This window comes from Paludibaculum fermentans, from assembly GCF_051172195.1.
Lineage (GTDB): Bacteria > Acidobacteriota > Terriglobia > Bryobacterales > Bryobacteraceae > Paludibaculum > Paludibaculum fermentans_A.
On record NZ_JBPJAQ010000001.1, the window covers coordinates 2,191,486 to 2,249,156 of the forward strand.

At 60.6% G+C, this 57,671-nt stretch carries 45 protein-coding genes, 1 tRNA gene and 2 pseudogenes (2 of these 48 only partly in view); 20 read left to right on the top strand and 28 right to left on the bottom strand.

The features are described from left to right. From ACR9Y2_RS08860 to ACR9Y2_RS08885, 6 genes are all read right to left on the bottom strand, one after another. Positions 1 to 525: the 5' portion of a class D sortase gene (locus tag ACR9Y2_RS08860; RefSeq protein ID WP_435040753.1), read on the bottom strand. 108 nt of this gene lie to the left of the window's left edge; 525 of the gene's 633 nt are visible here — the first part of the coding sequence; its start codon is at positions 523 to 525; its stop codon lies off the left edge, out of view. Further along, positions 522 to 1,493 carry a VWA domain-containing protein gene (locus ACR9Y2_RS08865; protein ID WP_435040754.1) on the bottom strand — a complete coding sequence of 324 codons (972 nt, stop codon included), beginning with the start codon at positions 1,491 to 1,493 and terminating at the stop codon, positions 522 to 524. Before ACR9Y2_RS08865 ends, ACR9Y2_RS08860 begins: the two co-directional genes overlap by 4 nt. 10 nt (positions 1,494 to 1,503) lie before the next feature. Continuing rightward, a complete protein-coding gene (locus ACR9Y2_RS08870) occupies positions 1,504 to 3,204 on the bottom strand; it encodes an NAD-dependent malic enzyme (protein ID WP_435044840.1) in 1,701 nt (566 codons plus the stop codon). Between the two features lie 114 nt (positions 3,205 to 3,318). Next, the gene (locus tag ACR9Y2_RS08875; protein ID WP_435040756.1) at positions 3,319 to 4,077 is read right to left on the bottom strand and encodes a hypothetical protein; all 759 of its coding nucleotides are present in this window, start codon (positions 4,075 to 4,077) and stop codon (positions 3,319 to 3,321) included. 291 nt (positions 4,078 to 4,368) lie between these two features. Continuing rightward, positions 4,369 to 4,560 carry a Thivi_2564 family membrane protein gene (locus ACR9Y2_RS08880; RefSeq protein ID WP_435040757.1) on the bottom strand — a complete coding sequence of 64 codons (192 nt, stop codon included), beginning with the start codon at positions 4,558 to 4,560 and terminating at the stop codon, positions 4,369 to 4,371. Positions 4,561 to 4,655: 95 nt separating this feature from the next. Further along, entirely contained in the window at positions 4,656 to 8,441 is a 3,786-nt protein-coding gene (locus tag ACR9Y2_RS08885; RefSeq protein WP_435040759.1) for a chemotaxis protein CheB, read from the bottom strand. A gap of 683 nt (positions 8,442 to 9,124) precedes the next feature. On the opposite strand from ACR9Y2_RS08885, the gene ACR9Y2_RS08890 reads away from it, so the two are divergent. Further along, complete coding sequence (locus tag ACR9Y2_RS08890) at positions 9,125 to 11,365, top strand: sigma 54-interacting transcriptional regulator (RefSeq protein WP_435040760.1); 2,241 nt, start codon at positions 9,125 to 9,127, stop codon at positions 11,363 to 11,365. A gap of 417 nt (positions 11,366 to 11,782) precedes the next feature. Here ACR9Y2_RS08890 and ACR9Y2_RS08895 read toward each other — a convergent pair whose 3' ends face one another. Next, positions 11,783 to 12,490, bottom strand: coding sequence for a hypothetical protein (locus tag ACR9Y2_RS08895; protein WP_435040761.1), 708 nt, complete (start codon positions 12,488 to 12,490; stop codon positions 11,783 to 11,785). A gap of 472 nt (positions 12,491 to 12,962) precedes the next feature. Beyond that, a complete protein-coding gene (locus ACR9Y2_RS08900; protein ID WP_435040762.1) occupies positions 12,963 to 13,190 on the bottom strand; it encodes a CsbD family protein in 228 nt (75 codons plus the stop codon). Between the two features lie 506 nt (positions 13,191 to 13,696). Here ACR9Y2_RS08900 and ACR9Y2_RS08905 point away from each other — a divergent pair. Both ACR9Y2_RS08905 and ACR9Y2_RS08910 read left to right on the top strand, forming a co-directional pair. Further along, the gene (locus tag ACR9Y2_RS08905; protein WP_435040763.1) at positions 13,697 to 14,467 is read left to right on the top strand and encodes an HAD-IIB family hydrolase; all 771 of its coding nucleotides are present in this window, start codon (positions 13,697 to 13,699) and stop codon (positions 14,465 to 14,467) included. A 240-nt stretch (positions 14,468 to 14,707) separates the two neighbouring features. Further along, entirely contained in the window at positions 14,708 to 15,502 is a 795-nt protein-coding gene (locus ACR9Y2_RS08910; RefSeq protein WP_435040764.1) for a PRC-barrel domain-containing protein, read from the top strand. Positions 15,503 to 15,754: 252 nt separating this feature from the next. On the opposite strand, the gene ACR9Y2_RS08915 is transcribed toward ACR9Y2_RS08910, so the two are convergent. Beyond that, positions 15,755 to 16,315: a general stress protein gene (locus tag ACR9Y2_RS08915; RefSeq protein WP_435040766.1), complete on the bottom strand. Its 561-nt coding sequence runs from the start codon at positions 16,313 to 16,315 to the stop codon at positions 15,755 to 15,757. 910 nt (positions 16,316 to 17,225) lie between these two features. On the opposite strand from ACR9Y2_RS08915, the gene ACR9Y2_RS08920 reads away from it, so the two are divergent. Beyond that, on the top strand, positions 17,226 to 17,567 hold the full coding sequence (locus tag ACR9Y2_RS08920; RefSeq protein WP_435040767.1) for a DUF2934 domain-containing protein: 342 nt from the start codon (positions 17,226 to 17,228) through the stop codon (positions 17,565 to 17,567). A gap of 289 nt (positions 17,568 to 17,856) precedes the next feature. Continuing rightward, complete coding sequence (locus tag ACR9Y2_RS08925; protein WP_435040769.1) at positions 17,857 to 19,350, top strand: RNB domain-containing ribonuclease; 1,494 nt, start codon at positions 17,857 to 17,859, stop codon at positions 19,348 to 19,350. 59 nt (positions 19,351 to 19,409) lie between these two features. Here ACR9Y2_RS08925 and ACR9Y2_RS08930 read toward each other — a convergent pair whose 3' ends face one another. From ACR9Y2_RS08930 to ACR9Y2_RS08955, 6 genes are all read right to left on the bottom strand, one after another. Further along, positions 19,410 to 20,291: an alpha/beta fold hydrolase gene (locus ACR9Y2_RS08930; protein ID WP_435040770.1), complete on the bottom strand. Its 882-nt coding sequence runs from the start codon at positions 20,289 to 20,291 to the stop codon at positions 19,410 to 19,412. A 71-nt stretch (positions 20,292 to 20,362) separates the two neighbouring features. Beyond that, the gene (gene dps, locus ACR9Y2_RS08935) at positions 20,363 to 20,866 is read right to left on the bottom strand and encodes a DNA starvation/stationary phase protection protein Dps (RefSeq protein WP_435040771.1); all 504 of its coding nucleotides are present in this window, start codon (positions 20,864 to 20,866) and stop codon (positions 20,363 to 20,365) included. Positions 20,867 to 20,980: 114 nt separating this feature from the next. Beyond that, positions 20,981 to 21,154, bottom strand: a complete 174-nt coding sequence (locus tag ACR9Y2_RS08940; protein ID WP_435040772.1) for a hypothetical protein — start codon at positions 21,152 to 21,154, stop codon at positions 20,981 to 20,983. 88 nt (positions 21,155 to 21,242) lie between these two features. Further along, positions 21,243 to 21,791, bottom strand: coding sequence for a BON domain-containing protein (locus ACR9Y2_RS08945; RefSeq protein WP_435040774.1), 549 nt, complete (start codon positions 21,789 to 21,791; stop codon positions 21,243 to 21,245). A gap of 363 nt (positions 21,792 to 22,154) precedes the next feature. After that, positions 22,155 to 22,457, bottom strand: a complete 303-nt coding sequence (locus ACR9Y2_RS08950) for a PDDEXK nuclease domain-containing protein (RefSeq protein WP_435040775.1) — start codon at positions 22,455 to 22,457, stop codon at positions 22,155 to 22,157. 128 nt (positions 22,458 to 22,585) lie between these two features. Beyond that, complete coding sequence (locus ACR9Y2_RS08955; protein ID WP_435040777.1) at positions 22,586 to 24,385, bottom strand: winged helix-turn-helix domain-containing tetratricopeptide repeat protein; 1,800 nt, start codon at positions 24,383 to 24,385, stop codon at positions 22,586 to 22,588. A gap of 231 nt (positions 24,386 to 24,616) precedes the next feature. Here ACR9Y2_RS08955 and ACR9Y2_RS08960 point away from each other — a divergent pair, with 231 nt between their 5' ends. Then, a complete protein-coding gene (locus ACR9Y2_RS08960; RefSeq protein ID WP_435040778.1) occupies positions 24,617 to 25,402 on the top strand; it encodes a hypothetical protein in 786 nt (261 codons plus the stop codon). Between the two features lie 1,303 nt (positions 25,403 to 26,705). After that, on the top strand, positions 26,706 to 27,404 hold the full coding sequence (locus tag ACR9Y2_RS08965) for a replication protein RepA (RefSeq protein WP_435044841.1): 699 nt from the start codon (positions 26,706 to 26,708) through the stop codon (positions 27,402 to 27,404). A gap of 294 nt (positions 27,405 to 27,698) precedes the next feature. On the opposite strand, the gene ACR9Y2_RS08970 is transcribed toward ACR9Y2_RS08965, so the two are convergent. The 3 genes from ACR9Y2_RS08970 to ACR9Y2_RS08980 all read right to left on the bottom strand — a co-directional run bounded on the left by ACR9Y2_RS08970 (position 27,699) and on the right by ACR9Y2_RS08980 (position 30,840). After that, positions 27,699 to 28,796, bottom strand: a complete 1,098-nt coding sequence (locus tag ACR9Y2_RS08970; protein WP_435040779.1) for a PDDEXK nuclease domain-containing protein — start codon at positions 28,794 to 28,796, stop codon at positions 27,699 to 27,701. Positions 28,797 to 29,519: 723 nt separating this feature from the next. Further along, on the bottom strand, positions 29,520 to 29,762 hold the full coding sequence (locus ACR9Y2_RS08975; RefSeq protein WP_435040781.1) for a hypothetical protein: 243 nt from the start codon (positions 29,760 to 29,762) through the stop codon (positions 29,520 to 29,522). Between the two features lie 799 nt (positions 29,763 to 30,561). Then, complete coding sequence (locus ACR9Y2_RS08980; protein ID WP_435040782.1) at positions 30,562 to 30,840, bottom strand: hypothetical protein; 279 nt, start codon at positions 30,838 to 30,840, stop codon at positions 30,562 to 30,564. Positions 30,841 to 30,864: 24 nt separating this feature from the next. Here ACR9Y2_RS08980 and ACR9Y2_RS08985 point away from each other — a divergent pair, with 24 nt between their 5' ends. Next, complete coding sequence (locus ACR9Y2_RS08985) at positions 30,865 to 31,530, top strand: replication protein RepA (RefSeq protein WP_435040784.1); 666 nt, start codon at positions 30,865 to 30,867, stop codon at positions 31,528 to 31,530. Between the two features lie 826 nt (positions 31,531 to 32,356). On the opposite strand, the gene ACR9Y2_RS08990 is transcribed toward ACR9Y2_RS08985, so the two are convergent. Both ACR9Y2_RS08990 and ACR9Y2_RS08995 read right to left on the bottom strand, forming a co-directional pair. Next, a complete protein-coding gene (locus ACR9Y2_RS08990) occupies positions 32,357 to 32,974 on the bottom strand; it encodes an IS630 family transposase (protein ID WP_435040786.1) in 618 nt (205 codons plus the stop codon). Next, positions 32,974 to 33,480, bottom strand: coding sequence for a helix-turn-helix domain-containing protein (locus tag ACR9Y2_RS08995; protein WP_435040787.1), 507 nt, complete (start codon positions 33,478 to 33,480; stop codon positions 32,974 to 32,976). The genes ACR9Y2_RS08990 and ACR9Y2_RS08995 overlap by 1 nt, the downstream gene beginning before the upstream one ends. 544 nt (positions 33,481 to 34,024) lie before the next feature. Here ACR9Y2_RS08995 and ACR9Y2_RS09000 point away from each other — a divergent pair. The 6 genes from ACR9Y2_RS09000 (at position 34,025) to ACR9Y2_RS09025 (ending at position 44,682) form a co-directional block, all read left to right on the top strand. After that, positions 34,025 to 35,827 carry a cytochrome c3 family protein gene (locus tag ACR9Y2_RS09000; protein ID WP_435040789.1) on the top strand — a complete coding sequence of 601 codons (1,803 nt, stop codon included), beginning with the start codon at positions 34,025 to 34,027 and terminating at the stop codon, positions 35,825 to 35,827. After that, on the top strand, positions 35,824 to 40,413 hold the full coding sequence (locus tag ACR9Y2_RS09005) for a hypothetical protein (RefSeq protein WP_435040790.1): 4,590 nt from the start codon (positions 35,824 to 35,826) through the stop codon (positions 40,411 to 40,413). The genes ACR9Y2_RS09000 and ACR9Y2_RS09005 overlap by 4 nt, the downstream gene beginning before the upstream one ends. 2 nt (positions 40,414 to 40,415) lie before the next feature. Continuing rightward, the gene (locus ACR9Y2_RS09010; RefSeq protein ID WP_435040792.1) at positions 40,416 to 42,086 is read left to right on the top strand and encodes a hypothetical protein; all 1,671 of its coding nucleotides are present in this window, start codon (positions 40,416 to 40,418) and stop codon (positions 42,084 to 42,086) included. 95 nt (positions 42,087 to 42,181) lie between these two features. After that, complete coding sequence (locus tag ACR9Y2_RS09015; RefSeq protein ID WP_435040793.1) at positions 42,182 to 42,865, top strand: hypothetical protein; 684 nt, start codon at positions 42,182 to 42,184, stop codon at positions 42,863 to 42,865. Continuing rightward, positions 42,862 to 43,785, top strand: coding sequence for a hypothetical protein (locus tag ACR9Y2_RS09020; protein ID WP_435040794.1), 924 nt, complete (start codon positions 42,862 to 42,864; stop codon positions 43,783 to 43,785). The genes ACR9Y2_RS09015 and ACR9Y2_RS09020 overlap by 4 nt, the downstream gene beginning before the upstream one ends. A gap of 354 nt (positions 43,786 to 44,139) precedes the next feature. Beyond that, entirely contained in the window at positions 44,140 to 44,682 is a 543-nt protein-coding gene (locus tag ACR9Y2_RS09025) for a tetratricopeptide repeat protein (protein WP_435040795.1), read from the top strand. A gap of 82 nt (positions 44,683 to 44,764) precedes the next feature. Here the strand turns inward: ACR9Y2_RS09025 and ACR9Y2_RS09030 are convergent, their stop codons facing one another. Next, a complete protein-coding gene (locus ACR9Y2_RS09030) occupies positions 44,765 to 45,199 on the bottom strand; it encodes a hypothetical protein (protein WP_435040796.1) in 435 nt (144 codons plus the stop codon). A gap of 268 nt (positions 45,200 to 45,467) precedes the next feature. Here ACR9Y2_RS09030 and ACR9Y2_RS09035 point away from each other — a divergent pair, with 268 nt between their 5' ends. After that, positions 45,468 to 46,838 carry an NAD(P)-binding domain-containing protein gene (locus ACR9Y2_RS09035; protein ID WP_435040797.1) on the top strand — a complete coding sequence of 457 codons (1,371 nt, stop codon included), beginning with the start codon at positions 45,468 to 45,470 and terminating at the stop codon, positions 46,836 to 46,838. An 82-nt stretch (positions 46,839 to 46,920) separates the two neighbouring features. Here ACR9Y2_RS09035 and ACR9Y2_RS09040 read toward each other — a convergent pair. Continuing rightward, a pseudogene (locus ACR9Y2_RS09040) lies at positions 46,921 to 47,377 on the bottom strand (efflux RND transporter permease subunit); the annotation flags it as partial. A gap of 30 nt (positions 47,378 to 47,407) precedes the next feature. On the opposite strand from ACR9Y2_RS09040, the gene ACR9Y2_RS09045 reads away from it, so the two are divergent. Both ACR9Y2_RS09045 and ACR9Y2_RS09050 read left to right on the top strand, forming a co-directional pair. After that, positions 47,408 to 47,698: a sigma 54-interacting transcriptional regulator gene (locus tag ACR9Y2_RS09045; RefSeq protein ID WP_435040798.1), complete on the top strand. Its 291-nt coding sequence runs from the start codon at positions 47,408 to 47,410 to the stop codon at positions 47,696 to 47,698. Positions 47,699 to 47,742: 44 nt separating this feature from the next. Beyond that, positions 47,743 to 48,078, top strand: a complete 336-nt coding sequence (locus ACR9Y2_RS09050) for a helix-turn-helix domain-containing protein (protein WP_435040799.1) — start codon at positions 47,743 to 47,745, stop codon at positions 48,076 to 48,078. 632 nt (positions 48,079 to 48,710) lie between these two features. Here ACR9Y2_RS09050 and ACR9Y2_RS09055 read toward each other — a convergent pair. Next, positions 48,711 to 48,953, bottom strand: a complete 243-nt coding sequence (locus ACR9Y2_RS09055; protein ID WP_435040801.1) for a hypothetical protein — start codon at positions 48,951 to 48,953, stop codon at positions 48,711 to 48,713. Positions 48,954 to 49,366: 413 nt separating this feature from the next. Next, positions 49,367 to 49,441: transfer RNA gene (locus tag ACR9Y2_RS09060), tRNA-OTHER, on the bottom strand. On the opposite strand from ACR9Y2_RS09060, the gene ACR9Y2_RS09065 reads away from it, so the two are divergent. From ACR9Y2_RS09065 to ACR9Y2_RS09075, 3 genes and pseudogenes are all read left to right on the top strand, one after another. Next, complete coding sequence (locus ACR9Y2_RS09065; protein WP_435040803.1) at positions 49,429 to 50,721, top strand: replication protein RepA; 1,293 nt, start codon at positions 49,429 to 49,431, stop codon at positions 50,719 to 50,721. The two genes, ACR9Y2_RS09060 and ACR9Y2_RS09065, sit on opposite strands and share 13 nt — an antisense overlap. Before the next feature lie 391 nt (positions 50,722 to 51,112). Then, a pseudogene (locus tag ACR9Y2_RS09070) lies at positions 51,113 to 51,443 on the top strand (adenine-specific methyltransferase EcoRI family protein); the annotation flags it as partial. Positions 51,444 to 51,521: 78 nt separating this feature from the next. Beyond that, on the top strand, positions 51,522 to 52,295 hold the full coding sequence (locus ACR9Y2_RS09075) for an LppP/LprE family lipoprotein (RefSeq protein WP_435040805.1): 774 nt from the start codon (positions 51,522 to 51,524) through the stop codon (positions 52,293 to 52,295). 798 nt (positions 52,296 to 53,093) lie between these two features. Here ACR9Y2_RS09075 and nuoB read toward each other — a convergent pair. The 4 genes in view from nuoB to ACR9Y2_RS09095 are tightly spaced (at most 8 nt apart) and all read right to left on the bottom strand, a layout consistent with a single transcriptional unit that may run on beyond the window. Then, the gene (nuoB, locus tag ACR9Y2_RS09080; RefSeq protein WP_435040806.1) at positions 53,094 to 53,969 is read right to left on the bottom strand and encodes an NADH-quinone oxidoreductase subunit NuoB; all 876 of its coding nucleotides are present in this window, start codon (positions 53,967 to 53,969) and stop codon (positions 53,094 to 53,096) included. Between the two features lies 1 nt (position 53,970). Then, entirely contained in the window at positions 53,971 to 55,548 is a 1,578-nt protein-coding gene (locus tag ACR9Y2_RS09085; protein WP_435040807.1) for an NADH-quinone oxidoreductase subunit C, read from the bottom strand. A gap of 8 nt (positions 55,549 to 55,556) precedes the next feature. Continuing rightward, positions 55,557 to 57,053 carry a hydrogenase 4 subunit F gene (locus ACR9Y2_RS09090; RefSeq protein WP_435040809.1) on the bottom strand — a complete coding sequence of 499 codons (1,497 nt, stop codon included), beginning with the start codon at positions 57,051 to 57,053 and terminating at the stop codon, positions 55,557 to 55,559. Between the two features lie 2 nt (positions 57,054 to 57,055). Next, positions 57,056 to 57,671, bottom strand: partial view of a hydrogenase gene (locus ACR9Y2_RS09095; RefSeq protein ID WP_435040811.1) — the 3' portion only. 71 nt of this gene lie beyond the right edge of the window; only the last 616 of its 687 coding nucleotides appear in the window; its start codon lies beyond the right edge, outside the window — the gene reads right to left on this strand; the stop codon is at positions 57,056 to 57,058.

Consider the following 57,671-nt stretch of genomic DNA (forward strand, 5'->3'; position numbering starts at 1 on the left):
GACGCCTACATCCTGTGGCTCGACCACGCGTGTGGAGGCGACACGGTAACGGAACTCGCCGGCCGGCGTGATGAGCTTGATCTCATCGTTGCGCCGGACATCGCGCAGCGGCCGGAAGAACGTATCCCGGTGACCGGAGATTCCAATGTTGCCCAACTGCCCGGGGAGCGCGGTGCCCGGGATGTGGCCCGCCGCCCGGCGCAGAGTCCGGCTGTCGACGCCTTCCGCCACAATCACCTCGAGACCGAGCCTCGAGATTTCTATCCGGCCGATGATTCCAGGCACTGCGGGCGGCGGCAACGTGTGCGTGCGGTGGAGTACCGCGGTTTGATGCGTGCCGGGCAGGCCAGCCTCCCGATCGGTCACGGCCTGCTGCAACTGGAGGCGGCCCTGACGCTGGAAGTAGAGTGCATCGGCGAGCGCGAAACTGGAGTAGCCGAGCATCGCGGCGCCTCCCGCAAACAGCAGATACTGGCTCCATTGCAGGGCAAACCTGAGGACGCGGCGTGGGGCGACGATCCTCATCTGACCGTCTCCGTTACAGCAACCGGCTGTTCGCCGCGAGCGAAATACCCGGATCGGGTACGAACAGAGAGCTTGCCGTAGGCCCTGGACTTGGCCACCACCCGAATGTTGCGGTATGCCCCATTGCGGGCGGTGTTGGTGGAGACGTAGCCGAGGGCATACTGATTGCGGATCTCGTGTGCGATCTGTTCGCAGACCGTCACTACTTCTTCGAGGTGTTCGGGGAAAAAGGCATCACCGCCAGTGGATCGGGCGAGTTGGCGCAGGACGCCGGGGTTTCGATCGGGATTGCCTTCGTCGAAGATACCGATGGTGTAGACGAGCGCATTCGCGCGTCCGGCGGTCTTCAGGATCACCGGCAGGGTGAGCCGGCTTGCGTTGTCTCCGCCATCGCTGATCACGATCAGGATCTTCTTGGCCCGCTCGCTACCCTGCAAGTGTTCGAGCCCGACGCTGAGCGCGTCGTACAAGGCGGTCTGCCCGCTGACGGGCGCTCGCAGAATCGCCGCCTCGAGTTCATCGGGCCGGTTGGTGAACCGCACAGCCGGGGGCAGGCCGAGCGTGACGTACTCGTTGAAGTTGACGACGAACAGCCCATCTTCCTGATTGCTGGAGCGGACGAAGGTCCTGGCCGCGGCGATGACCTGACTGAGTTTCTCGCGCATGCTACCGCTGTGGTCGACCACCAGTCCGACTGTCACGGGGATGTCCTCGCGGCGAAAGAGCCTGATGGCTTGGGGGACTCCATCCTCGTAGACCAGGAAGTCCTGCTGGCGGAGATCGGGCGCGAACCGGCCCTCGTGATCGCGCACTGTTGCCTGCAGCACCACGAGATCCACATCCACCGAGATGCGATAGGGATCCGGGGCCTGGGCGCGTTCCAGCGTGGCGCAGCACACGAGCAGGACGAATAGGGCGGCAAACGTCCGGCTATGCGAGCGTCCCGGGGCAGCGATGGCGTACTTCATTGAATCGCGCTCAACTAGCCTGGATCCGGCGATACTCCGGTTGCCACATGGCGTCCTGCACCTGCTGGACGATGTCGTCGAACTTCACGCCGGCCAGGTGCTCGACCACCGCCGCTTCGGCCACCGCCACGGCAACCGTGGCTGAGACGCTGCGCAGGTCGTCGATGTGGGGGAGCAGGGGCGAGCCCTGCTGGCGCACGGTCACGAGGCTGGAAACAGCGCTCGCCGCGGCCATGAACATACCATCGCTGATCCTGCTGGATTGCGAGACGATCGCGCCAAGGGCCAAGCCTGGGTAGAGCATGGCGTTGTTCACCTGGGCCACGACGTACGTCACGCCTTTATAAGTGACTGGCGAGAACGAGCCGCCGGTGGCGATGAGCGCCCGGCCACCCGTCCATGCGATCAGGTCGGCCGGTTTCGCTTCGGCTCGATTCCTGGGGGTTGAGAGCACGAAGATGATGGGCCGTTCACAATGAGTGGCCATCTCCTTAACGATCGCTTCTGTGAATGCGCCCATGGAGGCGGAGGCGCCGATCAACATGGTTGGCTGCACGCGGCGGATCACCTCGGCCAGGCCGATCCCCACACCATCGTCTCTCTTCCAGTTCTTTCCCTCGGCTGCCGGACGCGCATAGACCATCTGGTGACCGCCCAACTGATCGCTCATGCCGGTGGTGAGCAGCCCCTGGCGGTCGACGCACCAGAACCGGTTGGCCGCTTCTTCCTTGGAGAGGCCCTCGCGCATCATGGCATTGCGGATCTGATCGGCCACGCCGATTCCGGCTGTACCTGCTCCAAAGATGACAACCCGCTGGGTGCGGAGGGGTGCGCCGCAGGCGCGGACGGCGGAGATGGCGGCGGCCAGCGTGATGGCTCCGGTGCCCTGCATATCGTCGTTGAACGTACAAATGTGTTCACGATAGCGCTCCAGGATGCGGCGCCCATTGGCGGGCGCGAAGTCCTCCCACTGCAGCAATGCATTGGGATAGCGCTTCTTCACCGCGTTCACATAGGCTTCAATGAACTCATCGTAGCGGGGACCGCGAATGCGGGCGTGCCGGTTGCCGATGTAGGTGGGATCGTCGCGGAGGTTCTCGCGATTGGTGCCGACATCGAGCATTACCGGGATCACCCTGGTGGGGTCGATGCCGCCGGCAGCCGTGTAAATGGCCAGTTTGCCGATGGACACCTCGATCCCGCCAACACCCCAATCGCCGATGCCCAGGATCTGCTCAGCATCGGTTGCGAGAATCAGGTCGATATCGGCGGGCAAGGCGCCCAGATTGGCGAATGCCTCTTCGATTCCGTCGATGTGGTCGATGGAGAGGTAGACGCCGCGCGGCGGACGGCACTCATGGTGATACTGCTCCATGGCGATGCCGACGGTGAGGTCGTTGACGATGGGGATCATCTCCCGCAGGTGCTCAGAGAACAGCTTATAGAACAGCACCTCGTTGCGATCGTGGAGGGCCGTGAGGAAGGTATTCTTGCTGAGGGCATCCGCCAGGCCGTCGTACTGGATATAGGCTCGCTTTACCTGTGCTTCCAGCGTGCTGATTTCCGGAGGCAGCAGGCCGATCAGGCCCAGCGCCCTGCGTTCTTCGGCCGAGAAGGCGGTCCCCTTGTTGAGCATAGGGGAGGTGAGGACCGCCAAGCCGCGGGCCTTGGTCTCGTAGCAGCCGTCTCTGTTCCGGCGGTGCTTCGTCATTGGCGAGAGCTGCGGAACTACTCGGTGTCGCATGCTGGAGTCTCCTTATTTCGTTCCGCGGCTCCTCGCGCAGCGTGCTCGTGGAGGCACGCCGCGCGACGGATCGGGGCATTCCTACTGAAGCCGTTTGGCCGCTGCCCTGGCTGCGACCGCCCCGCCCAACGCGACCATACCCAGCAATACACTCAACGGCAACTCGCCAGCGGTGGCCGGAAGTGCCGGCTCAGACGCGGCGGAGGCCGGAGCCTGCGAGGAGGCAACCAGCGTCTCGGTGGCGGGAGGAGGCGTAACCACCTGGGCCAATGTCACTTCCTCGCCGGTGGGTTGAATGGCCATCACAGGCGCGCGCTTGAGTTCCACAACCAGCGGCGCCTCCGCCAGTTTGGTGGGCTCAGCCACTTCGACGGGGAGTTCCGCCGGAGTGAAGAGGACGGGCGTATTCGTGGCCTTGGCCAAGGCGATGGCCTTGGACTTGGGATAGACGAATTCCTCGCCCCAGTTCATTCCCGGGTAGAACCAGGCGCGCAGTGCTTCCGGTTCGCCGGCGGGCCGTTCCCTGAAGGTGACAACGGTCTTGTCGGTTGACTTGAGGCGGTAGTTCGGGATGGCCAGGATCGTGGCGTAGATGGTCGTCTCGTCCTTATTGAAGATCTGGACGATGTGACGGTCGCTCTGCGAATCGACGATCTTGAATACATAAGTCCCGGCAGGCAGGACTCCCCAGCCAGCAAGATGGACACCTGGGATCTCGACTGGACCACTGAAAGTCATCACGGTCTTTTTATTCCATGCGTCCGCGCTTGCGACCGGCGTCATGACCGCGCTGAGCAGCGCGATGCAGGAAACCGTTGTGAATGCACTCAATCGATACATATACTTCCTTTGCTTCGAACTTCCTGATCTGCAATTCGCCATTGAGATTGGTTCTGTGCAGAGCCAGGCGGATTGGCTCCGCACTGCCCTAAAAGCAACCAATGGGCCGTCCGCCCTAAATCGCGGTAAAGCCATCCATGCCTACGTCCCGAGAGGCTCGCGGACCAGAAGAATGAACGTCCAGGTGACCCAGCGCCGTCAGGTGACCACATGCAGTCAGGCGGATTGAGGGGGCTACCGGGGACGCAGATCCTCCAGGCGGCTGGAAATATACCCAAGGGGGACTGCTGCTTATCGCGAGAGGCGGTAGGTGCTCACGTTGGTCCACAGACCCGCCGACCGCAACAACCAGACGCAAACGCAGACGACTACGAAGACATTCAAGATTGTTTTAATGCTGGAAGCCATGGGGATGTAGCGGTTGATGAGATAGAGGCCCAGGCCGACCACAATCAGCGCGATGACGAGACTCAAGAGTGGCATATGCAAGTACTCCTGGGATCCCCTGGAGCAATCGCCCGCCCACTCCCGGGCGGCGAGTGAGGAGCGAGCACGGGTCGAAGTGCGGAAGGCAGCGACTACCGGCCGACGGCTCTTGTGCCGGAGTCCAGCACGAGACGTACTTTCTGCGCCAGGGAGATGGGGCTGAACGGTTTCTGGAGGAAGGCGGCGCCCTTCTGAACCCCTGCCTTCAGGATGACGTCCTGTGTGTGGCCGGACAGGAACAGGACCTTGAGGTGTGGCCACAGCAGGATTGCGCCTTCCGCGAGTTCCCGGCCACCGAGTTCCGGCATGACAACATCGGTCACCAGAAGATCAATGTGGCCTTCGTGTGCCCTGCAGAACTCCAATCCCTGTACTCCATTGCCGGCCTCGAAAATCACATAACCAAGCGACTCCAGCACTTTCCTGGCGAGGACGCGGACCATTTCCTCGTCCTCCACCAGCAGGATCGTCTCGGAGCCCTGGGGCGCACTGGAGAGACTGAGAACCGGTGTTGAACCCGATTCGACCTGCGAGGCGACTGCAGGTAGCAGGATTGTGAACGTGGTCTTTACCCCGAGTTCCGACTCGCAGTGAATGGCGCCTCCACTCTGTTCGACGATGCCCTGGACGGTAGCGAGTCCGAGACCGGTGCCCTTGCCGGTGGCCTTGGTAGTAAAGAACGGCTCGAAGATGTGCGCGCGAACATCCGAATCGAATCCGACGCCCGTATCGTGCACAGTCAGCGCGACGTAGGGCCCCGCTGGGAGGAAGTGCCTGGTTGCCTCTGCCTCGGAGAGGAGGATGTTGGCCGTCTCGATGGTGAGCGTGCCGCCGTCCGGCATGGCGTCGCGGGCATTCAGGGCAAGATTCATGACAGCCCGGCCGATCTCGCCGGGGTCCGCGCGAACATGGCGAAGATTGGTGTCGCAGAGCATCCTGACCTGAATATCCTCGCCGACAAGGCGGCGGAGCATTCTGTCAAAATCCCTCACGATGAGATTCAAGTCCAATATTTTGGGCTGCAGAACCTGACGACGGCTGAACGAGAGCAACTGCTGGGTGAGAGCGGCTGCGCGGTCGCCGGCAGACCTGATCTCACTGACCTGCTGGACCAGACCTTCCTGGCCCGCCAATGATCCTTTCAGAAGTTCGCTATAACCGATGATGGTCGTCAGCAGATTGTTGAAATCGTGAGCGATGCCGCCGGCCAGGCGGCCGACCGCCTCCATCTTCTGGGATTGGCGGAGGTGCTCCTCGGCATTGCTGAGGGCGAGCTGGACCAGTTTGCGTTCCGTGACATCATCCACTGCCAGCAGGATCAACCCGATGTGGCTGATGCAGCACCCCCCGAGGACAAGGCTCCGGCGCCCGGCCCTGGGGAACTCCTGTTCCAGTTCCAGGTCAATGAACGGGGTGCTGCTGCGCAGCAGGGAACCGAGCGAGTTACGGACCACGGGCAGGTCCCAACTGCCGCCGGCGAGCGAGTACAGAGAATGCCCCTCCGCCTCCTGGGGAGACAACTGGAAGGTGCGATAGAAGGCCTGGTTCGCCATTTTGATGTGGAGGTCCGTATCCAGGACAAGCAGGGGCTGCCGGACCGTCTCGACGATCGACATGGCGAAGTCGCGCGCCTGTGCGAGGGCCAGGTTCTTGGCCTGCAACTCATCATTGACCGTGATGAGCTCTTCATTGGTGGACTGCAACTCTTCTTTTGCGGTCTCGAGTTCTTCGTTGAGGCTCTGCAGTTCTTCGTTGGCGGAGAGTGCCTCTTCGGTGGTGGTCTGAATCTCTTCGCGGGTTGACTGGTAGGTTTCGATGGCCGAGAGAAAGCGCTCCTTGGCCTCGGCCAACTGTTGCTGCAGGCGCAAAATCTGGCGGTCGCGGGCCTGGCTGTCCGGGCTGCTTTCCTCCAGTTGACCACCGTGCGGCAAGGATTCCGCCGCGGGCTCAAAGAGGACCAGGGTCGATCGACGGCGCTCTGATTCCAGGGGTAGGACTTCGACAGTCAGATCGGTCGCAACTCCGTGGTGCTCAAAGCGCAAGTGCTCCCGCCGGGCTGGTTCTCCCGTTGCCAAGGCTTCCTGGATCAGCTTTTCCACCTCAAGGAACAGGCTGGTGTCAGGGATCAACTTGATCAGGTTGAAACTGACCTTGCCGGCCGGCAGGGAGAGGAAGGGACTGGTCCGGCCCCGGATCTCCAGCACCTCCAGGTCCTGATCGACGACGACGCCGGCGGGACTGTAGCGCGACAAGAGAACCCGATCGACCTCCTGCCGCAATTCCGTGGCAGTCCACGAACCGGTTGCAGACGCGCCTGGCGGGCGACCACCCGGCGTCATCCTGCGGACTCCGGGAATGCCCACCGGGAAGGGGTGCGATCTCAGGGTGGTGGCGCGCCTGGCAAAGATGCGATGGTCACCGTCCGCCACCGTAAAGAGGTCTCCGGTCGCGGCTGCCTCCGATGAGCCCAACAGCAGGAAGCCGGATGGCTTCAGGGCATAGTGAAACACTGGCAGAAGATCCCGCTGAACCCCGCCCAGGTAGATGAGAACGTTCCGGCAGCTGATGAGGTCGAGTTTCGAGAACGGCGGATCGTCGAGCAGATTGTGCCGTGTGAAGACGCACATCTCGCGGAGTTCCTTATTGACGCGGAAGCCGCCTTCGACGGAGGTGAAGTTCCGGTCCAGCCGTTCCTGAGTCATATCGGCAGCGACACTGTCCGGATATTTGCCGGCTCGAGCCTTGGCAATGGCCTCAGTACTGATGTCGGAAGCGAAGATCTGCACTGGAAAGGCCGTCCCGGTTTCCAGGAAATACTCATGGAGGAGGATCGCGATGGAGTACGCTTCTTCTCCGGAAGCGCAACCAGCCACCCAGATGCGGACGGGGTCGTCGGCTCGCCGGTCCTGACAGAGCAGGGGAAAGACAATCGTCTTGAGGCTCTCAAAGGAATCCAAATCGCGAAAGAACGAAGTCACGCCGATGAGTAAATCCCGCTGGAGAGCGATGAGTTCGGCAGGGTCCTGCTTCAGCCGCTCCCGGTATTCATCCAGGTTGCTGATGTTGCGAAGTGCAAGACGGCGCAGAATGCGGCGCCTGACCATCTTCTCGCGGTACAGAGAAAAATCGATTCCAGAGGCGGCCTTCAGCGCGGCGAGGATTCTATCGAACCCGGCTTCGTCGCCGCCTTGCGGCGATTCCAGCCGTGCGCGCGAGCTCCCGGTAATGTATTTGTGACGGCTGACGCGGGCCAGTTCCGCGGCGATCTGCTCCGGCGGAAGCACGAAATCGACACAACCCGTGGCAATGGCGGCCTGCGGCATCATGGCGAACCGGGCACTAGCTTCATCCTGGGCAAAGGTGAGGCCACCAGCTGCTTTCACAGCCTCCACGCCGGCTGCCCCATCCGCACCGGTGCCCGACAGGATGACAGCGATTGCGCCATTGCCGCAATCCAGGGCGAGGGACCGGAGAAAGCCATCGATGGGCATATGCGAGCCCGGCGCCTGGGTGCGCGCGGACAGCCTGAGCGTCCCATTTGCGATGGTGAGGTCCACGTTCGCGGGAATGACGTAAACATGGTCTGCTTCGACAGGCACTCCGTCTTCGGCATCGCTCACCGGTATCGCCGTGCAGCGCGACAGGATCTGCGCGAGCATGCTTTGGTGACTTGGCTCGAGGTGTTGAACGAAGACGACAGCCAGCCCTGTATCGACGGGCAGTTCGGTGAGAAGGCGCTTAAAGACGTCGAGCCCACCAGCCGAAGCGCCGATGCCGACTACAGGGATTGCACCTCCCGGGGTGCCGCCGGCTGCCGGCTGAGCGAGCAGATGGGTCTCCCCGGGCGGGCCGGGCGGGAAATCACCAGGGTTCTCCATGGCTTCCATATCACCCTTTCAAGAAGTGCCTGCGTCTCGATGCTTAACGGTACTGTACGGTTTCATGGCGCGCCACGCTACCTTATTTTTTTGACGGCGAAGTATTTCTGGCGCTTCCACCAATTTGGGTTTACTTCGGGGCGGCCCTGCATTATGTGTGCGACCAACCTGACTGAACAACGAACCTGGAATACCCGGTTAATGCCGGCTCACTCGGTATGATTCTCATCATAGACTCGAGGGTGAGAAGTTTATCAGATACCATTCTGGCTACCAATTTAATAGAAAAAATAGAAAAAATTCTCAGAGGAATGAGGGGAGCACCGTGGAGCGCCAGTGTGGCAGGGCCAGCGTTCCAGGGCGGAGGGAGTGGCGAAGCCGTCGCGGGCGTATTGGGATGAGCATGTCGACGTGATTGGTTGGAGCACCAGGCGGCCTGACGGTTCTGTTTTCTTGACATTACAGTGAAGTATCTTTCGAGCTCGTGCCTGACGCCAACCGAAGGGCCGGATGAAGGAGCGGATTCAGACCTTCTCGGATATTCAGCTCGCGCCGCAAGGTCTGCCGGGACGGTCAGTTTAGAACAGAAGATACCAGTGCAATTCAATAGCCAATCCCCGCATTGGCCCGAGTGACGAAATGCGGTCATATTTGCGGCTCAGGAATCATAAATAGGTGTTAACATGCATACGCGGTGCCGTATCTGGCATCCGACTGTTTTCGAGATCCTCTCGGCTTCCACCGATTTCCTCTCCTACGCGGCCGCTGGCTGCCGTGATCGACGGCGGAAAGGGGAACCCACCACGCGTTCCACTGCTTTGGGATCAAAAACGGCCGACTGGCTCGTGGAGAACGGGCCAAAAGAGCTCGAACTCCTCTTCAGGGCAATTGTTTATCATCCATCCGCACCAATTCTGCTCACTGATGACAAAGGTTATTCGAGAGATGCGAGCTCCGGTGTCGGCCGGATCCTTGGCATTCCACGCGCAAAGATCGTGGGCCACCGCATCGACGAGTTTGCGCTGCCGGACTCGAAGCCGCAGGTTTCTGAAATCTTCGCCGCTCTCGACGGCCAGGGCGAATTGGAAGGATCGCTGGGATTATTGGGTTCGAATGGTGCACCGAAGCACGTCGCCTATACAGCGAAGGCGAATGTCCTGCCAGTGCGCCATTTGCTGGTGCTGCACGAGAAGGCCGAGGACAACGCGGAAGCGGACGTTGCGGATGCAGCAGTGGACGCCCCGCCTCCGTGGGTGAAAGATTTTGCTCTATTCCTGCTCGACACAACCGGAATGATTGCCGCCTGGTACGCAGGGGCGGAGCGCATCTATGGATTCCCGGCTGGTGCGGTTATCGGCGAGCATGTATCGTCGCTATACCCGCAGGAGCCGGCGATGCGCGGCGAGGTGGAGCAGAAGCTGACGAGGGCTGTCACGGAGGGGCATCTGGCCAGCGAAGGTTGGCACGTGAAGAGCGATGGGACCAGATTCTGGGCCAACGTGATCACGATGGCCTTGCGGCAGGATGATGGAACGCTGCACGGGTTTGCCAGCATCGTGCGGGATTTCAGTGGCCGGCACGAGCAGGATGAGAAGCTGCGCCGCAGGCGGGCCAAGACGCGGCTAAGTCCGCTGCAATCGACCATTGCGGGGGTGGTTTCTGGTGAGTTCGACCAGATTCCCGAAGCCAATGACACATTCCTGGCGCTGGTGGGCTACAGCCGCGATGATCTGCAATCAGGCCTGCTGCACTGGCCGGGATTGACGCCGCCGGAGTTTGCTCCGCTGGATGAGCTCGCCCATGAGGAAGGTTTGAGGTTTGGCGCCTGCACTCCCTATGAGAAGGAACTGCTGAGCAAAGACGGGAGGCGCATTCCCGTGCTGGTGGCGACAGCGGTGCTCAAGCTTTCTCCCTTTCGATGGATCTCCTTTGTGCAGGATCTGCGGGAGCGTGACCGGCGGGAGAGTGTGGAGGAGGTGGAAACCTCCCCGAAGGAAGATTTCGGAGAGATTGTAGGCACCAGCGCGGCACTGAGGCGCGTCCAGAGCCAGGTTGAGGTGGTTGCACCGACAGACGCGAACGTGTTGATTCTGGGCGAAACGGGCACCGGCAAAGAGTTGGTTGCCCGGGCGATCCATCGGATCAGTCCGCGCAGGAATCTGCCCTTTATCACGCTGAACTGCGCGGCGATTCCCACGGGGCTGCTGGAGAGCGAGTTATTCGGGTATGAGCGCGGAGCCTTCACGGGCGCGCTGTCGCAGAAGATCGGCCGTTTTGAGATGGCGCATCGCGGGACGTTGTTCCTGGATGAAGTGGGTGACATCCCATTGGATCTGCAGCCTAAACTGCTGCGCGCGTTGCAGGAGAAGTCGTTTGAGCGTTTGGGCGGCACCAAGACAATCCCCATCGACGTCCGCCTGGTGGCCGCGACCAACCGGAACCTGACGCAGATGATGGGCGACAAGCTGTTTCGCAGCGACCTCTACTACCGCCTGAGGGTCTTTCCCATCGCCACTCCGCCCCTGCGCGATCATCCTGAGGACATTCCGACCCTGGCCCGGCACTTCACGGTGAAGTATGCCAAGAAGATGGGGCGGACGATCGACAAGATTCCCTCGGAGACCATGAATCTGCTCATCAGTTACCAATGGCCCGGCAATGTGAGGGAGTTGGAGAACTTCATCGAGAGGTCGGTAATTCTCACGAGCGGACCGAGTCTCCGCGCTCCCCTGGTGGAGCTGCAACTGGATCAGGCGCCGTTCGCCGGCAATGTGACACTCGAGCAAGTGGAGCGGGAGCACATCATCCGGATTTTTCGGGAATGCGGTGGGGTCGTCACCACGACCGCCACGCGCCTGGGGCTGCACCGGACGACGCTGAACGCCATCATGCGGAAGCTCGGCATCTCGCGCAAGGACCTGTGACCAAATATGGTCAGTTGACCTGTGGTGGCCGCTCGCCGTGCAGCGGTTGCGTAAAGGGACAGCCCACAATCAGGAACCGGAGCATGCGCAGATGCAGCACCGGGCCGCGAGCAGGTGATCCGTCCCGCCCTGTGGAGAGTACGCCACATTGGGTGGATCTGCCGTCGCTGGAAGCGCTGCTCCCAACAGTAAGCGACAGACCCACCCGCCCGGAACCACCCCAGCGCAGCGAGGCGCCGGGTAGCCGTGCGAGGTGAAGTCAATATTCAAATGTCAAAGAACACGCCCGGCCACCAGTAGGCCGTGATCCGGGGCTGTTGTCGAAGAATGGGCTGTGCTTGAGGGCGCCGTCAGGCGGCTGGACTCGTCAGCGGCTTCGTTTCGTCGAAGGGCGGCTACGGTGCCTGGTGGTGATGCTCAGAGGCCTGCGACGTCGAAGTTCCGGTTGGGGAGGCCGTCCGGGCCGACCAGGTTGGCTTCGTTTCGCGGAACGCGAACCGGCCGGAGATCGGCGATGGGGTCCTGGTTGTCCGGGTGGTTGGAATCGACGCCGGTGGTGAGGTACTCGAGGGCTCTACGCGGGTGGCCATACCCTTCATAGAAGAAGAGTTCTTCGGTGTTCTTGGTCAGCCGGGTGACTTCGGCCAGGGGGACGTTCTCGCGAATGCCCTTGACGACGTCGGGGTGCTGTTGGCCGAGGGCGGCGCGTTCGGTTTGTAGTTTGCTGAGTTCCCTGATGGCACGATAGAGGCCGCGTTCGAGATCGCGACGGTAGCGGGCGTAGCGGTCGAGTTTGGCGGCGTGGGGATCGGTTTCGGCCAATGGGTCCGTTTCGGCGAGGATGAGCGATTCGAAGTATTCGATGCGGCGCAGGTTCCAGGTGTGGGAGAGGATGCGGTGGAAGATCTCCTCTTCGAGGCAGCCGAAGGGCCGGGTGTCGAGGCGCAGTGTGGCCTGGAGGGCGTCGAACTCGGCGCGGTCCTCGGGCGTGATGTCGAGGTTGCGGGCGGTGAAGCCGTGGCTGCGGGCGTTCTGGGCAGCGCGGGCCTTGCCGACGGGGGACACGGGTCCTGTTGAGTGTTTCGCGTTCGCCTGGTTGGCGGTGATCTGAGCAACGGTCGCCATGATGTCAATCTCCCTATAAATGAAAATGGCCGGCTTGGTGGCCGGCGCGATTCCAGGGTAACGGGTGGGGTCAAGGGAAAGAGGCTGTTGCGGGGAGGGTCGTGTTGAAAAGAAACCAAATAAAGAGTTTCGGATCCTGTGACTGAATAAACCTTAATGCGGAAATTGAGGGAGAAGTGGGGCGTGAGAGCGGTCTCCTGCCTTTCTGAAGGCGCATTGAGGGCTGACGGCTGGACGGAGGGGGTGGGCCTGCGAGTCAGCCGGGCACGCCGCCGCAGCCGGCCCGGGCGAACTGCCAGGGAGGCAGCCCACCCGTCGCCATTCTGGAGCGTGAGACACAACGCCACGGGCAAGCTGCTCCAGCAGGCCCGAGGGGTTCGATCGGGGAGGGCTCTCGACTTTGTCCCGGATCGACACCAGCCGGCCGTCACCGATGCTGACTGAGGCCGGGTCCTATTTGAAGTTCACCTGCTTATTGGGGGAAGCGTGAACTGTATGCTGCTTTGTGGCTGGCTTCGAAGTCCTTGAGTTGGGTTTCGGCTTCATCCTTGGCCACGCCATAGCGTTCCTGGAGCTTGCCCAGCATTTCGTCTCTCCGCCCGGCAGCCACTTCCAAATCGTCGTCGGTGAGCTTGCCCCACCGCTGCAGAATGGTGCCTTTGAACTGCTTCCAGTTGCCTGCGAGGATATCGTTGTTCATGTGTATGCTCCTGTTGGTTGTTTTCTCGCTTGGGATTCACCCAACGCTACTGGTTGTGAGGCAGTTCGGTGGCCGTCGTGAGCGGCAGTAGGAACTAGAGGTTTCCGTGGACGAATGGGTACGGGCGCCGGGCGGGCCGGATGATGGCGCCAGATTGAGCCGCGGCTGCGGTAGAGGCCTATAGCGCCTGCCGGCGCCGCGATGACGAGAGCTGGTGCCGGTCCCGGACCGGATGCGCGCCGTTGTTTCGCGACCGGTCGTCACATTCCCGGTGCAAGTCCAGGAGATGTTTGCCGATTGTGCACCTGGGCCCAGCCTGACCTTTGAGTGTCAATCGACCGTCCACCGTCAGTGCGGCGGGTGCCGGCTTTAGGGATACGGGAGATCCTGTGACGTGGTGGGCATTCGGGCTGGTGGGGTAGGCTGGTTTTCAGTGGCGGACAGCGTGCTGGAACTGGCCACCACAGCCGCGCTGGACGAATGAACAGGAAATCGTACAACAAAAAATGAAGAAGCTCATCGTGTTTGACCTGGATGGTACGTTGGCGGAGAGCAAATCGTCGCTCGATTCCGAGATGGCGGACCTGCTGCAGGAGCTTCTCGGCATTGTCCGAGTGGCTGTGATCTCCGGAGGAGACTGGCCGCAGTTTGAAAAACAACTGCTTGCCCGGCTGCCCGAGGATGCGAGCCTGGCCAACCTCTCGCTGCTGCCTACCTGTGGCACGAAGTTTTTTCAGTACAAAGGCGGCTGGGAGAAGCTCTATTCAGAAGACTTCACCACGGACGAGAAAGCCAAGATTATCGCTTCCCTCAACCAGGCGGTGCTCGAATCGGGTTTCGGGGCCGAGAGGGTCTGGGGCGAGGTGGTAGAGGATCGCGAAAGCCAGATCACGTTCTCCGCTTTAGGCCAGCAGGCTCCGCTGGAGGAGAAACACAAGTGGGACCCGGACTTCGCCAAGAGGCATCAGATCAAGACAATCCTCGACCGGCTGATTCCTCACTTCTCCGTGCGGCTGGGCGGCTCGACCTCTGTGGACGTCACCCGCCAAGGCATAGATAAGGCATACGGAATCAGGAAGTTGCGAGACGTGCTCGGCGTTGCCATCGACGAGATGGTCTTTGTCGGTGATGCTTTGTTTCCGGGCGGGAACGACTATCCAGCGCAGGAGGCCGGGGTCGTTTCGATTTGCGTCCGCGATCCGCACGAGACCAAACGGGTGATCCAGATGTGCATGGCCTGCCTGTCTGACAAGCGCCGATTGGCACTGTGCTCATGAGCTGACGGCGAAATGCAGCCTTGAATTGCCGGGCCGTGGCTGAGTGGTGGAGCCCCGCCGCGGGCTTCCTTCCAGCGCCGAAGTTGGCCCCTGATGTGCACTCAATGTCATTGAGCCGGACGCGATAGCCGAGAAGCGCCCGTGGCGATTGGCACGGAAGCGTCGGGAGTTGCCGGTGAGCGGTTCGCGGCCGTTCCAGCGTTCGTCACAACAAGCCCCGGGAGGGGTACATCGATGCTCATGAACACGAAGAGTCTGAAGGGCCTGGTTGTCCGGGCCAGCGACGGGGAACTGGGTACCGTCGAGAAGCTCTATTTTGATGACGACACGTGGGGCATCCGGTACCTCACGGTGGCAACGGGCGGCTGGCTGGGCGGGAGAGAGGTACTCATTTCCCCGATCTCGATTACGGCCGCGGACTGGCAGGCGCAGCGACTGGATGTAGTGCTGACGATGAAGCAGGTGGAGGACAGTCCGGCTATCGATACACACGAGCCGGTTTCGAGGCAGCACGAGGCGGCTTATCTTGGCTATTACGGGTATCCGGACTATTGGGGCGGCCCTCACCTCTGGGGCCCCTCCTTCTATCCGGCCGGCCTGGCGCTGCCGACGGGTGCTGCCATCCAGGCGGTGGCGGAGCGGATCAGCAAGGAGCCGATGGATTCGCACCTGCGCTGTACCGAGGCGCTGGAAGGGTACACCATCGATGCGGTGGATGGCGGCATCGGCCACGTCGCCGGCTTTGTATTCGACGATTACGCCTGGGCGATCCGCTATGTCGAGGTGGCAACCCGGCTGTGGTTACCGGGCAAGAAAGTGCTCTTCTCGCCGGGCTGGGTGCAGCGTGTCAGTTGGCCGGAGTCGAAGTTCGTGGTCGGCCTAACCAAGGAGACTATTCAGGAAGCTCCCGCGTATGTGGAGTCGATGCCGGTCACCCGGGAGTATGAGAATCAGCTCTACATTCACTACGGGCGGCCGCCGTACTGGCTGTTCGAAGGGGACCACCGGCCCGCCTTCTCGTACGACAACGTTTGAATTGGGGTGGCGAGTGCTTGCACGCCCTTGCACGAGGCCAGGCCGGACAAACCGCGGCCGGCCTCGTCTGCCGCGCAGTTCGTACCCGGCTGGCAATGGATGGCGCTTACGGTGGGATTCAGGATGATTTTGGAGAGGGGAGGGCCGGGCAGGGCTTCCTGATGCAGGGGATCGCGTGGTTGGGCATCGAAGGATGAAAGAGCGTGGCGACCGGAGCCCGGCAGTCCTGCACCGCCGGGCTCCGGATGGGGTTTAAAGTTGGGCCGCTGCCGCGCGGGCTTCCTTATAGTCCGCACTGGCTTCTCCAGTGGAGGAGATGTCCTGGGCACCTGACTGCTTCAGCAGATCGCGCGCCCGCGCGATCTCGTCGGACGAATCGCAATGGACGGACAGGAGGACGCCGCCGGACCGGATATGGCCTTCGTAGCGCTTCGCTTCATACTCCGGAATGCCCATGCCAACGAGGGCTCCGATGAAGCCTCCGACCGCTCCACCGGCTCCCAGGCCGGCGAGTGCGCTGAGAATTGGTCCGGCGGCGATGAGCGGCCCGACCCCTGGGATGGCGAGTGCGCCGAAGCCGGCGAGTAAGCCCAGCACGCCACCGATGGCTCCGCCGGTGGCGACACCGGCCGTGGTGCCTTCCGGAGCCTTTGTGTTCTTCTCATGCGCAAAGTCTTTGGTGCCTTGATTGTCGGGGAGCAGGACTGAGATGTCGTCGTTGGTGAAGCCGCCCTTCAGCAACCGGTCCACACTCTGTTCGGCTTGAACTCTGGACTGGAAAATACCAAACACTGCGGTCATCTTACTTGCCATGATTTTGTCCTTTTCTGCAACTTGGAATGAAGCCGTGGATACTGCGTTCGTCGAGGCCGCGGTGTCAGCTGCACTGCTAACCGGATGGGGCCATTTTGAATGTTCACGGGGAGCGTGGAGGGTATTGGATTGATCTTCCGCGGCACTGCAGAGCCCCATGAATGCCGTCGATGGGGAATGGGCTTGTTGCCAGGCAGGCTCCGATCCTTGGCGTGCGTCCGCCGCAGTTTGCCGGATTGTTGATGGGTCAAACTGCCGCTATGGATCCAAGGCTGGTGTTGACTGCGATTGCCTGGACGGAAAACCGTGCCGCTGGTGTGCGCGGCCGGGCCTTGGGGGCTCCCTTCCAAGGGTGTGCCCGGACAGAGGGACAGCCACATAGCCGCTGCGATCGCGGTTACTCCCGAGAACTGGAAGAGAGCCATGCACCTTCCAAGTGCACGCCGGGGTCCAGGGATTCGGGGGGCGAGTCCCCTCTTCGATCCGAGGAGGGCACAGGGAGCGAATGGGCGGTGATTGTGTGCCACCAGGCTGGGCACCGGGACTTCCTCTCCAGCCGTAAGCCGCCGAGCGCGGCGCACATGAGTGACACTGTCGCGCCCGCTGTCCGCGGGACAGGGCAATTGAACACAGTGCGTCCCGTTCCACGCAGCATGGCAACCTGAGCGATTTGAGGTGGAAGCGGGGGCGGCAGCCGTGTGAAGTCGCCGGGTGGTGCAGCCTTGGGTGATCGCGCGGGGTGATCGCGCGCGGTCACCTGACCACATATTGCCGACGATCCCGGCCGTTCAGTGATCTGCCCACCCTGGCGAGGCTGGCCTTCCAGGATGAAAACATCGGAGCGATGGGGATTCCCGGAGATTGAAAGCAGGGTGGAGGCAATGGCGCCCGGCGTGCGGCGTGGTTCCGTATGAACGAAGCCAGACAGATTGCCCAGGAGCGGAGGAACCATGCCTCGCAAGCGCACCTTAACGGCACGGAGCATCATGGGAGCGGGGACCACCTGAGCGGACATGAGAGTTCCCGGCAAGCGCTGGAGCACGTCAACCCGACCTACCTGCAGGCGCAGGCGGAGAATCAGAAAACGTGGGGCGAGCCAGGATTGTACGAGGGCACTCCGGAGCCAAAAGAAGAAGAGATCGCTGCCTACGCTTATGAGCTTTGGCAGTTGAGATCGTGCCAGGAGGGATCGCCGGATAAAGACTGGTACTGCGCCGTGGAGGTTCTGCGGGCGCGGACTCGAGCTCATTAGCCGAGTGAGGAGCAAGCCGCGGAGCGCAGTGGTGCGGGTTTGACCCGGAACCCCGCTGGCATCCGGCTGCCCAGGATGCAAATTGCCCTGCCCTGGGCCGCGGTCGCAGCCCGCCACTGCGAGCCGCGGGTCCAGAGGCCACCGTGTGATTCTATTGCGCTGGCCTTCCCGTGCGTCGACGAGAGGGTGACGCCAGCGGCTGGATGATAGGATCGGTTTTGCGCGCCCCAGGGTGAGGGATCCCCCGGGAGAGCGGCGGCGGCTTCTTTCGGGAAAGGCGATCAGCGGAATGCATGAGAGTGGATTCGATCTGCTGGCGGCAGCAAACCAGGAGATGGTTGACGAGGGATTCGACCCCAATTTCCCTGAAGGCACCAAAGAGCAGCTGGCCTCGCTGCGGGCGCGTGCAGAGCCAACCCGCGAGAGCGGCGTGCGCGATTTGCGCGAGCTGATGTGGTCGTCCATCGACAACGACACCTCCCGCGATCTGGATCAACTTGAAGTGGCCGAACGGGTGAGCGGCGGAATCCGGTTGTTGATTGCCATCGCGGACGTCGATTCCGCGGTAAGCGTCGATTCGCCCATTGACCGGCATGCAGCGGCCCAAACGACATCGGTCTATACGGGTATCAAGACATTCCCGATGCTGCCGGAAGAACTGTCGACGGACTTGACATCCCTGAATGAGGCGGAAGACCGGTTGGCGGTGGTTGTGGAGATGGTGGTGGCTGGCGATGGCTCGATTGCGAGCAGTGCCGTCTACCGTGCGTTGGTCCGGAACCACGTGCAATTGACATATAACGCGGTGGGCCCCTGGCTGGAAGGTGCAGCGGCGGCGCCTTCGCGGGTCACGGCGGCGGCGGGCCTGGATGCCCAGCTCAAACTTCAGGATGAAGCAGCCCAGTTGCTGGCGGGCGAACGCCGCCGGCTGGGGGCAATGAGCATCGACCGCATCGAGGTGGAGGCGGTTCTATCCGGCGGGCGGCTGGACGGGATCCATTCGAGAGGAAAGAACCGGGCGACGGCCCTGATCGAGACGTTCATGATTGCGGCCAATGGAGTGATGGCGAATACGCTGCGGGCCGCCGGCGTGCCGTCCCTGCGGCGCGTGGTGCATATTCCGAAGCGCTGGCCGCGGATTGTGGAGCTCGCAGCGCGCTACGGCGAAGTGTTGCCGGAGACGGCCGACTCGGGCGCCCTGAATTCGTTTCTTGAGCGCAGGAAGGCCGCTGACAAGGTTCACTTCGAGGATCTGTCACTGGCGGTGGTCAAGTTGATGGGCTCTGGAGAGTATGCGTTTGCGCGGCCCGGCGACGCGAACCACGGCCACTTCGCACTTTCCGCGCACGACTACACGCATTCCACCGCACCCAACCGGCGGTTCGCCGACCTGGTGACCCAGCGGCTGGTCAAGCATGTGCTTGTCCAGGAGCCGACGCCGTATACAGACGAGCAACTGGAAGAGATCGCGCGAAACTGCACGCTCAGGGAGAATGCGGCCCGCAAGGTGGAGCGCGTGATGAACAAGCGAATCGCCGCCGTGGCGCTGGAGCACCGGATTGGGGCGATTTTCACGGCCATCGTGACGGGTGTCACGCCGAAAGGCGTCTTTGTGCGCGCGTTGAATCCGCCGGTGGAGGGGCTGCTCGTGCAAGGGCAGAAGGGTGTGGATGTGGGCGACCAGCTGAAGGTGAAGTTAGTGGGGACGGACCCGCGGATGGGGCATATCGATTTCGCGGTGGAGGGCTTGATGGAGCGTGCGCCAGAGGCCGGAGAGCGATGAAAAAGGGGGATGCCGGACTGCTTCGGCATCCCCGGGGAGCGCGGTAGGTTTACCCGCTGTCAGGCCGTTGTCCCGGTCTTGGATGGAACGGCTGAACCCGTCCCGGAGTCTCCTCCGAGGAAGTTGATCAGTTCGCGGTTGACTTCGTCCGCGTGAGTCCAGGTGATGCAATGCGGCCCGTCCTTCACTACAACCAGATGGGCGCCTTTGATCAGCTTGGCGGTTCGCAGGCCCGAGGCTTCGAGGGGTACGATGCGATCGGCATCACCATGCAGGACGAGGGTGGGGACGTCGATGCGCGCAAGATCGCCGCGGAAGTCCTCGTGCCAGGTAGCCACGCACGCGAGGCAGGCGGTGGCGGAAGCGCCGGCCGCTACATTCCAACTGGCTTGGATGGTCTGTTCGCTGACGCGCTTGCCCAACAGAAGATCGGCATTGTAGAAGTTCTTGAAGAACGAGGCGAAGAAGCCGTAGCGGTCGGCCACGATCTCCTTCTGGATTGCGCCAAAGACAGTGCCGTCCACGCCTTCCGGATTGTCGGCGGCCTTGAGAAGGTAAGGCGGCACGGCTGAGATGAACACAGCTTTGCTCACCTCAGTGGAGCCGTAGACGCCGAGGTAGCGGGCGACTTCTCCTCCGCCCATGGAGAATCCGGCGAGCACGAAATCACGCAGTTCCAACTGGGTGACAACTTCGCGGAGGTCCTGGGCGAAGGTGTTGTAGTTGTAGCCGGCGGCGGGTTGGCTGGACTTGCCGAACCCGCGGCGGTCGTAGGTGATCACGCGGTATCCGGTGGCTATGAGTGCGGCCGTCTGCCTCTCCCAGGAGGCGCCGCTGAGTGGATAACCGTGGATGAGGACAACCGGTTGACCGGCGCCATGGTCCTCATAGTAGAGGTTGATGTTGCCGGAGTTCTCCCGGCCAACCGTAATATAGGGCATTTGAGCAACTCCTCTGGCTGTGGTGCTGGCCGCCTAGATGGCGAATCGTCCGTGATGGCGAGGCAAGGCGCCTAATACTGCACGTGGGCTTCGAGGAACCAAAGCTGTTTGTCCGCCACGCGGGAGATCTCGGTGAACAGATCGGCGGTCGAGCGATCGTGGTGTTCGTCGGACACGTCGATGGCTTTCCGAATGACGCTGGTGAAGATGGCGTAGCGGTCGATGAGGGCGGCCAGGTGTCGTTGCCCTTCCACGGCGTCAACGGGATATTCGGGCAGGGTGGAATGAGCGGCGGCCATGCGACTGGTGCCGGCTGCTACTCCGCCTAACGCTGTGGCGCGTTCGGCGATTGAGTCGATGAAGGGGAAGATCTCGCCGGCCAACTGGTCGAACATCAAATGGAGTTGGAAGAAGTTGGGCCCCTTCACGCTCCAATGAGCCTGCTTGATCTGGGAGTAGAGGTCAGCGGTGTCGGCGAGACGTGCGTTGAGAAGCTCAACGAGATGCTCCCGCTCGGCATCCGGAACGTCCATGTGCGTTGGGAACGGCAGGGCGATGGTCTGGGTGGTTTGCATGGTGTTATACCTTTCTTCGATCGTTAAGTGCACGGGGATGGCCGAACCTACAGAGTGCGGACCAGGCAGGGTGCGGCCCAGGCACTTGTTCGTCTTGTGAGCCAGGCGATCCAGCTACTTGGAAGGGTCTTTTCCTCGCGTGGATTGGACGCCCTTGAGAATCGCCAGTCCCAGGAGGACCAAGCCGCCGACTGCGATCCAATGGGGCGCGATGTGCAATAGCACAGCGCCATAGATGAGGCCTCCAATCATGATCAGGAAGCCCAGGAGATAGATCGCGAATGACATGCCTTAGTCCTTTTCTCTGCCACCAGAGCAGCGTGGCGTGGTGTTAGTGGCGCGGTGTGCGGGGGAGGCTGCTCTGGTGAGCCAGCCGTTACATGGAGGAAGTTGCCTTCTGACCCTTGACCTGCAACTCGTTGACGACCTGCTGGACATTGAGAACCGCCGCGGCCAAATCCTGCGACTGCAGGCGCTTGGCCGGAGAATCGACTGTACCGCTGAGGGTGACGACGCGATTTTTGACGGAGATCTTCACATTGTCCTCGAGCTTGGCTTGGACGAGGGCTGCGTGCAGGTTACTCTCGATGCCTTTGTCGAGGTCAGAGTTGATTGTCTTGGCTTCGCTTTCGACGCCGGGCGGCAGGACTGCGATCTCATTGGCCACGACCTGGGTGCCCGCGAGGGACTTGGCGAGGGCCTCGGCTTGGGCTTTATCGGTCTCCTGCGCCACGTGGCCGCCGAGGGTTACTACGCCCTTGACCCGATCCTGTTTGACCGAGACGTCCTTATAGCCCGCTTTGTCGAGGGACGCGCGGACGCTATCAGAGACGTCTACGGCTTTGGTGGTTTCTGTGGAACAGCCTGCCATCGCGCCTGCGAGTGCCAGGGTGAGAATGAGTGAATACGAGCCGAGAGTCTTCATGGGTTTCCTTGGAATCCTGTGGATTCAACTCTGTGGCAGAAGCACGCTCGTGGCCGTCTCAGCTACAGACTGGCCGCGGACGGGTTTGCGCCGCATTTTCGGCAGTTGGAGGGGGTTGCTACGTGAGGAGATGCGAGCCCCAGTAACGATATGCGGTCAATTGACCGGGAGCGGTCAGAGTGGGGGAGGGAGGCGGCTGATCGTGAACGGGCCAGCCAAATCAGCGGTGCCGGTGCGAGATGACGGAGGAAGAGCAGCGGGCGTGACCCGGTATCGAAGCGCAGTACCGGCCAGTAGCTTGGCGACTGTTTTTGCGCTCTGTGGCGGCCAGCCATAGGCCGTGCCGCCCGTGTCGCACAGAGCCTAGGGCTCGACAGTTGGCTTGAATTGAGCTCGAAGCTGCAGTGCACGGCGGGTGTCCGCAATCTCTCTCACCAGGACGCCCTCCTCGGGCAAGTTCAACTTATACTCTCGAGCCAGCACCTGGTTATTCAGGTTTCCGAGTGCACAGTGCGCGACGGCATCGTTCCGTTCCGAGCAGAGGACCAAGCCAACCGGCGGGTTCCCGCCGGGCAGGACCCAGTGTTCGCGGGCATAGTTCTGGTGTCTGCCTGGGTGGGATTGCGGGTATGCCCGCAAGAGAGCCGAAGGCTGGTTGGGAGGCATGCGGGATTCGCGAGAGGCCACTCGCGCCTCTGGCGAACGCCTTGCGAGCGTTCAATTCCTGAGTATCCTCGCCGCGCTTCAGTCGTCAACACAGAAGCGCCTGGCCAAACAGCAAGCACCAGGAGCTTTCAACTTTCGCATCGCATCATTCGGGGCTTGTGGCGGGACACGGCCGGTCCCCAGTTCTGACCTCCGGCCAATTGACTGAGCGCGATCCCCGTGCGACCTGCCAGTTCGGGAAAGCGCGGATCCGCGCGAAGCGGATCAATGCCGGGAAACCCGCTGGTGAGCCAGACCATGTCGGCCCTGTTCCGGCAGGCTGCTTCGAGCCAGTCAAAAGCCGCATCGAGATCACCGAGGCCAGCGTAGAGGATCACAAACGCCATTGGAGAGGCTCGCCCCTGGCTGAGGAGTTGGTCCAGTTCCAGGAGAAAGCGTTGTGTTTCCTGCCCGCGGTCAAGCCGCGCGTAAATATGCCCTAGGAAAGCGAGCGACATGGCTTCGCGCGAAAGGCTCAGAGCCTTCTCAAATGCGGCTAGTGCTTCCTCCGTCCTCCCTCGACGCCAAGCTGCCCATCCCAGCACAAAGTGCGGCTGCAGCGCGTCCGGATAGGACTCAATCGTCCGCTTGGCCTGTGCCGCCGCTTCTGAGTAATGGCATGCGTGCAGGTAGACCCAGCCCGCCATCTGGTGCGGAAAAAGTGATGAGGGATCGATCCGCAACGCGAACTGAACCTCTGCAATCGACTCAGCGTGGCGGGCGGCGCCGGATAGGAACGCCGCATAGAGCAGGTGCGCATCCACATTGCTGGGGCTCAGTTCAATGGCGCGCCGGAACTCCCGCTCGGCAGTAGCCGGGTCCCAATCGAGTACCCAGTTCAAAGTAGCCAGGATGTGGTGAGCCGCGCTGAGGCTGTCGTCGAGGGCAACCGCTCGCCTTGCCATCTGCTTCGCGCCGGGGAACACCTCGGCTGCGGGAGCGTTCCCAAACCACCCCAGAGAGAAGAGACAGGCGGCATGCAGGGCGTGCCCGAGCGCGAAATCAGGCGCCTCGATGGTGACGCGGCGGATGTACTGCAGCGCTTTCCCAATGCTCTCCGCGCTCGCCTTGTACAACTCGGAGACCGCCTTTAGATAGTTCTCGACGATTTCCGGCTCCATCGGAGGCGTCGGGCTCGGGGGCGGCATGACGGGTCCGGTGGATTGCAGTGCCAAGGCGACGCACTCGGCGATGGCACGCGCCACCTCGCGTTGCGTCATCAATGCGGTGGAGATGTCGCATTCGTAGCTGTGCGCCCATGCGTGGCGCTCGGGCTCCATGAGAATCAGTTGCGCATTCACGCGCACACGGCTCCTGCCGTGCAATGCGGCTCCCTCCACCACGCCGTCCACCCGCAGATCGCGGGCTATCTCATCCAGTTTCCGGTTGCTTCCCTTCAGGTGGAGTACGGACTGACGTGAGATCACCCGTACGGCCGGAATGCGGGCGAGTTCGGTGATGAGGGCGTCCGTCATGCCGTCGGCGAAATACTCTCGCTCGGGATCACCATTCAGATTCGCGAAGGGCAGCACGGCCAGCGTGGGCTCGGCGAACGCCTTTTCGACCCCGACGAGCGCGATGAAACGATAGCCCCGGCCGCGAAGAGTCTCGATGTAGCGCGGGGCGCGCGCGTGGTCGCACAGCACGGAGCGGATGCGGTTCACGCAGTAGTCCACCCCCGAATCGTAGTCCACGAACGTCGAGTCGCCCCATAGCCGGCGGCGTATCTCCTCCCGCCCGACGAGTCTGCCTGCCTCGCTTACCAGAAGGGACAGGACGCTGGCCGGCTGCGGTTCAAGCTTCAGAACGCTGCCAGACTTCCTCAACTCCCCTGTCGTTAGGTCGAGGTCGAAGTCTCCGAATGCCACCCGGCCGGAAATCGCTGGCATGTTACCGCAAGTATAGATCTGTATCGCGGCAACCTCAATCTTTCCAGCGGCTTGGACCCAAAGGTAGAACTAAGCGAGAATCCAGCCTTTCCCCATGGTTGGGCGACCGCCGCTGCCGTATCGTGGCCTGTGAAAGGAGCGTTTCACATGCGACACTCTCGAAATCTCGCATTTGCGGCAGGTCTCCTGCTAACGCTTTGCAGTTCTTGTTTTGCGCAGTGCTTTCAGGCAATGGTGAAAGGAACCTGGGGATGGCAGAGCCACGGCACAACCATAATGACTCTCCCTGAAAGCTCCACTCCCGTGCCGGTTCCATTTGCCTCGCTGGGAGTGATGAAGATTGACAAGCAGGGTCGCTACACCGCTCACGCGACGACTTCGGTCGGCGGACAAGTCCAGGAACTTGACCTCACCGGTTCCATTCAGGTGAACGCCGACTGCACCGCCACGGAAATTTGTGCCGCCGGCCCGCTGCCATGCGCGGACCGGTTGGTAATCCTAAACGCCAACGAGATGCGTATGATGCCGACGCAATACCCCTTGGGTCCGGCAACCGGCTTGGCCGATTTCCGGCGCCTGTCCTGGGGTGAGCCGCACTGCAGCGCCGCAATGGTGCGCGGTCTGTATGGCGGTTCCGCCGAAGGTACCTTTATGATTCCCATCCCCGGCCAGTCGCAGCCCGTGCCCACCCCGTTCTCGGGACTCTTCGTCATGTCGTTTCAGCACGGCGGAACTGGAACCGGCGCAGCGACGGCATCCATGGCCGGCGCCATCATCGATGTGGAATTCCCGAAGATGTCGATTGAGGTAAACCCGGACTGCACCGCCATGATGAAATACACCGATGGCGTTTCCAGTCAGATGCCTGGGAGGGTCTTCTCGGGAACGCTCAAATACATCGTGTTGGGTAATGGCAATGAGCTGATCGGCATGGAAACCGAGAGCTCCATCGGCTTACCCGTCGAAGTCGAGAACCACAAACGCATTTCGCTGCTGCCCATGGTGCCCTACCGGTAGCCCTGCGGCCGGAGCGGCTCGCATCCCTCTCGCGAACAAGATCAAGGAGGCAGGGGGGGCAAGCCGATACCCCAGGCCTGTAGGAGTTGGAGATTGTGGGCACTTCGGGCCGCGCCTTTTGGGCAGCAGGCTAGACGATCTGATACTTGGAATCGCCTTGGCCCACCGCTCGGCCGTTACACGTCCCAGAGCCTGAAGCGGCCTGCCGGATTACGAATGGATGGACCGGCAAACAGGGAGCCTGACCTTCACGCACTCCCGGCGGTGCGGCGAGGTCGAGGAACCCGCGACTGGCAGGCGGGCGCGCTACCGGGCGCTGCCTGCACTTTTCGCAGCTTGATGGATCCGAGGCGGCGGATATCCGGAGCCGCCTCCAGCGTCTGGCCGAGTTCTGCACGGAGCTCCAGCAGCTACTCTCGCCATGGGCAACGTGAGCTCTGTATAAGAGAGGAAAAACCAGTAAGGTTTCGGAAAGGTGCAATGCTGCCCATGGCGCCCATCCCGTGGAAGCCATGGGGGCCAGACCACCAGCCGTGGGCAGCATTCTGGGGCCGATCCTGGCACGACGCCCATAGGGAGTTTGGACGCCAGTAGTACTCCAGAGAGGGGTTTGGGAGGAGGGAAGGTCTATAACTTTTTGAGGAATTTGGTCGGGCCGCCGAGATTTGAACTCGGGACCTCTTGCACCCCAACAATGTGGCGGGATTCCACGCCCACCACTGTATTGTTTGTTTTCTGGGCGTTACGTGGATTTGGGACGTCTGCTTCCGCTCCCTGCAGATGGCCGAAGGATCTGTTTGTAGCACACATCTTGGCACACACCCGGACGCCGCTTTGTCATGCGAAGAGAACCAGACTTGCACCTCAAGCCACTCGATCAGACGCGGTTTCGGCCGTTCGGTTGCCATATAGGGGAGTGCGCGCGTCAGGGCGGCGGGCAAGGTTGGCACAAGCCCGTCACGAAGGACTGGTCTCGCCGGCGACTGCCTGGCTCTTTATCATTTGAGCGGAGCGAATAGCCGTGTCATCGCGATCAATACTCGGCGACCGCGCTCATGGCTCGAGTTGTACTGGATGTCGGAGCCTGCAGCGGGTCGGTCCACTGCTTCGAAAGACACTGCCGGGCGTCGCCATCTCGAAGCAGAAGCTCCGCCAGGTTGAGGCGATTGAGTTGGTCCGCAGCAACCGCGAAGCGGCGCGCCAGAGTGTTGGATTCTCGTCCCGGCCGTTCGTTCTGTGCGGTCTTCCGCTGAAGCGACCTGCTCCCGGATGCCTTCTTCACGAGCGCCGAAACGGGCAATTCGTGCTCCAAGTGACCGGGCATCCCAGCTACGGGCTACCTCGGGGGCAAGATCGCCTTCTCACCATCTTCCTGGCTACCGTAGCAATTCGACAGGGATCGCCGCGGGTTACATTCAGCAGCGCCGCCGAGATGCTGGGCACCTTCGGACTTCAGCAGGGTGGTTCTCAGTACCGCCGGCTGGTCGCATCTTTTCAGCGAATCTTCGGGGCGACCATCTTCTTCGGAACAGACACACAACTCGAGCGCACGGCGGTCATTCACAGCGCTCGGTTCAATTTCATGTCCGAAGCTACAATCTGGTATTCCCGCAGCAGCCTGGAACGGCTTCTGCCAGGCGACTGCCAGAACATGATCCTGTTGAGCGATGAGTTCTATCGCGAGATTCTTGACCATCCGATTCCCACCGATCTCGAAGCTGCCAGAGCCCTTTCGTGCTCCCCGGCTGTTCTGGATCTGCTTACATGGCTCTCCTACCGCTGCTTCACGGCGCGTGGGCAAGAGCGGATTCCGCTATTCGGTCCCTTTGGCTTGGTGAGTCAGCTCGGAAGTGCCGAATACGCACGTCCGCGCAAGTTCCGCGAGAAGTTGGAGGGCTGGCTCGGGATTGTTCGAGCGATTTGGCCAACCTGCCCGGCTTGTATCGACAAAGAAGGGACTTGTTTGCTGGTCGACCGGGCCTTCGCCGTCGTTCAATCTTGATGGGGCCATGTTCACGTGTCGGCAGTTCGGGCCAATCGGCGTCGCTGATGGCGAGATCCTTGGTGCGCTGCCCGATACATGCGCTAGAGATCGTTGCAGACCGGTCTACCAGACGCGCCGATGCCAATCGTAGAAGTGCTCGCAACTGCGTCGTACTGAGCCCGATTGACCACGCCCCATCTGGAGCAGAGGCGTTCCCGTGACGAGCCCCGGCCAGCCGAATACGAGATCCTGAGGCAAGCACCAGCGAACTGAGGAATTGCCGCGAACCCCGCCGCCCCTGTCGCACAGAGCCTATGCGTCGACAGTTGGCTTGAATTGCGCTCGAAGCTGCAGTGCACGGCGGGTGTCCGAGATTTCTCTCACCAGGACTCCCTCCTCTGGCAGGCTCAACTTATACTCCCGGGCTAACACCTGGTTGTTCAGGTTTCCGAGTGCATAGTGCGCCACCGCCTCGTTCCGTTCCGAACAGAGCACCAAGCCAATAGGCGGGTTCTCGTCGGGCAGGATCCAGTGCTCGCGGGCATAGTTCAGATAGAGATTCATCTGGCCGGCGTCCGCGTGAGAGAAGCGGCCGAGTTTCAGATCGATGAGGATCAGGCTGCGCAGCCGACGATGGAAAAAGAGCAAGTCCACTCGGTACCATTCATCGCCAACCCGCAGTCGCTTCTGACGGGCCATGAAGGCGAAGTCGTCTCCGAGTTCCAACAGGAAATGCTCGAGGTGCTGGATCAATGCCTCCTCGAGTTCGTGTTCGGAGTATTCGTCTTTCAGGCCGAGAAACTCTAGGACGAAAGGGTCCCGGATGTGTTCGTCGGGTGTGAGGTCATCGCCCGGCTGCCTCCGTGCTACGAGATTCCGCCGCGCGGCTTTCGAACGCTCGTAGAATTGAGAAGCGATCTGGCGGTCCAACTGGCGAACGGACCATCCGGAGCTCAAAGCTTGCTTCTCGTAGAAACTTCTGGCCGATAGATCCTGGACGGAGAGCAACCGGACATAGTGGGACCAGGAAAGCGGAAACAACGGCAATTGTCCAGACGCCGTCTGGACAGTTGTGAGCGCCGAAGATTGTTCAGACGGTGTCTGGACAATCTCCTGGAAGGAGAGGTAGAACTGACGCATTTGAAATACGTTGGTTCTGGAAAAACCCTTTCCGAATCTGGCCGTGAGGTCCAAGGCCAACTGCTCGACCAGTTGATCGCCGTAGTTCGCCTTGCGTTGCCCGGATTGTTCTTCCTCGACGATGCGTCGACCTATCTCCCAATAGGCCGAGGTGATGATTGAGTTGACGGCTCGCCCCGCCGCGCGCCGGGACTCTTCCAGCAACGCGACAATCCCATCGAACAGGGGCTGGTATGCGCCGGTTTTCGCGACTCCCGGTTGTTTCGTCACTGTCTTTCAGGTTAACCAGTTTCCGCGGCGCAGTTCGTCCGCATGGTCGTTAGCCCGGGTTCGTCACGATACGGCCGGAGAATGGACTTAGAGGTTCCGGCTCCGTTCGGTCTGCTGCAGAGTCTCCATCACATCGGCGATTGAGCCGAAAACCTTCCGGGAGGCTGAGTCTGGGCTGGAAGAGGAGTCCCTTCTGATCGGCTAAGGGCTCGGTGATGCGGCACGAGTGATTCCCCCGCCGTCGGTGGTGGGCGAAACAATATCGGCGCCGCGGAGCGTAGGCAGCAGTGGGAATGCCCTCATCGGCGACATTGGCGGCGCGTTGAAGACTCCGCCGATTGGGGGATGTGTCTCGATGGGGGCGTAGCGCCTGAGCAGATGCTTGAGCGTCACCCAGAGCACAGAGTCCAGACACGACCATCGCGTGGGCTTTGATGTGGGCGGTTTCTGATGAGACAGCTGGCGTATGGACAACGCGCTCTTCATGGCGCAAAACGGGGATTCGGTTTCGGTCAGTCGAATTTACCTCGTCCACGAGTCTTCGGCCGAACCGGCCTGGAAGTTGATGCGGAGCATGTAGGCCCATTCGCGCAAGGTCCGTCGGGCTTCACGGTCTTCCTACATCATGCAAAAAGGATCGATGCCCAAGGACTTCTTGCGAAGTCCCACATCGCACAGACTGCTGATTTGGGGATGTGTTGCCTATATCGATCCCAGTCGCTGTTACGCCATACTCCGGTCCTTCAGTCGGTCGGTCTCAATCGTTGGGGCCAGACTCCGCAGCGCCGCATCCACACGCGTGGAGAAGCGCTTGCTGATGGCCTTCCCTTTCTCCTTGCGCTCGCGCATGCTGCAGAGAATATCAGTCTCATCGCCGCCCGGAATCGCAATCTGCTTGAGTTCCACTTCATCGAGCCGCAACGCAGTCCAGTCGTCTTTGAGCAGGCCGGCTTCGAGCCGCTTCATCTGGCTGCGCGGCGTACCGACCTGGTATGGCCCGCCACGCTTCCGGATCGCTGCCGGGTCGTCCTCGCTCGTGATGCCACGATCGAAGCCCCAGATCCGTTGTACCTTGCCATACTGCGACTAACCAAGAGGAGAATCGACTCCGCTTGCGATCCGCACCTGCTCACAATCGGGACGGGATGGCGAAAGTAGCAAGCCGTAAGGATTCTGCACAGTCCGGTGCCAATTGGAGTTTTCAGCACGCCAAGTCACGGGGCTTTCGGCTGTCAGGGCTGGCTGCGTTAGTGATCCGATTGCAGGCATGGGACTTAGGAGTCCTTTCGCTACTAGGGACCGCCTGCAAGGCGAGCAAGTGGTTTGAGGCGTACTTCGAGGAATGTGGAATTTATCTAAGTAACTGAAAATAAGGTATTTGGTCGGGCCGCCGAGATTTGAACTCGGGACCTCTTGCGCCGCAACAAGGTGGCGGGATTCCATGCCCACCACCGTATTGTTTATTTTCTGTGCGTTACGTGGATTTGGGGCGTCTGCTTCCGCTCCCTGCAGATGGCCGAAGGATCTGTTTGTAGCACACATCTTGGCACACACCCGGACGCCGCTCTGTCATGCGAAGAGAACCAGACTTGCACCTCAAGCAACTCGATCAGACGCGGTTTCGGCCGTTCGGTTGCCATATGGGGGAGAGCGCGCGTCAGGGCGACGGGCATGGTTGGCACAAGCCCGTCACGAAGGATTGGTCTCGCCCGCGACTGCCTGGCTCCTTCTCACACGAGCGGAGCGTGTAGTCGTGTCATCGCGATTAATGCTCGGCGACCGCGCTCATGGCTCGAGTTGTACTGGATGTCGGAGCCTGCAGCGGGTCGGTCCACTGCTTCGAGACACACTGCCGGGCGTCGCCGTCTCTAAGCAGAAGCTCCGCCAGGTTGAGGCGATTGAGTTGGTCCGCACCAACCGAGAAGCCGCGCGCCAGAATGTCGGATTCTCCTCCCGACCCTTCGTCCTGTGCGGCCTTCCCCTGAAGCGACCTGCTTCGGGCTGCCTTCTTCACGAGCGCCGAAACGGGCAATTCATTCTTCAAGTAACCGGGCATCCCAGTTACGGGTTGCCCTGGGGACAAGACCGCCTACTCCCCATCCTCCTGGCTACGGTGGCGATTCGGCAGAAATCTCCGAGGATCATATTCAGCAGCGCCGCCGAGATGCTGGACGCCTTCGGGTTTCAGCAGGGTGGCTCTCAGTACCGCCGGCTGGTCGCATCCTTTCAGCGGATCTTCGGGGCCACCTTCTTCTTCGGAACAGACACACAGCTCGAGCGCACGGCGGTCGTTCACAGCGCTCGGTTCAATTTCATGTCCGAGGCACGAATCTGGTATTCCCGGAGCAGCCTGGAACGGCTTCTGCCAGGCGACCGCCAGAACATGATCCTGTTGAGCGATGAGTTCTATCGCGAGATTCTTGACCATCCGATTCCCACCGATTTGGAAGCAGCCAAAGCGCTGTCATCCTCCCCGGCGGTTCTGGATCTGTTCACGTGGCTCTCCTACCGCTGCTTCACGGCGCGCGGGCAAGAGCGGATTCCGCCATTCGGCCCATTTGGCCTGGTGAGCCAACTCGGAAGCGCCGAATATGCACGGCCGCGCAAGTTCCGCGAGAAGTTGGAGCGCTGGCTCAGGATCGTTCGAGCGATCTGGCCAACCTGCCCCGCTTGTATCGATCAGGAAGGGACTGGTCTGTTGGTGGACCGGGCCGTCGCCGTCGTTCACCGTTAGCAGAGTTGGGGTGACGCGGGCAGCCTTCTTGTCGGCCGGACTCCAGCGCAGAGGTCCGTTACAAACTGAGGCACCAGCGCGCGGATTGTGATCCTGAGTGCCGGCTTCCCATGCTGGACGCCGTGGGTTCGAATCCCATCTCCCGCTCCATATTATCAACAACTTACCTGCGTGGGCCAAGCTGAATGTCAGTGTCCTCCACTGACCTGCAATGCCACTAAGGCGCCCGCGAAACGGCCTGGCCTTGGTCGTAGCGCGATGCTGGTAGATTCTGACGGACTGGCGCTGAGGCGGGGCCATGCCTATTTCGCTAGTGTATGGTCTCACAGCACACTTTACAGTGGTGCTTTGATCTACACGCGCGACACGCCGCAGAAGGTCGTTCTCCGTGGCCGCTAGCGGGCAACCGAACCGGCGGATTGCCTACGGACTAAGGACCAATCGAGCGGCGGTCATCCTATGGAGGCAGCCTTTCCTCAGCGGCCGTCCGTTAGCGCTCAACGAAGACGAACCCGGGCGCGAACGTAAGGCTGTAGTCTCGGCTGAGAAGGTGTCGCAGATCGCAGATGCCACGCCGCAGAGCCATCCGGCCGCCGCAACGCAGTGGAGCGTGCGGACAATGGCTGCGCCGTAAAGCGTCAGTCCGGCCACGGTGCAACCAATTTGGGATGCTCACGGTTACTCCTCGGCCGTTTCGGCCTCGATCCACGCGGCAAGAGAACTCAAGGCAATGCACAGTGCCCTGCGGGGTTCGGCTGCGACCTGGGCGAGAATAGCGCCGGCGAGCTTGAATTGGCCCTCGACATTAATGTATGCAGCACCTCCGCTATCGGTGGGTACGACCAAGGCGAGGTTGGCGGCGTTCTTGACCACGAAATAGTATTCGGGATCTAAACGTAGCGTCCTGAATCTTTGCGCATAGCCGGCGTAGCGTGGTGTTCCCTTTGTGCCACTGGTTGAACTGGCTTTCGACATCCTCGATCAGTTCGGACAACTGGCCGGAGTAGCGGTTGTGCAGGCAACTCCGTCGAGTCAGTTTCCAGACCCGTTCGATTGGGTTCAACTCCGGGCTATAGGGCGGCAGGAAGTTGAGCGCGAAGCGTGGCGCCAGCTTTTCTCGCCAGGGTTTGTAAAGCAGAGCGTGATGGAACTTGGCGTTGTCTGAGAGGACAACCACCCTCTTCTTGCTGTTCTTGCATGCCCGCCGGAGAGACTTTAAGAAGCACCAACATGTCTTGGCGTTGAAGCGGCCTGGCTCCCTTTGGTAATGGAATCGGGCATCGGACAGCCGGACGGCTCCGAAGTAGCCCACTTGTTTTCGTGTTGGATGATGCAGCGAAACCGGATCGCGCACCTCGGGTGGAACCCACATCCGGCAACGGGAGCCATGCTGCTGGAAGTGAACCTCGTCCAAAGCCCAGACCTCCACTGTGGGATCGGCCATCAGAGCTTGGAGTTTTCTTTATGCGCAGTCTGCAATTCGGCATTGCCGTGGGCGATCTGGGGCCGCGGCTTCCGCAGACGGAAGCCCAAAGACTTGAACAGCCGCTGGCATTGCCGAACACCCAAATCGACGCAAAACTCCCGATGCAGATAGGCACACAACGCCTTGCCGTCCCAATGATTGGCAGTCAATCCCGCCTCTTCGGGTGGTTTCCGCAATCCCTGTCCGATGATCTTGAGGTGCTCCTCCGTCAAGCGTCGCGGCCGTCCCGAGCGGGTGCCCTCCTGAAGCCCAGCCAGACCGGCGCGTTCAAAGTCCCGAACCCAATACTCCAAAGTGGGTGGGGCGTCCCCAAGTACCGCGGCTGCTTGCCGACAGGTCATGCCCTGCGCAACAAGCAAGACAGCATGCAGACGGTGATCGTAACGGGACTCATCCGTCCGGCGGATCTCGTCCTGCAATGCCAAAACCACCATGGGCGCATCGGTGATCGTCAGTGGCCTCATACAAACATGAAATCACGTTTTTTGGTATATGCGCAAAGACTTATGACGCTTAGTTTAGATCAGGCGCTGATCAGCGGACCAAGGAGGTCGATTCCGAATCGGCGAAGTTCGCACAAAGGTGAAGTGCGAAGACAACTAGGGGAGATAGAGGCCGATCCGGCTAGAGTGGTGGCGGGGCAGCGATACAAAGTCCCGGTTCTGGCCCTGCAAATCCCGCCCACTCTGGCCATCAACGACTTTGTTCCGGTCGCGTATGACCCGGAGGCCAGGCGATACGAAATCAGCACCAGTACATCGCCGACTGCCCCCCAGCAGCTTGCGGGTTAAGTGGATCCGCTAATGCAAACGGTCGGATGTTCAGGAGTCATGGCGGCGGCAATCCGTTTTGTGGCCATTGAATTGCTAATCGTCTTCGGACACCTAAACAAACCAATAGGTCAACCGGTAGATAAGTTCGAGGATCTTTCTCAGGATGTTGCGTTTCGGAGGAGCGTGGAGAGTTTTGGGACTAGTGGCCCTTCTGGGGGAGACGGTTTCCGCTCAGATGTCACCAGGCGACTTGTCGCGTGCGCACGAGTCTTTGGACAGCCCCCTGAAATGTGTATCCTGTCACGCCTTCGGTACCGGTTCGGCGCAACTGAAGTGTCTCGATTGCCATGAGGAAATCCGGCGGCGCCTTGCAGAAAAGCGAGGCTACCATGCGCGGGTCGTAAAGGGAACGGGGCCTCAGGCCGGCCAGGATTGCGCGCGTTGTCACGGTGAACACAACGGCCGGCAACACCTGCTCGTGCGGTGGCGCACGCCAAAGGCCCGTTTTGACCACAGGGAAGCAGGATGGGCACTCGAGGGCAAACACGCCCCGCTGGCTTGCGAAAAATGCCACAACGCTTCGAAGATCACGGCTGAGGACCGGGCAGGCATGAAGCGCTCCGACCTCGGTAAGACTTACCTGGGACTTTCACCAAAGTGTACAAATTGCCATGTGGATGAGCATCATGGTGACCTGGGGCCGAACTGTGGCCGCTGCCACAGTCTTGAGACGTGGAAGACGCCGCCCCTGTTTTCGCACGACAAGTCCAGATACCCATTGACTGGTCTGCATGAAAAGGTGGCTTGCGCGCAATGCCACCGCCGTATGCCTCCTCAAAGCGGGCATGTTCAGTATAAGAACTTCGGGTTTTTCGAAAGCTGCAAGTCGTGCCACAAGGACCCGCACGGCGGGTCGTTCGCCGGGGACTGCCAGAAGTGCCATTCCACGAACGGTTGGAAATCGGCACGGCTGGCGGAGGGCAGCTTCGACCATGGCAAGACCGAGTTTCCGCTGAGTGGTAAGCATTCGGCCGTGACCTGCAAGAAATGTCATAAGACCGAGAATTTCAAGGCTCCGATCGCCCATGCAAGGTGCCTGGAATGCCACCAGGACCGGCACAATGGACAGTTCGCCGCGCGGGATAAAGGGGAGTGTGGAGCCTGCCACACGGATTCGGGTTGGAAGCCGGCCAAGTTCACGGTGAAGGAGCATGCATCGACGCGCTATCCGCTGCTTGGACTGCATACGAAGGTCGCCTGCGCTGAGTGCCACAAAGGGACAGGGGCGGCCACCAACTATCATCCTGAGTTTGCGTCCTGCCGCAGCTGTCACAAGGATCGCCACCGCGGTCAATTTGCTGCGGCGCCACATGAGAATCGCTGTGAGGGATGCCACTCGGAGGCGGCCTGGAAACAGACACGCTTCACGCCCGCTGACCATTTGAAATCCAGGATGCCGCTGACCGGGGCGCACATCGCCGTGGCGTGCGCGGACTGCCATAGGCGCGCGGCGAACCCGGAAGAGACGAAGTTCCGTTTCGCGACGCTGCGATGCGTGGAGTGCCATGAGAGCCTCCACGGGGCATTGGCAGAGAAGTTCGGGGCCTGTGAGTCTTGCCACACCACCCGGCGATGGAAGGAGACAGGGCCGTTCGACCACAGCACGACAGGGTTTCCGCTCACCGGAAAGCACCGGGGCGCTGCCTGCACGGCATGTCACAAGCCGGAGATACCCGGCGGCAAGACGCTGATCACGTTCCGGGGCACGACGCAGCAGTGCGGGGCGTGCCATGCCGATGTCCATGAGGGTCAGTTCCAAACGGCGACGGAGCGTAAGCCGGACTGTGGACGATGCCACACTACGACCAACTGGCGCCCTACGGGATTCGACCATCAGAAGCACTCCACGTTCTCATTGGCGGGTGCACACGAGCTGGTGCCGTGCAGAATGTGCCACGACAATCGCCGCGACGTGGGGACACGAAAGATCGTTGCCTACCGGGGGACGCCGAAGAAATGCGAGGAGTGTCATCGATGAGAGGGCTGCGCAACATGGTTCCGCGGATGCTGGCTATCACTGCTGTGTTGTCGGCGGCGATTGCGGCCCAGACACCATCGCCTGCGCGCCGCACGGCCAATCCGCACGGCACGTTGAGGGTGGCCTGTGAGAGTTGCCATACGGCGAATGCCTGGAAGCCGATCCGGCCGATTCCGGAGTTCGACCACAATTCACAGACCAAGTGGCCGCTCCTGGGAATGCATGAGGGCGTCCCGTGCGCTGCTTGCCACGTGAGCCGGGTCTTCAGAAACGTCAGCAAAGAGTGTTCGTCCTGCCACGCTGACATACACCGCCGGCAGTTCGGCGGCAATTGCCAGCAGTGTCATACGGTGAAGGGCTGGCGAGTGGCCGTGCAGCAGACTCGCGAGCACAACAACCGTTTCCCACTGATCGGGGCGCACGCGGCGGCGGCCTGCGATAGTTGCCACAAGAATGCGGCCGTCGGGCAGTTCAAGGGTTTGAGCACCGAGTGCGTCGCTTGCCACACAGCGGACTACGCCAAGTCAGCCAACCCGCCGCACGGCCCTTCGCGGATTCCGGTGCAGTGTGAGCAGTGCCACAGCATGGATACCTGGGCGGGCGCGAAGTTCGATCACGGTGCGGTCACGGGTTTTGCCCTCGAGGGCGCACACACCCGTCTGGCGTGCCGTGAGTGCCACACTAACGGCCAGTGGGCAGGTACATCCACACAGTGCGTAAACTGCCATATCAAGGAATTCAACGCCACTCAGACTCCAAACCACGCACAAGCCGGGTTCCCGCGCGACTGCGCGGTGTGCCATTCCACGGCACAGTGGAAGGGGGCGGCGTTTGATCATACGGTGCGGACCAAGTTCCCGCTAACAGGCGCGCATTTCCAGGTGCAGTGCAATTCCTGCCACGTCGGTGGACGATTCGCCGGCACGCCGCAAGCGTGCGAGGGTTGCCACTTGGAGGCGTTCAACAAGACGACGAATCCAGGACACGCCGCATCGAGCTTTACGCGTGATTGCGCTCAGTGCCACACGACAACCCAGTGGAAAGGTGCGAAGTTCGACCACAACTTGAGCCGGTTCCGTCTGACGGGTGCGCACGATAAGGCTGAGTGCGCCGGTTGTCATATCGATGGCCAATTCACCGGCACTCCGCAGAACTGCGATAGCTGCCACCTGATCAACTACACCCAATCTGTGAATCCGGGCCACGTTGCTGCCGGGTTCCCGAAAGATTGCGCCATCTGCCATACCACCTCGCAATGGAAGGGCGCGCAGTTTGACCACTCCACGCGAACGAAGTTCGCCCTGACCGGTGCGCACGTCAATACGCAGTGCGCCCAGTGCCATGTTGATGGAACCTTCACCGCTACGCCGGCGACCTGCGAGGGTTGCCACCTGGACGCGTTCAACAAGACAACAACACCCAATCACGTGAACGCCGCATTCCCGAAGGACTGCGCCGTGTGCCATACCACGACGCAGTGGAAGGGTGCCAAGTTCGACCACAATGTCGCCACCACATTTCCTCTGACCGGCGCGCATGCGAACCAACAGTGTGCGCAGTGCCACGTGAACAACGTCTACAAGGGGACTCAAGCGACTTGCGAAGGCTGCCATCTGGCCAGCTACACAGGCACAACGAATCCCAATCACGTGGCGGCAGGATTTTCAAAGGAATGCAGCGTCTGTCACACTACGGCGCAGTGGAAGGGCGCGAAATTCGATCACGCCAAGACCCGGTTTGCGCTGACAGGCGCTCACACCAATACACAGTGCGCGCTGTGTCACGTCAACGGCAGATACGCCGGCACGGTGCTGACTTGCGAGGGATGCCACCTGGCCGACTTCACCAAGACCGTCAACCCGAACCATGTGACTGGCGGTTTCCCGAAGGACTGTACGGTTTGCCACACCACCACACTGTGGAAGGGTGCGAAGTTCGACCACAATTCAGCCACCAAGTTTCCTCTAACCGGTGCGCATGTGAATCAGCAATGCGCCCAGTGCCACGTGAACAATGTGTTCAAGGGCACCCAGGCCACGTGTGAGGGTTGCCATCTGGCGGTATACACGGGTGCGACGAATCCTAATCACGTCTCGGCGGGATTCTCGAAGGATTGCAGCATCTGTCACACCACTGTCCAGTGGAAGGGCGCAGTCTTCGACCATGGCAAGACGAAGTTCCCCCTGACCGGCGCGCACGGCAAGACACAATGCGCCGCGTGCCATGTAAACGGCCGGTACAGCGGAACTCCGCTGGCCTGCGAGGGTTGCCACATGCCGGACTTCAATAAAGTAACGAGTCCCAACCATGTGACGGCGGGCTTTCCGAAGGACTGCGCCGTGTGCCACACGACGACGACTTGGAAGGGCGCCAAGTTCGACCACAATACCGCCACGAAGTTCCCGCTGACCGGCTTCCACACGACGGTGCAGTGCGCCGCATGCCACGTGAGCAACGTCTACAAGGGCACCGCGGCTACGTGCGAGGGCTGCCATCTGCCGGCCTTCAACAAGACGACGAATCCGAATCATGTCACGGCCGGATTCCCGAAGGAGTGCGCCGTCTGCCATACCACCACCACCTGGAAGGGCGCCAAGTTCGACCACAATACCGCCACGAAGTTCCCGCTGACCGGCTTCCACACGACGGTGCAGTGCGCCGCGTGTCACGTGAACAACGTCTACAAAGGCACAGCGGCCACGTGCGAGGGCTGCCATCTGCCGGCCTTCAACAAGACGACGAATCCGAACCATGTCGCAGGCGCCTTCCCGAAGGACTGCGGCGTCTGCCATACCACCACCACCTGGAAGGGCGCCAAGTTCGACCACAATACCGCCACGAAGTTCCCGCTGACGGGCTTCCACACGACGGTGCAGTGCGCGGCTTGTCACATGAACAACGTCTACAAGGGCACGGCGGCTACCTGCGAGGGCTGCCATCTGCCGGCCTTCAATAAGACGACGAACCCGAACCATGTGGCAGGCGCCTTCCCGAAGGACTGCGCCGTGTGCCATACGACCACAACTTGGAAGGGCGCCAAGTTCGATCACAACGCTGCCACGAAGTTCGCGCTGACTGGCTTCCACGCTACCGTGCAGTGCACAGCGTGTCACGTGAACAACGTCTACAAAGGTACGCCCGCAACTTGCGAGGGCTGCCACCTGCCGGACTACAACAAGACGACGAATCCGAACCACGTAACGGCTGCCTTCCCCAAGGACTGTACCGTGTGCCACACCACAACCAAGTGGAAGGGCGCCAAGTTCGACCACAACACGGCCACAAAGTACCCGCTGACCGGCTTCCACACTACCGTGCAGTGCGCTGCCTGCCATCAGAACAACGTCTTTAAGGGTACGCCCACAACCTGCGAGGGCTGCCACTTGACGAACTACAACGGCACCACCAACCCGAACCATGTTGCGGCCGCCTTCCCCAAGGACTGCACCGTATGCCATACAACCACAACGTGGAAGGGTGCCAAGTTCGACCACACGGCCGCCACCAAGTTCCCGCTGACTGGCTCCCACACGACTGTGCAGTGCGCGGCATGCCACAAGAACAGTGTATTCAAGGGCACTCCGACCACCTGCGAGGGCTGTCACTTGACGAACTACAATGCCACAACCAATCCGAACCACGTGACGGCCGCCTTCCCCAAGGACTGCTCCGTGTGCCATACGACCACGACGTGGAAGGGTGCCAAGTTCGACCATACAGCCGCCACGAAGTTCCCACTGACTGGTTTCCACACGACAGTGCAGTGCGCAGCGTGCCACAAGAATAGCGTCTACAAAGGCACGCCGATGACCTGCGAGGGCTGCCACCTGGCGAACTACAACAGCAGCACGAATCCGAACCACGTCACAGCCGGCTTCCCGAAGGATTGCGCAGTCTGTCACACGACGACAACGTGGAAGGGCGCCAAGTTCGATCACACGACCTCGACCAAGTTCCCGCTCACCGGCAAGCACGTCAGCCAGCAGTGCGGGGCATGCCACAAGAACAACGTGTACAAAGGCACACCGGCGACGTGCGACGGTTGCCATCTGGCGAGCTACAACGGCACCACGAATCCGAACCATGTCACGGCTGGATTCCCCAAGGACTGCTCGGTATGCCACACCACCACCCAATGGAAAGGTGCCGTGTTCAATCACAACACGACGAAGTTCCCGCTGACGGGTAAGCACACCACTGTTGCCTGTGCACTCTGCCATGTTGGCGGACGTTATGCGGGTACGCCGACCGACTGCTACACCTGCCACCGCAAGGCATTTGAGACGGTGACGAATCCAAATCACGTCGCCGCGGGTTTCCCCACCACATGTGCGACCTGTCACACGACAACACAATGGTTGGGCGCGAAGGTGACACACAAGTTCCCCATCTATACCGGCAAGCACGCCGGCAAGTGGACCACCTGCAATGACTGTCACCGCACTCCTGCAAATTACGCCGTATTCAGTTGTATCGACTGCCACGAGCACAACAAGATCGACATGGACAAGAAGCACAACGGACGGAAGGGCTACATCTACGCCAGTCCGTCCTGCTACCAGTGCCACCCACAGGGGAAGTCCTAAAAATGACCAGGCTCTTCATAACGGCCCTGCTGCTGGCTGCCCTCGTCACCGGACAGTCTGTGCCGCCCGGGCAGGCGCGCCGAAGCTTCGTCGTGAAGCAGGTTGTGCCGGGAATGGTGTATCTGGACGGCGGCAGCGCCCATGGCCTGGCGGAGGGGATGACGCTGAAACTGGAACGACGCGCTCCGGGCGACGCTCGTCTGGCTACGCAACGGATCGCCGACGTTCTGGTAGTCTCTGTCGCGACGCAATCGGCGCTGGCTGAGGTTAGGAATGCTGAGAAGGACGTGCAATCCCAGGTCGGCGATGAAGCGCTACTTTCGGGCAAGGACGCCGAAGCGTTTGAGCGACTGGAAGCAGCCAGCCGCCGCCAGCGTTACGCTCAGGTGATCAGTTTCTCGAGCGGCGACCCGCTGGAAGAGGAGGTTAGGGAGCATGTGCCGATGGCCCAACCAAAGGAAGTCGGCAGACTCCGCGGCCGAATTGGCTTCGAGATGAACGTCCTCAACGACCGGAGCGCGGGCGGGCTGAGTTCGCATCAGGAGGGGATTTCGGCGCGTGTGGATTGGACACGCATCGATGGCACGTATTGGAATCTCACCGGTTACTGGCGTGGCCGCTGGAACACGCGCCAATCCGGAACTCAGCAGCAGACTATGATCGACCTGATCAACCGCACCTACACGATTGGCATGTTCTACAACAATCCCCGCTCGAAGTACATCTTTGGGTTCGGACGGGTGTTGATCCCATGGGCGTCCAGTCTGAGCACGATCGACGGCGGGTATGCCGCGCGACGGATTACTCCGCACGTCACGGTTGGAGTCTTCGGGGGCTCGACGCCGGATCCGACGCAGTGGAACTATGATCCGAAACGGCAGATGTTGGGCCTGTTCACCAGCTTCGAGGAAGGCACCTACGAGAAGGTCCGCTGGACCGGCACGGTGGGTGCCGCGCTCACGCGAGTGAGGTGGAAACCAGAGCGGCAGTTTCTTTTTGTCGAAAACTCCATTTTTGCAGGCACCAAATTTAGCGTGATGCACAGCATGGAGGCAGACCAGAAGAACCCCCGGTATATGAATGGCGAGACGGGTCCGATGTTGAGCCGGAGCTTTCTGACTTTCCGTTACCACCCCTCGAATCGACTATCGTTCGACGTGAACCAGAACTACTTCCGGGGATTGCCGACGTTCGACATGACCCTGATCGGTACCGGCCTGCTGGACAAGTATCTGTTTCAGGGCTTCAGCGGTGGGTTCCGCGCCCAACCGATAGACCGACTGGTGCTCTCCGCCAACTGGGGCCGGAGCAAGCGGGATACGGACACGACGGCCTCGCTGAACCAGATGTACAGCTTGGGTTGGACACGCCTGCCTTGGATCGGAGTTCGGGTGGATGGCCGATACACGCGATTCAACAGCACGTTCGGGAATGGGTCCTATGAGTCGATCAGCCTGATGCGGCAAATTCGCGATGACATCCGCCTGGAGTTGCAGGTGGGCCAACAGAACTTCGCCGGGCCACTCACCCAGCAAACACGCTCGCGATTTATAAACGGGCAGGCAGACTGGAGTCTGGGCCAGAACTATTTCCTCACCGGAGGGTGGCTCTCCTATCGCGGTGGAGTTCAGAACTACGATCAGATCTTCTTCACTCTGGGATACCGATTCTAATGGGGACACAGCCTATCATTCGGAACATCTTGCTATTTTCGACGCTGGCCGCTGGTTTGGCTGTTGCGCAACGTCCGACGGTCCTGTTGGAGAAGGTGGCGCGGCAAGCTGAAGAGTTCGCCACGCTATTCCCCTCGCTCGCCTGCACTGAGAAATTGACGCAGGTGAAGTTCGCTCAGGGCGATAAGGTCGCCAACCGCCGGGAGAGCATTTTCGATTACCTCATCTTGCTAGAAACCGCGGGGGACAGTTTCACCGTCGAAGAGTCAAGGCTTGAGAAGAGCCGAGCACAAAAGGAACCGCCGCAAGCGCTCCTCGCCACAACCGGGTTTGCCGTGATGCAAGTCGTGTTTCATCCCCATTTCCAGCCCAGCTTCGAGTTTCAGGAGATCGCGCCGGATACGACGGGCGGCGTGGTGTGGCGCCGTATCCGGTTTGAACATTTGCCGGGACACGTTTCACCGACGGTGCTGGAAGTGAAAGGCCGTGAGTACCCGATCGCGTGGCGGGGCACTGCTTGGGTTCATCCAGAGACCGGAGCGATCGGCCGGATTCAGACGGAGTTACGTGAACCGTTGGCCGATATCGGACTGGAGTCGCTGACGTCAACGGTGGAGTACGGGCCGGGGGCAGCAGCGGTGACGGTGTGGGTACCGCGGTTGGCTATCGTGGAGGCGCGGACGGCGCATCAGCGCTGGCGCAATCAACACGAGTTTTCCGCCTATCGACGCTTCGAGGTTAGCTCGGAGCAGAAAGTGCAGGAGATCACGAAGGAATGAGTACGGCTGGACATGTGCGACCGACCGGTGTCTCGGGTCACAAAGTGGCTGTGATTACGGTGCTCTGCGCCGCCATCGTGACGGCCATCTATCTGGGCTGGCAGGGGGCTGGCTACTATTTGTTGCCACTGACGGATCGTCCGTTCCATCCCCAGCATGTCGCGCTGCGGCCCGCGGGATACATAGGCATCCGATTAGGACTGGCCTCTCTGGTCTTGTTTGCGGGAATCTATCTCTACCCATTGCGGAAGCGGGTGAAGCCGATGCAGCGCGTTGGTAAGACACGGAACTGGCTCGACATACATGTGCTGCTCGGTCTAATCGTGCCGGTGATCGTCACATACCATTCATCGCTGAAGCTGAACGGACTGGCAGGAGTGGCGTACTGGATTATGATCGCCATTGTGGTCAGCGGCTTCGTCGGACGTTACCTCTACGCCCAGATACCGCGAAGCGTCGGTGCCGCCGAGCGATCGCTACAGGAACTTGAGACGGAAGCCGACGCACTCGCCGCAGAGCTGCACACGCAAAATGTGTTTGGGAAAGCGGAGTTGGACGCGCTACTGCAAATGCCGTCTTCCCGGGAGGTGGCTGCCATGTCTCTGTGGTCGGCGATCTTCACCATGGCGCGCCTGGATCTCAGCCGCCCATGGCGGATAGCGCGTGCTCGACGCAAAGTGCTGAGTCCCGGAGAACTCTGGACGACGCTGGGCGGCCTGCGTCGGAGTAGCCACGAGGAATTGGAGAACGTGCTGGCGACTGCGCGCGCACAGTCGTGGCTCACGTCGAAAATCCTCTTCCTCAACCGCGCCGGCCAGGTGCTCCATCTCTGGCACGTGGTTCACCGGCCGTTCAGCTATTCATTCGTCATCCTGGTGGCGGCACATATTGGCACAGTTCTGATGATGGGCTATTTTTAGGATGCGATGATCGTGGAGGCTTTCCCCGCCGTTACCAAACGCAATTCGCCCACGGTCTCAAGACCGGCTCCCCGGCGAACGACCCAGCGGGGTTGCGGTGATTTGGCATTGCGCTCTGTTCATCGGAGTCAACAAGGGGAAGTCTTTAGCAAACGCATGGGAGACGATGATCGAGATGATTGGAGTTCGAATGCAGGCCAACGATAGGTTCGCAGCGAGTGAGTACGAGTGTCGAAACCGGCGCTTTCCGGAGCATGGCAGCGCGGGTTTCCGTCGGATCCGGGCCAGAGAAACGGCGCAGACCAAAGGTGTCACAGTACCGAACCGCGTGGAGATTGCGAAAAGGGTGGCGGCATGAACAGCTCCAAAGCCGCGCTGGCCGCCGTGGCACTTGCAGTTTTGCTCGGGGGAGCGCTCTGGTTCGGGCTGAACAGGAAGTCTCCGCCCGCAGTCCAGACGCAAGCCGAGCCGGTCGTGCCGCCGAATGCCGCACACGAAAAGGCCTCACTTGTGGAGCAACTTCGCAAGATGCCCGGCCATGCCCCAGTCCTGCTGCGTCTGGCGGAGATCGCTACCGAACAGGGTCAACCCGCCGAGGCACGCGGCCGTCTGGAGGAACTGTTAATGACGGAGCCGAACCACCTGGAGGCACGACTTGAACTTGGACGAGCCTGCTACGAGTTAGATGATCTGCCTTGCGCGATTGCCGAAACGGAGAAGGTCCTGGCTCAAGATCCCAAGCATGTGGACGCCCTCTACAATCTGGGCGCCATCCATGCTAACTCCGGAGACGCCGCCAAGGCTCGACAGTATTGGCGGAAAGCAGTCCAAGTCGCACCCGACTCAGCGAGCGGACAGAAATCTGCCGCCGCGTCGAAACAGTTGGGCGATGGATGAGCAGGTGGAGCATGAGCCGCTGAACGGCGGCGGCGTCTGAGTCTTATCGGAGTAGGATCAACCTGGCAATTCCCGTGATGTCTCAACTTGCGGTTTCACACGTATTTGCTGCCGCCCGCTGCGCCAAGGTTGGGAACGCTCCCGTCAGCACAGCAGTTCCGTCCAGCGTGGCCACCATTCCGGTCTTGATGCCACGCATCGCCAGGAGGCTGTGAAGTGCGGATTCACTCTCGCTCACCCCAATCTCCAATTCCGCCTCGCACCCCGAAACGAGGATGGAACCTACCGCCTCATGATTCACCAACACAGCAAGAGGCGTGCCGTCGTGAAGGTCGATTCGAACCGCGAGATGGAGATATCGCCACCCGGCGTCTTCGAAGGTCTTCACCTTGCCGGCAGCTGACAACCCGCGACCCGACCTCGTCGGTGTCAGATGGATTGAACGGCGGCTTGATGTCGGGCCCGCCTCAACGACAGACACGTCGCGCTGAAACAGTTTCCATATCTTCTGCCACATTCCGTCTCTCTACCTTGCCTGTGACAACCATTGCTGGCGACCGGAACAGTGACGGGCCGCAAAGTTCAGGGCACTCCCGGCACTCCGGAATTCACGCATCGCCAGCTCCGCCCAAACGGCGAGGCCCACCTGGAGATAGCGCAACTATAAGAAACAGCGGCAATTACGCCATTAGGACACTGCGGTATTATTTAAGTAGGGCGTCACCAGCGCCGCGGTGATACTTCGCCGGCAGGCAGCGTTTGGATGCTGCAGATTGTGCCAGTTAATGTCAGAAAATCTACTTACGATTCTGATTGCCGCTCTCGTCCTGGTGCCCGCCGTGGCGTTATACCTGCGGGGGCTTAAGACTCGGGATGCGCGGGCAAGGGCGGCCGCCGAAAAGGGCAAGCTGTACTCGGAAGGGCCCAAGGCCCAACATCCGAAGATCGATACCACCTACTGTATTGGGTGCCAGAGCTGCACTGCCGTCTGCCCGGAGGGAGACGTGCTAGCCATGCTGGGCGGCAAGGCAGTGATCGTCAGCGGGTACAAATGCATCGGGCATGGCTTGTGTGCTGATGTGTGCCCCGTGGGCGCGATCACGCTGGTGATGGCCAACCCGAGCATGGAAGCCAACATGCCCTACCTCACTCCGGAGTATGAAACCAGTATCGAGAATATCTTCATCATTGGTGAATTGGGCGGGCTGGCGCTCATTAAGAACGCGGTGAACCAGGGCCGCGACTGCATCGACACGATTACGGCCCGGATGACGGCAAGGGGCGGCCAGCGGGCGGACGACGACGTGATAGATGTTGTGATTGTTGGCGCCGGTCCGGCAGGCATTAGCGCGTCGCTTCGTGCCATTCAGAATCGACTCAGCTACGTCACATTGGAGCGGGATGAAATCGGCGGGACGGTGGCGAAATATCCGCGGCAGAAACTCGTGATGACCAGCCCGGTGGAGTTTCCCATTTACGGCAAATTCAACAAGCTGGAGCTTACGAAGGAGGCCCTGATCGAGTTCTGGCAGACCGTCATGCGGCGCGTCGATTTCAAGGTCAGAACGGGGGAGTCGGTCGAGGACGTGCGCCGGGGCGATGATGGAGTGTTCACGGTAGCCACCTCAAAGGGACAGCATCGGGCCAGGGCAGTTGTGCTGGCTCTCGGACGAGCCGGAATTCCCAGGAAGCTCGGAGTGAAAGGGGAAGAGCTTCCCAAGGTGATGTACCGGCTGTTGGAGGCGGATCACTACATCAAGAAGAATATCCTCGTGGTGGGTGGGGGCGATAGTGCGATCGAGGCAGCGATGGGGCTCGGGCACCAGCCCGGAAACTCGGTTACGCTGTCCTACCGCAAGGAGGCCTTTTCCCGTATCAAGGAGCGCAATGCGCAGCGGATCGAGGACTGCATCCGTAAGGGCAAGGTGAACGTCGTGTTCAACTCCCTTCCAGCTGAGATTCACCAGGACGCGGTCTTGCTCGAGGTTGCAGGCGAGGTGCGCGAGATCCCTAACGACTACGTCTTTGTGTTCGCTGGCGGCTCGCCTCCGACCGATTTCCTGAAGAAGCTGGGGCTTCAGTTTGGCGTGAAGGACGTGACGCTTGAGGCCAGCCTCGAAGCTCAGCAGGAAGCCAAGGCAGCGAAGCGCCAGTGACAGAGTGGCACAACGCAGGGGCAGTGCTGGGTATGCTGCCAATCCGTCGCCGACCACCTTAGCAGATCCTTTGGAAGCGCAATTACGCCTGCCCATCCAGCCCCGCCGGCTCCGGCTTCGTGAGTTCGCGAGGCTCGAAGAACTGATAGAGCGTCGGCACCACCACCAGCGTAAGCAGCGTTGAGGTAATTAGGCCGCCGATGACGACGATGGCCAGCGGGCGCTACACTTCCGAACCCGGCTCGGTTGCACATACTCACGCGACCAGGCCCAGAGCGGCAACCGCAGCGGTCATCATCGCCGCCAAGAGCAGGTCTTCGTGCCTTCCACCATGGCCGGGTGCTGCTCCATGCCGTTCTCGCGCGGCTTGCGGATGCACGAGACCAGCGCAACGCCATTCAGCACGGCAATGCCCCACGGGCGATGAAGCCGACAGAGACGGGCACCGACACGTACTCACCGCTCGCGTAAAGAGCAAAGACACCTCCTATGGAAGCAATGGGCAATACGGTGGCTATCAGCCCGGCGAAGCTCAGAGCGCCAAGCCTGGCAGGGTGGAGATGGCCGATGTGGGCACGCTATTCCTCGATGAGATTGGCGAACGGCCGCTGGACGTACAGGTGAAGCTGCTGCGTTTGTTGCAGCAGCGCGAAACTGAGAAACTTGGCTCCACAACCCGCGCGGCGGTGGACGTGCGCGTCATTGCGGCTACGCATCGCAATTTGGCTGCGATGGTGGAAGACGGTACGTTCGGTGGGGATCTCTACTGCGGGCTCTCAGTGGTGCGCTGGACCTACCGCCCCTGCGGGAACGCCCGGACGACGTCCCGGATTTGGCTCAGCACGTGTTTGCTCGTGTGAGCACGCGCCACGCTCTAGCGCAACTCCACATGGATCCCGCGCTGATGCCCTACCTCACTGCCTGGCGCTGGCCCAGGAACGTGCGCGAATTGGAGAACGTGATCGAGCGCATGCTGGTACTCTCGACGGGCGAGGTGATCGGCGTCGAGGATCTGGCCGAGAACATGAGGCGTGGGGAGCCGGCTCGCGGGTCGATACTTCTGGAGTTGCCACCCGAAGGAACCAGCCTTGAGGGCGTCGAGAGGGAACTGCTACTCCGCGCCTTGGAGCGCAGTTACTGGAGCCAAGCACATGCTGCGCGGCACCTCGACATCAGCCGGAGAACGCTGATCTACCGCATGGAGAAACACGATCTGCGAAAAGATGGCCGGTTGAATTAGTTACCTGTGGGCAGTCGTTTAGCGACTGTCTGGCAAGACTCGCAGTCGCCTGAGGATTCATGCAATGTCGTCCCCCTGAATGCTGGACATCGCCGACTGAGATGCCGGAGACTTCTGCGGCCAGGTCTTCCGAAATGGCAGATCCGCGCCCTAATCTAGTCTGGAGCGGCAAGGTGAGCGGACGCGACTACCGAGGTCATACTGTGCCACATCGGCGATATTGGCGGTGAGTTGAAGACTCCGCCGATTGGGGGATGCGTCACAGCGGGAGCGCAGCGCCTAAGCAAATGCTTGAGTGTTACCCAGAGCACTGAGTCCAGACACGATCATCGCGTGGGCCTTGATGTGGGCGGTTTTTGAAGAGACAGACGGCGTATGGACAACGAGATCTTCATGGCGCGGAACGAGGATTCGATTTCGGTCCGTTGAATTCACCTCGTCCACAAGTCTTCGGCCGAACCGGCCTGGAGGGTGATGCGGAATGCGTAGGCTCTTTCGCGCAAGGTCCGTCGGGCTTCACGGTCTTCCTTCATCATGCAATAAGGATGGATGCCCTAGGACTTCTCGCGAAGTCCCATATCGCACAGACTGCTGATTTGGGGATGTGTTGCCTATATCGATCCCAGTCGCTGTTACGCCTTACCTCGGCCCTTCAGTCGGTCGGTCTCCATCGTTGCGGCCAGACTCCGCAGCGCCGCATCCACACGCGTGGAGAAGCGCTTGCTGATGGCCTTCCCTTTCTCCTTGCGCTCGCGCATGCTGCAGAGAATATCAGTCTCATCGCCGCCCGGAATCGCAATCTGCTTGAGTTCCACTTCATCGAGCCGCAACGCAGTCCAGTCGTCTTTGAGCAGGCCGGCTTCGAGCCGCTTCATCTGGCTGCGCGGCGTACCGACCTGGTATGGCCCGCCACGCTTCCGGATCGCTGCCGGGTCGTCCTCGCTCGTGATGCCACGATCGAAGCCCCAGATCCGTTGTACCTTGCCATACTGCGACTAACCAAGAGGAGAATCGACTCCGCTTGCGATCCGCACCTGCTCACAATCGGGACGGGATGGCGAAAGTAGCAAGCCGTAAGGATTCTGCACAGTCCGGTGCCAATTGGAGTTTTCAGCACGCCAAGTCACGGGGCTTTCGGCTGTCAGGGCTGGCTGCGTTAGTGATCCGATTGCAGGCATGGGACTTAGGAGTCCTTTCGCTACTGGGGACCGCCTGCAAGGCGAGCAAGTGGTTTGAGGCGTACTTCGAGGAATGTGGAATTTCTCTAAGTAACTGAAAATAAGGTATTTGGTCGGGCCGCCGAGATTTGAACTCGGGACCTCTTGCACCCCAACAATGTGGCGGGATTCCATGCCCACCACCGTATTGTTTATTTTCTGTGCGTTACGTGGATTTGGGACGTCTGCTTCCGCTCCCTGCAGATGGCCGAAGGATCTGTTTGTAGCACACATCTTGGCACACACCCGGACGCCGCTCTGTCATGCGAAGAGAACCAGACTTGCACCTCAAGCAACTCGATCAGACGCGGTTTCGGCCGTTTGGTTGCCATGTGGGGGAGAGCGCGCGTCAGGGCGACGGCCACGGTTGGCAGATGCCAGTCACGAAGGACTTGTCTCGCCGGCGACTGCCTGGCCTCCCTTCTATCGAGCGGAGCGAATAGCCGTGTCATCGCGATCAATACTCTGCGACCGCGTTCACGGCTCGACTCGTGCCGGATGTCCGAGCCTGCAGCGGGTCGGTCCACTGCTCCGAGAAACACTGCCGGGCGTCGCCGTCTCTAAGCAGAAGCTCCGCCAGGTTGAGGCGATTGAGTTGGTCCGCACCAACCGAGAGGCCGCGCGCCAGAATGTTGGATTCTCGTCCCGGCCGTTCGTTCTTTGCGGCCTTCCTCTGAAGCGGCCTGCTCCGGGCTGCCTTCTTCACGAGCGCCGAAACGGGCAATTCGTCCTCCAAGTGACCGGTCATCCGAGCTACGGTTTGCCCTGGGGACAAGACCGCCTTCTCCCCATCTTCCTTGCTACCGTGGCGATTCGACAGAGATCGCCAAGGATCACATTCAGTAGCGCCGCCGAGATGTTGGACGCCTTTGGGCTTCAGCAGGGTGGCTCGCAGTACCGCCGGCTGGTCGCATCCTTTCAGCGGATCTTTGGGGCCACCATCTTCTTCGGAACAGACACACAGCTCGAGCGCACGGCGGTCATTCACAGCGCTCGGTTCAATTTCATGTCTGAGGCACGAATCTGGTATTCCCGGAGCAGCCTGGAACGGCTTCTGCCAGGCGACTGCCAGAACATGATCCTGTTGAGCGATGAGTTCTATCGCGAGATTCTTGACCATCCGATTCCCACCGATCTCGAGGCAGCCAATGCGATGTCGTCCTCCCCGGCGGTTCTGGATCTGTTCACATGGCTCTCCTACCGCTGCTTCACGGCGCGTGGGCAAGAGCGGATTCCACTATTCGGTCCCTTCGGACTGGTGAGCCAGCTCGGAAGCGCCGAATATGCACGGCCGCGCAAGTTCCGCGAGAAATTGGAGGGCTGGCTCGGAATCGTTCGAGCGATCTGGCCAACCTGCCCCGCTTGTATCGATCAGGAAGGGACTGGTCTGTTGGTGGACCGGGCTTTCGCCGTCTTTCACCGTTAGTAGAGTTGGTGTAACGCGGGCAGCCTTTTTGTCGGCCAGACCCAAACGTGGAGGTCCGATACAGACTGGGTCAGAAGCGCGCGGATCGTGATCCTGAGTGCCAGCTTTCCAAAATGGCTTTCGAGTGAAAACAAAGACGATCAGCGTTTTTGTCGGCCCGTTCTGGCGAACCAGAGCACAGAGTTTTCACTCCGAACTACCCCGCTCTTCCGAGTAGTGTTCAAACAGTGTTCACGTCAAGCGTCCTCGTGGCCGATAAGCATGAGTGATACAAGAACCAGAACCGGGACTTGTTCAGCCAGAACGATTGTGAACACGCGATCTGCCTTGAATACACGGGGGCGGCAAGAACGCTGTCGTACCGAACCCTGAAGATACCGGGATCAAGACGCTCAAGGGTGATGGTGACTTCCGAAGCCCGGAGAGCATCGCACTCCTCAAGAAAGCAGACATCGTCGTCACGAACCCGCCATTCTCGCTCTTCCGCGAGTACGTCGATCAGCTCATCAAGTACGAAAAGAAGTTCGTGATCGTCGGGAACCAGAACGCGGTCAGCTACAAAGAAATCTTCAATCTCATCACGGAGAACAAGATGCGGCTCGGCCACAAGAGCGGGGACATGGCGTTCCGCGTTACCCGACTACTACGAGGCACGAGAGACACGGTACTGGGTTGACGAGCACGGGCAGAAGTGGCGCAGTATGGGGAACGCGTGCTGGTTCAAGTCGCCTCCATGAAGGGTGTTATACTGCCTCAGGCCTGCAAAAGTGCGGGGCGGCCAGGGGTTCTTTTTTAATCCAATGTGGACTCGGAGTGAGAAGCTGGCATTTGGTGCCGTGATTGCGGCCGTTGTTGCTGCAGTGGCGGCTGTGATGGTGGTGCCCGAGTTTCGCGCCTGGTTCGGTCTTCCGACGAATTCTCCGGCGACCATCGTGGAGAAGCAGACACCCGTCGAACAGGCGAAAGAGCGCGCAGGTTCACATCAACCAGATCTTCCGAGTCACAATCCAGCCCCCCTGGGACTAGATATTGGAACTGCTTTCACTAAATCTGTTTGGCTGAACGCAAGACTGCCGTGGAATTGGAACCGACCCAGGATGGCAGTACCCCGTGCACCTAAGTACGTCGAGGTGCATTCATGCCCATATCCAACAATTCAACCCTCATCGCCTGAGGAACGGATGATTACCGAAGTGGGCTGGCGCCTTTGCAGTGACGATTGTGCTCCGCTGTTGCGGGGCGAGAAGATGTCTGTTATTGAGGGATTTGCTGCCCGTGACGGGATGTGTCGCCCTAATGCGACACAGGGTTTTGTGTTCTTCGATGGCAGCTTCGCAGGCACAGTGTCACCACAAGTCATGGAATCCCGAAGCGATGGCGACTGGGGCTCTACTTGGACCAATGACGCTGTAATCAGCAGCAAGACTGAATTCGAGATTGAATTTGCACGTTACGCCGATGGGGACCCTTTTTGCTGTCCATCGGGTTTGACTGTGGTGAAGTATCGAATCAACTCGGTAGAAGGTGCTCCGGTGGTCGTTCCAGTGTCGGCCGCAATGCGCAAATCGAAATAGGGGATTCCGTAAAGGACTGTGCTGCGTTGTCGCCTCTGCAGCCCAAAAATCGGACATCCCGCAAACCGTCACTGCGGGTATCGTCGGGTGGATGTGGCCAAGGTAGTCAAGGACGGCTCCGAACAAGACGTCGTTGTGCGGGGTATCGATCCAGGAGCGCTTGACTCCGTTGTGACTCCAGTCCGGGGTGTAGCGCGAAGACTGGGTGAACGGCGTGGACTTCAGTGCGCTTCAGGAAACTCAGTAATGCTCAGGAAACGATGTTGGAGCGTTTTCCCAAGCTGGACGTCGCGGGTTCGAATCCCGTCTCCGGCTCCATAGAGCCCTTCTTAGCGCCATTGGGGAGCGCCCCAAAGTGGGTTTTCGCGGCTCAGCCTTCTGATCAGTTCGCGAATCTCTTTCGGCACCGCCTGCCGGCCCGGCATGCCGTGGCGAATCTTCCACCTCCAGACGAGGCCATAGCCCTTCCACTGCCAGCCAATCACGGTGGCAGCATATATGATGACGAGACGCGATTCCCAACCGTTCCGGACGGACGGCAGCCAAGCCCAGAGAAAGCGGTCCGTGGTTGTCAGTTTTGGGGCGCTTAACGGAATGCTGGAGCAGGCCGATCTGATGTCGCAAGGCGAGGATCACTAACGGAAGGGCGGCGCGGGTCCGAAATGAGGCGGAGAGAACCGCGAGGACGGCGGTGAAAGCTGGTCCGGAACCCAAATGGCGAACGAGCGACAAGTCCCACTTTATCAAGGCGATCGAAGTTTACGAGACCCACGCACCATAAAGACGCTGCAGCGCTGCTCAGCATCCCCACTCAGACTCCGACACGACGCGCCCTTCCGCACGACCAATGGCCATCAGTATCCCCTGCAATAGCGCCTGGGGCCTGGGTGGACAGCCGGGGATGTACACGTCCACCGGTATGACTTCGTCCACACCACCCAATGATGCGTAGTTCCGACCGAAAATCCCGCCGCTGATTCCACACGTGCCGACGGCCACGACGAGCCTGGGATCGGGCGTCGCCAGGTATGTCTTCTTCAGCGCGACTTCCATGTTGCGCGTCACGGGCCCAGTCACCAGCAGCATGTCGGCATGACGAGGCGAGGCCACGAAGTGAATGCCAAATCGCTCTATGTCATATATGGGGTTGTTCAGCGCGTGGATTTCCAACTCACAGCCGTTACAGCTGCCCGCATCCACCTGTCGAATCGCCAGGGAGCGCCCGTAGAGACGAGAGATTTTCTCCTTCAACTTACGGCCGGCACGTTCGGCTGCCGGTTCGCCGGGAAGGGTTCCCGCCCGGAGCGAAGTCAGCTCCCGATGCGAGCCGTCATAGTTGAGGATGTATTCGGCGTGAACGACCAACTCCCCGCGGGCCTCCACAGCCAATTCGAACTCTCGGGTGATCTGGATCGCCCCTTCGGGCGTAGCCTCAGCGCAAAGACCGCAGAAGACGCACAAGCCATAGTCCACCGTCACATCGCGCAAGCCGCCGTGGTCGCTGACGGCGATTGCACCAGTAGGGCAATCGGCGGCGGCGGGCGCTGCGTCATGCCAAGCGGCGTAGTCAATCTTCGGCAAGCCTCTGAATCCCTCCGCGACGTTGGCGGGTGCGTCAGGGTAGCGGGTGGTGACGATCCCGGTCCTGAAGGTCTGGTTGAGGATCTTGAACATATCAGCGATCCGTTCCCGAATAGGATAGGTTGAAGCTCTTGTTGATCACGGGGAAGTCGGGGATGATATTGCCCTGTACGGCCTCAACCAGGGCCGGCCAGTTGTTCAGCGAGGGGTCTTTGATCTTGCAGCGTTCCAGACGATTGTTCTCACCCACGCGAATCCAGTGCATGATCTCTCCCCGCCATCCCTCGACGGCGCTCAAGGCGCAACGTCCCGGTGGGACCTGCACGGAAGGGGTGTATGGATCGCCTCGCAGCACCAATTCGGCCATTTCCAGGATCATGTTCAGAGAGGCCGGAACCTCGTCCATCCGGACCTGCATCCGGTGCCACACGTCGCCAACCCCATAGAGCGGCGGCTGGATCTCCAGGTCACCATATGCGGCATACGGGTGATCCCTGCGGACATCCAAATCGATGCCGGACGCGCGGCCGGCTACTCCGACGATTCCGAGGTCCCGTGCCTTTTCGGGACTAAGGAATCCCGTACGCTCCAGCCGGTCGCGGGTGGAATCGGATGAGAGGATCAGTTCAATCAAGCGGTGGAACTCCGATTCGAACTCACGGACGGTCTGCATCAGCTGCAATCGTTGTGATTCGTCCCATTTGCGCCGAACACCACCGATGCGCACCATGCCGCGGAGAAGGCGATTCCCGGTCAGTACTTCGTTCAGGCCAAACAGGATTTCGCGCAAACGGCTTGCGTGTGCGTTCGCAATGCCAAAGCCGACATCGGTGGCGATGGCTCCGATGTCGGCGACGTGGTTGTACACGCGCTCCAACTCGAGCAGGATCGTGCGCATTCGGGCGGCCAGAGGGGGGATCTCGATCGCGCCGGCACGTTCCACCGCCTGGCAGAACGCCGTGCCATGGGAAAAGCTGGAGTCGCCCGATATGCTCTCGGCCAGGAAGACGGCCTTCTCGACGGGCATGCCCTCGAAGAGTTTCTCCGTGCCCTTGTGGGTGTAGAACATGCGCAGCTGCAAATACAGGATTGGCTCACCAGCCACGGCGAAGCTGAAATGGCCCGGTTCGATGATGCCCGCATGAACCGGTCCTACCGGGATCTGGAAGACGCCTTCGCCGAGAGCGGGCCGGTAGAGATGGCGCTCGCCTTCGAACTCCGGAAGAACCGTGGTGAGGCTGAAGTCCTTCCGCAGCGGATGAATATCCGGCCAGTTGTCGTGAAGAGCCACCCGACGTGGGTTGGGGTGATCGTCGAGGCGGATTCCGAACATGTCCTGGATCTCCCGCTCCTGCCAATTCAGTCCCGGCACTTCGACGGAATGAGAAGGGAATCGAGGGTCGCTCCGGTCGATGGTCGTTGACAGGAGGAGGTACTTCGGACTGGCTGGAAACTCAATGACGTGATAGACGAAGAAGCATCCGTCCGCAGCGCACCGATCCTCCGCGAACACGGCGGCGACCCTGCCATGGTGTTCCTCTCTAAGAATCGAGATAGCGGGGCGGCTGTCGGCGTCGCGCAGTTGGAGATAGATCTCGTTCTCGTCGCGCGCGAGCACTCCGTCTACCTGGTCCCCGAGGCGGTATACAAGATCCTCAAGAAAGGGAAGCATGGCAGCGTCTAGCGAACCTCCGTGACGATGCGCGCGGCGCTTTGGATGAGTGCGTAGAGAGGCGCCGGAAGCCAGAATCCCATCACGAGGATGATGGAGGCCAACCCGAGGAGCGAGTACTTTTTCCACAGGCAAGTCCGGGCTTTGGGGACCTCAGGGTCGGGCCCGAGAACCAATCCGGCAATGTGCACCAGGAAGCCGGCGAAGATGGCAACCAGGAAGGCGACGAATAGCACCGCAGGGAGGAAGTGACCGCCATCGAAGGCCGCCCGAAGAATGGTGAACTCGCTTTGGAACATGCTGAATGGTGGTGATCCAGTCACGGCGAGGGTGGTCATGAGGAACAGGGCCGAACTGATTGGCATTGCGTGGATCAGTCCGCCCTTCGCCTTCCGAAACTGATCGGTGTGCAAGTGCTGCTGGATGTTGCCGGCACAAAAGAAGAGCAGCGGTTTGGTGATGGAGTGGAAGGTCATGTGGAGCAACATGCCCAGCGCGCCAAGAGGTCCGCCAAAGCCCAGCCCCAGGACCATGATGCCGCCATGGTCGATGCTCGAATAGGCCAGGATCCGGCGGAAGCTGCGCTGGACGAGCACGAACGGCACTGCGATGCCCATCGAAAGCAGGCCGAAGAAGATGAGTAAGTTCGACGCAAAATCGGGCCCCACGCAGCGCGACGTCAGAATCAGAAACCGGAGGAGTCCGTAGAGGGCACAGTTCAGCATTCCGGCGGCGAGCATTGCGGCGACCGGCACTGGAGCCTCGCTGTACACGTCCGGCTTCCAGGTGTGCATTGGCGCCAGTCCGGCCTTGGTTCCATAGCCCAGCAGAATCAGGATGAACGCGATCCGCATGGTGGAGTGATCAAACTGCGAGGCTTTCGTCACCAGCACAGACCAATTCAGCCCGGCCAGGGTCTCGGTTCCCAAGACCTCGTGCGCGGAGTAGTAGGTCAGGATGGTACCGAACAGCGCCATCGACAAGCCGACGCCCCCGATGATCGCGTACTTCCACGCCGCCTCCAGAGAGTTGGCGCGCCCGTAGAAGGTGACGAGGAATACGGAAGCCAACGTTGTCGCTTCAATGGCCACCCACATGATGCCAAGGTTGTTGGAAATGGCGACAAGCAGCATGGAGGCAACGAACAACGGTGTCAGGGCGTAGTACTTCCGAAGCTTGCCGAGCATTACGGTTCCAGGCACATCTTCCTCGAACACCTCGCTCTTCTCGTCGTCGCGGAAGTAGCCCACGGCATATATGGCACAAGCCACGTAGACGAACGCGACCAACAGGACCACCAAGGCGCTGAGCGCGTCGGCATACAACATCTCACCGAAGGCGGAGACTACGCCGAACTTAAGGATTGATCCGGCCAAGACGACGGCCAGCGCAAAGGTCAGTACGGCGGCGCAGAGATTGATGCCCTCCATGACGTCACGGCGGCGGGCCGCGAACGCGCCAATCGCCGCGATGCAAGGGACCAGGAGCAGCAGGAGAAGCACCATATTCAGCCCCGGAGCCTCCGCATCTTGCTCACATCCATCGAATCGAACGTCTCACGGATTCTGTAGACCAGAATGCCGAGCACCATAGTGGCCACAAGCAAGTCAAAGAAGACACCCACTTCAACGATGAGCGGCATGCCGTACGTAAGCGAGATGGCGGCCAGGAAGAGGCCGTTCTCAAGCGACAGCAAAGCAAGGACCTGCGTCACTGCCTTTCGCCGGTTGATCATCGTGAAGAAGCCGATGAGGAAGAGCGAGATTGCGACCGCGAGTGTGTTGTGACCCAGGGTGGCAGCGGTGGTGCCTGCCTCGGGGTGGTAGAACGATTCGGCCACCACATAGCCAACAATCGTCAGAGCGCCGGAGATCAGCACGGACAACGGAATGTTGATCAAAGGCTCGATCTCCTGACGTATCCCGATTCTCGCCACAAGGCGCTCCATAAAGACCGGCAGAAAGATGACCTTGACGACCAAGGTCAGAGCTGCCGCGAAGTAGATGTGCGGGGCGTTGTTGTAGTAGGCGATCGTATTGGCAATCCCGGCCAGAAGCAGCGACTGAGCGGCGAATACACGAATATTGGTCACCAGGTAGCGCTGTGCAACCATTGCGATCTGC

Bases quoted from the DNA above. Each gene is read 5' to 3' on its own strand.
- ACR9Y2_RS08865 (WP_435040754.1), bottom strand. From the start codon at position 1,493: ATGAAGTACGCCATCGCTGCCCCGGGACGCTCGCATAGCCGGACGTTT.
- ACR9Y2_RS08870 (WP_435044840.1), bottom strand. From the start codon at position 3,204: ATGACGAAGCACCGCCGGAACAGAGACGGCTGCTACGAGACCAAGGCC.
- ACR9Y2_RS08875 (WP_435040756.1), bottom strand. From the start codon at position 4,077: ATGTATCGATTGAGTGCATTCACAACGGTTTCCTGCATCGCGCTGCTC.
- ACR9Y2_RS08880 (WP_435040757.1), bottom strand. From the start codon at position 4,560: ATGCCACTCTTGAGTCTCGTCATCGCGCTGATTGTGGTCGGCCTGGGC.
- ACR9Y2_RS08885 (WP_435040759.1), bottom strand. From the start codon at position 8,441: ATGGAGAACCCTGGTGATTTCCCGCCCGGCCCGCCCGGGGAGACCCAT.
- ACR9Y2_RS08890 (WP_435040760.1), top strand. From the start codon at position 9,125: ATGCATACGCGGTGCCGTATCTGGCATCCGACTGTTTTCGAGATCCTC.
- ACR9Y2_RS08895 (WP_435040761.1), bottom strand. From the start codon at position 12,490: ATGGCGACCGTTGCTCAGATCACCGCCAACCAGGCGAACGCGAAACAC.
- ACR9Y2_RS08900 (WP_435040762.1), bottom strand. From the start codon at position 13,190: ATGAACAACGATATCCTCGCAGGCAACTGGAAGCAGTTCAAAGGCACC.
- ACR9Y2_RS08905 (WP_435040763.1), top strand. From the start codon at position 13,697: ATGAAGAAGCTCATCGTGTTTGACCTGGATGGTACGTTGGCGGAGAGC.
- ACR9Y2_RS08910 (WP_435040764.1), top strand. From the start codon at position 14,708: ATGAACACGAAGAGTCTGAAGGGCCTGGTTGTCCGGGCCAGCGACGGG.
- ACR9Y2_RS08915 (WP_435040766.1), bottom strand. From the start codon at position 16,315: ATGGCAAGTAAGATGACCGCAGTGTTTGGTATTTTCCAGTCCAGAGTT.
- ACR9Y2_RS08920 (WP_435040767.1), top strand. From the start codon at position 17,226: ATGAACGAAGCCAGACAGATTGCCCAGGAGCGGAGGAACCATGCCTCG.
- ACR9Y2_RS08925 (WP_435040769.1), top strand. From the start codon at position 17,857: ATGCATGAGAGTGGATTCGATCTGCTGGCGGCAGCAAACCAGGAGATG.
- ACR9Y2_RS08930 (WP_435040770.1), bottom strand. From the start codon at position 20,291: ATGCCCTATATTACGGTTGGCCGGGAGAACTCCGGCAACATCAACCTC.
- dps (WP_435040771.1), bottom strand. From the start codon at position 20,866: ATGCAAACCACCCAGACCATCGCCCTGCCGTTCCCAACGCACATGGAC.
- ACR9Y2_RS08940 (WP_435040772.1), bottom strand. From the start codon at position 21,154: ATGTCATTCGCGATCTATCTCCTGGGCTTCCTGATCATGATTGGAGGC.
- ACR9Y2_RS08945 (WP_435040774.1), bottom strand. From the start codon at position 21,791: ATGAAGACTCTCGGCTCGTATTCACTCATTCTCACCCTGGCACTCGCA.
- ACR9Y2_RS08950 (WP_435040775.1), bottom strand. From the start codon at position 22,457: ATGCCTCCCAACCAGCCTTCGGCTCTCTTGCGGGCATACCCGCAATCC.
- ACR9Y2_RS08955 (WP_435040777.1), bottom strand. From the start codon at position 24,385: ATGCCAGCGATTTCCGGCCGGGTGGCATTCGGAGACTTCGACCTCGAC.
- ACR9Y2_RS08960 (WP_435040778.1), top strand. From the start codon at position 24,617: ATGGTGAAAGGAACCTGGGGATGGCAGAGCCACGGCACAACCATAATG.
- ACR9Y2_RS08975 (WP_435040781.1), bottom strand. From the start codon at position 29,762: ATGAAGCGGCTCGAAGCCGGCCTGCTCAAAGACGACTGGACTGCGTTG.
- ACR9Y2_RS08990 (WP_435040786.1), bottom strand. From the start codon at position 32,974: ATGGCCGATCCCACAGTGGAGGTCTGGGCTTTGGACGAGGTTCACTTC.
- ACR9Y2_RS08995 (WP_435040787.1), bottom strand. From the start codon at position 33,480: ATGAGGCCACTGACGATCACCGATGCGCCCATGGTGGTTTTGGCATTG.
- ACR9Y2_RS09000 (WP_435040789.1), top strand. From the start codon at position 34,025: ATGTCACCAGGCGACTTGTCGCGTGCGCACGAGTCTTTGGACAGCCCC.
- ACR9Y2_RS09005 (WP_435040790.1), top strand. From the start codon at position 35,824: ATGAGAGGGCTGCGCAACATGGTTCCGCGGATGCTGGCTATCACTGCT.
- ACR9Y2_RS09010 (WP_435040792.1), top strand. From the start codon at position 40,416: ATGACCAGGCTCTTCATAACGGCCCTGCTGCTGGCTGCCCTCGTCACC.
- ACR9Y2_RS09020 (WP_435040794.1), top strand. From the start codon at position 42,862: ATGAGTACGGCTGGACATGTGCGACCGACCGGTGTCTCGGGTCACAAA.
- ACR9Y2_RS09025 (WP_435040795.1), top strand. From the start codon at position 44,140: ATGAACAGCTCCAAAGCCGCGCTGGCCGCCGTGGCACTTGCAGTTTTG.
- ACR9Y2_RS09030 (WP_435040796.1), bottom strand. From the start codon at position 45,199: ATGTGGCAGAAGATATGGAAACTGTTTCAGCGCGACGTGTCTGTCGTT.
- ACR9Y2_RS09035 (WP_435040797.1), top strand. From the start codon at position 45,468: ATGTCAGAAAATCTACTTACGATTCTGATTGCCGCTCTCGTCCTGGTG.
- ACR9Y2_RS09050 (WP_435040799.1), top strand. From the start codon at position 47,743: ATGCCCTACCTCACTGCCTGGCGCTGGCCCAGGAACGTGCGCGAATTG.
- ACR9Y2_RS09055 (WP_435040801.1), bottom strand. From the start codon at position 48,953: ATGAAGCGGCTCGAAGCCGGCCTGCTCAAAGACGACTGGACTGCGTTG.
- ACR9Y2_RS09065 (WP_435040803.1), top strand. From the start codon at position 49,429: ATGCCCACCACCGTATTGTTTATTTTCTGTGCGTTACGTGGATTTGGG.
- ACR9Y2_RS09075 (WP_435040805.1), top strand. From the start codon at position 51,522: ATGTGGACTCGGAGTGAGAAGCTGGCATTTGGTGCCGTGATTGCGGCC.
- nuoB (WP_435040806.1), bottom strand. From the start codon at position 53,969: ATGTTCAAGATCCTCAACCAGACCTTCAGGACCGGGATCGTCACCACC.
- ACR9Y2_RS09085 (WP_435040807.1), bottom strand. From the start codon at position 55,548: ATGCTTCCCTTTCTTGAGGATCTTGTATACCGCCTCGGGGACCAGGTA.
- ACR9Y2_RS09090 (WP_435040809.1), bottom strand. From the start codon at position 57,053: ATGGTGCTTCTCCTGCTGCTCCTGGTCCCTTGCATCGCGGCGATTGGC.